General features: G+C 51.1%; 44 protein-coding genes (1 of these 44 running past the window's edge). 24 read left to right on the forward strand and 20 right to left on the reverse strand.

Annotated elements, in window-relative coordinates; all coding sequences use genetic code 11:
- Nucleotides 1-867: 867 nt before the first annotated feature.
- A complete protein-coding gene (locus ACO0LD_RS11945; RefSeq protein ID WP_423006973.1) occupies nt 868-1,788 on the forward strand; it encodes a cation diffusion facilitator family transporter in 921 nt (306 codons plus the stop codon).
- A 36-nt stretch (nt 1,789-1,824) separates the two neighbouring features.
- On the opposite strand, the gene ACO0LD_RS11950 is transcribed toward ACO0LD_RS11945, so the two are convergent.
- The 5 genes from ACO0LD_RS11950 to ACO0LD_RS11970 form a co-directional block, all read right to left on the reverse strand.
- A complete protein-coding gene (locus tag ACO0LD_RS11950) occupies nt 1,825-4,611 on the reverse strand; it encodes a DUF1631 family protein (protein ID WP_423006975.1) in 2,787 nt (928 codons plus the stop codon).
- A gap of 121 nt (nt 4,612-4,732) precedes the next feature.
- Entirely contained in the window at nt 4,733-7,372 is a 2,640-nt protein-coding gene (locus ACO0LD_RS11955; protein WP_423006977.1) for a DNA topoisomerase III, read from the reverse strand.
- 167 nt (nt 7,373-7,539) lie between these two features.
- Nucleotides 7,540-8,004, reverse strand: coding sequence for a DUF494 family protein (locus ACO0LD_RS11960; RefSeq protein ID WP_423006979.1), 465 nt, complete (start codon nt 8,002-8,004; stop codon nt 7,540-7,542).
- A gap of 64 nt (nt 8,005-8,068) precedes the next feature.
- Nucleotides 8,069-9,145, reverse strand: a complete 1,077-nt coding sequence (gene dprA, locus ACO0LD_RS11965) for a DNA-processing protein DprA (protein ID WP_423007461.1) — start codon at nt 9,143-9,145, stop codon at nt 8,069-8,071.
- 45 nt (nt 9,146-9,190) lie between these two features.
- Nucleotides 9,191-10,288 (reverse strand): LysM peptidoglycan-binding domain-containing protein, encoded by a 1,098-nt coding sequence (locus ACO0LD_RS11970; RefSeq protein ID WP_423006981.1) that lies wholly within the window; start codon nt 10,286-10,288, stop codon nt 9,191-9,193.
- A 161-nt stretch (nt 10,289-10,449) separates the two neighbouring features.
- Between ACO0LD_RS11970 and def the strand changes: the two genes are divergently transcribed.
- The 4 genes from def (at nt 10,450) to ACO0LD_RS11990 (ending at nt 13,388) form a co-directional block, all read left to right on the forward strand.
- Nucleotides 10,450-10,974: a peptide deformylase gene (gene def, locus ACO0LD_RS11975; RefSeq protein WP_423006983.1), complete on the forward strand. Its 525-nt coding sequence runs from the start codon at nt 10,450-10,452 to the stop codon at nt 10,972-10,974.
- Complete coding sequence (gene fmt / locus ACO0LD_RS11980; protein WP_423006985.1) at nt 10,974-11,930, forward strand: methionyl-tRNA formyltransferase; 957 nt, start codon at nt 10,974-10,976, stop codon at nt 11,928-11,930. Before def ends, fmt begins: the two co-directional genes overlap by 1 nt.
- 208 nt (nt 11,931-12,138) lie before the next feature.
- Entirely contained in the window at nt 12,139-12,816 is a 678-nt protein-coding gene (locus ACO0LD_RS11985; RefSeq protein ID WP_423006987.1) for a hypothetical protein, read from the forward strand.
- Nucleotides 12,816-13,388: a FlgO family outer membrane protein gene (locus ACO0LD_RS11990; RefSeq protein WP_423006989.1), complete on the forward strand. Its 573-nt coding sequence runs from the start codon at nt 12,816-12,818 to the stop codon at nt 13,386-13,388. Before ACO0LD_RS11985 ends, ACO0LD_RS11990 begins: the two co-directional genes overlap by 1 nt.
- 93 nt (nt 13,389-13,481) lie before the next feature.
- Here ACO0LD_RS11990 and nhaR read toward each other — a convergent pair whose 3' ends face one another.
- Nucleotides 13,482-14,393 (reverse strand): transcriptional activator NhaR, encoded by a 912-nt coding sequence (gene nhaR / locus ACO0LD_RS11995; protein WP_423006991.1) that lies wholly within the window; start codon nt 14,391-14,393, stop codon nt 13,482-13,484.
- A 208-nt stretch (nt 14,394-14,601) separates the two neighbouring features.
- Here nhaR and ACO0LD_RS12000 point away from each other — a divergent pair, with 208 nt between their 5' ends.
- Both ACO0LD_RS12000 and ACO0LD_RS12005 read left to right on the forward strand, forming a co-directional pair.
- The gene (locus ACO0LD_RS12000; protein WP_423006993.1) at nt 14,602-15,285 is read left to right on the forward strand and encodes a Bax inhibitor-1/YccA family protein; all 684 of its coding nucleotides are present in this window, start codon (nt 14,602-14,604) and stop codon (nt 15,283-15,285) included.
- A 3-nt stretch (nt 15,286-15,288) separates the two neighbouring features.
- Nucleotides 15,289-16,245 (forward strand): TerC family protein, encoded by a 957-nt coding sequence (locus ACO0LD_RS12005; RefSeq protein ID WP_423006995.1) that lies wholly within the window; start codon nt 15,289-15,291, stop codon nt 16,243-16,245.
- Nucleotides 16,246-16,320: 75 nt separating this feature from the next.
- Here the strand turns inward: ACO0LD_RS12005 and ACO0LD_RS12010 are convergent, their stop codons facing one another.
- Both ACO0LD_RS12010 and ACO0LD_RS12015 read right to left on the reverse strand, forming a co-directional pair.
- Nucleotides 16,321-18,627: a DUF4214 domain-containing protein gene (locus ACO0LD_RS12010; RefSeq protein ID WP_423006997.1), complete on the reverse strand. Its 2,307-nt coding sequence runs from the start codon at nt 18,625-18,627 to the stop codon at nt 16,321-16,323.
- 285 nt (nt 18,628-18,912) lie between these two features.
- The gene (locus tag ACO0LD_RS12015) at nt 18,913-19,548 is read right to left on the reverse strand and encodes a response regulator (RefSeq protein WP_423006999.1); all 636 of its coding nucleotides are present in this window, start codon (nt 19,546-19,548) and stop codon (nt 18,913-18,915) included.
- Nucleotides 19,549-20,061: 513 nt separating this feature from the next.
- Between ACO0LD_RS12015 and metH the strand changes: the two genes are divergently transcribed.
- The gene (gene metH / locus ACO0LD_RS12020) at nt 20,062-23,811 is read left to right on the forward strand and encodes a methionine synthase (RefSeq protein WP_423007001.1); all 3,750 of its coding nucleotides are present in this window, start codon (nt 20,062-20,064) and stop codon (nt 23,809-23,811) included.
- A 68-nt stretch (nt 23,812-23,879) separates the two neighbouring features.
- On the opposite strand, the gene ACO0LD_RS12025 is transcribed toward metH, so the two are convergent.
- Nucleotides 23,880-24,179, reverse strand: a complete 300-nt coding sequence (locus tag ACO0LD_RS12025) for a hypothetical protein (protein ID WP_423007003.1) — start codon at nt 24,177-24,179, stop codon at nt 23,880-23,882.
- Between the two features lie 184 nt (nt 24,180-24,363).
- The gene (locus tag ACO0LD_RS12030) at nt 24,364-27,231 is read right to left on the reverse strand and encodes a TonB-dependent receptor plug domain-containing protein (protein WP_423007005.1); all 2,868 of its coding nucleotides are present in this window, start codon (nt 27,229-27,231) and stop codon (nt 24,364-24,366) included.
- A 271-nt stretch (nt 27,232-27,502) separates the two neighbouring features.
- Here ACO0LD_RS12030 and ACO0LD_RS12035 point away from each other — a divergent pair, with 271 nt between their 5' ends.
- The 6 genes from ACO0LD_RS12035 (at nt 27,503) to ACO0LD_RS12060 (ending at nt 34,837) form a co-directional block, all read left to right on the forward strand.
- Nucleotides 27,503-28,462 carry a LysR family transcriptional regulator gene (locus tag ACO0LD_RS12035; RefSeq protein WP_423007007.1) on the forward strand — a complete coding sequence of 320 codons (960 nt, stop codon included), beginning with the start codon at nt 27,503-27,505 and terminating at the stop codon, nt 28,460-28,462.
- A 75-nt stretch (nt 28,463-28,537) separates the two neighbouring features.
- Entirely contained in the window at nt 28,538-29,557 is a 1,020-nt protein-coding gene (locus ACO0LD_RS12040) for a transporter (protein ID WP_423007009.1), read from the forward strand.
- A gap of 9 nt (nt 29,558-29,566) precedes the next feature.
- Nucleotides 29,567-30,361, forward strand: coding sequence for a DUF4349 domain-containing protein (locus ACO0LD_RS12045; protein WP_423007011.1), 795 nt, complete (start codon nt 29,567-29,569; stop codon nt 30,359-30,361).
- A gap of 81 nt (nt 30,362-30,442) precedes the next feature.
- Nucleotides 30,443-30,919, forward strand: a complete 477-nt coding sequence (locus ACO0LD_RS12050; RefSeq protein WP_423007013.1) for a YybH family protein — start codon at nt 30,443-30,445, stop codon at nt 30,917-30,919.
- Nucleotides 30,920-31,148: 229 nt separating this feature from the next.
- A complete protein-coding gene (locus ACO0LD_RS12055; protein WP_423007015.1) occupies nt 31,149-32,444 on the forward strand; it encodes an HD-GYP domain-containing protein in 1,296 nt (431 codons plus the stop codon).
- Nucleotides 32,441-34,837 (forward strand): sensor domain-containing protein, encoded by a 2,397-nt coding sequence (locus tag ACO0LD_RS12060; RefSeq protein WP_423007017.1) that lies wholly within the window; start codon nt 32,441-32,443, stop codon nt 34,835-34,837. The genes ACO0LD_RS12055 and ACO0LD_RS12060 overlap by 4 nt, the downstream gene beginning before the upstream one ends.
- An 85-nt stretch (nt 34,838-34,922) precedes the next feature.
- Here the strand turns inward: ACO0LD_RS12060 and ACO0LD_RS12065 are convergent, their stop codons facing one another.
- Both ACO0LD_RS12065 and ACO0LD_RS12070 read right to left on the reverse strand, forming a co-directional pair.
- Entirely contained in the window at nt 34,923-35,831 is a 909-nt protein-coding gene (locus tag ACO0LD_RS12065; RefSeq protein WP_423007019.1) for a proline dehydrogenase family protein, read from the reverse strand.
- Between the two features lie 438 nt (nt 35,832-36,269).
- A complete protein-coding gene (locus tag ACO0LD_RS12070) occupies nt 36,270-37,031 on the reverse strand; it encodes a tetratricopeptide repeat protein (RefSeq protein ID WP_423007021.1) in 762 nt (253 codons plus the stop codon).
- A gap of 172 nt (nt 37,032-37,203) precedes the next feature.
- On the opposite strand from ACO0LD_RS12070, the gene ACO0LD_RS12075 reads away from it, so the two are divergent.
- A complete protein-coding gene (locus ACO0LD_RS12075) occupies nt 37,204-38,115 on the forward strand; it encodes a methylglyoxal synthase (protein ID WP_423007023.1) in 912 nt (303 codons plus the stop codon).
- A 161-nt stretch (nt 38,116-38,276) separates the two neighbouring features.
- On the opposite strand, the gene ACO0LD_RS12080 is transcribed toward ACO0LD_RS12075, so the two are convergent.
- The 3 genes from ACO0LD_RS12080 to ACO0LD_RS12090 form a co-directional block, all read right to left on the reverse strand.
- Nucleotides 38,277-39,062 carry a hypothetical protein gene (locus ACO0LD_RS12080; RefSeq protein ID WP_423007025.1) on the reverse strand — a complete coding sequence of 262 codons (786 nt, stop codon included), beginning with the start codon at nt 39,060-39,062 and terminating at the stop codon, nt 38,277-38,279.
- A gap of 87 nt (nt 39,063-39,149) precedes the next feature.
- Nucleotides 39,150-39,965, reverse strand: a complete 816-nt coding sequence (locus ACO0LD_RS12085; protein ID WP_423007027.1) for a DUF2491 family protein — start codon at nt 39,963-39,965, stop codon at nt 39,150-39,152.
- Nucleotides 39,966-39,969: 4 nt separating this feature from the next.
- Nucleotides 39,970-40,815 (reverse strand): hypothetical protein, encoded by an 846-nt coding sequence (locus tag ACO0LD_RS12090; protein WP_423007029.1) that lies wholly within the window; start codon nt 40,813-40,815, stop codon nt 39,970-39,972.
- A 116-nt stretch (nt 40,816-40,931) separates the two neighbouring features.
- On the opposite strand from ACO0LD_RS12090, the gene ACO0LD_RS12095 reads away from it, so the two are divergent.
- Nucleotides 40,932-41,420, forward strand: coding sequence for a phage regulatory CII family protein (locus ACO0LD_RS12095; protein ID WP_423007031.1), 489 nt, complete (start codon nt 40,932-40,934; stop codon nt 41,418-41,420).
- Here ACO0LD_RS12095 and ACO0LD_RS12100 read toward each other — a convergent pair.
- On the reverse strand, nt 41,417-42,238 hold the full coding sequence (locus tag ACO0LD_RS12100) for a DUF2314 domain-containing protein (protein WP_423007033.1): 822 nt from the start codon (nt 42,236-42,238) through the stop codon (nt 41,417-41,419). The two genes, ACO0LD_RS12095 and ACO0LD_RS12100, sit on opposite strands and share 4 nt — an antisense overlap.
- Before the next feature lie 232 nt (nt 42,239-42,470).
- On the opposite strand from ACO0LD_RS12100, the gene ACO0LD_RS12105 reads away from it, so the two are divergent.
- Nucleotides 42,471-43,037 (forward strand): chromate transporter, encoded by a 567-nt coding sequence (locus ACO0LD_RS12105; protein WP_423007463.1) that lies wholly within the window; start codon nt 42,471-42,473, stop codon nt 43,035-43,037.
- The gene (locus ACO0LD_RS12110; RefSeq protein ID WP_423007035.1) at nt 43,037-43,633 is read left to right on the forward strand and encodes a chromate transporter; all 597 of its coding nucleotides are present in this window, start codon (nt 43,037-43,039) and stop codon (nt 43,631-43,633) included. Before ACO0LD_RS12105 ends, ACO0LD_RS12110 begins: the two co-directional genes overlap by 1 nt.
- A gap of 13 nt (nt 43,634-43,646) precedes the next feature.
- Here the strand turns inward: ACO0LD_RS12110 and ACO0LD_RS12115 are convergent, their stop codons facing one another.
- Entirely contained in the window at nt 43,647-45,047 is a 1,401-nt protein-coding gene (locus ACO0LD_RS12115; protein ID WP_423007037.1) for a DUF1501 domain-containing protein, read from the reverse strand.
- A 75-nt stretch (nt 45,048-45,122) separates the two neighbouring features.
- Nucleotides 45,123-46,880, reverse strand: coding sequence for a DUF1800 domain-containing protein (locus tag ACO0LD_RS12120; protein WP_423007039.1), 1,758 nt, complete (start codon nt 46,878-46,880; stop codon nt 45,123-45,125).
- A gap of 317 nt (nt 46,881-47,197) precedes the next feature.
- Between ACO0LD_RS12120 and ACO0LD_RS12125 the strand changes: the two genes are divergently transcribed.
- Complete coding sequence (locus tag ACO0LD_RS12125) at nt 47,198-48,055, forward strand: hypothetical protein (protein WP_423007041.1); 858 nt, start codon at nt 47,198-47,200, stop codon at nt 48,053-48,055.
- A gap of 42 nt (nt 48,056-48,097) precedes the next feature.
- Here the strand turns inward: ACO0LD_RS12125 and ACO0LD_RS12130 are convergent, their stop codons facing one another.
- Nucleotides 48,098-48,415, reverse strand: a complete 318-nt coding sequence (locus ACO0LD_RS12130; protein WP_423007043.1) for a hypothetical protein — start codon at nt 48,413-48,415, stop codon at nt 48,098-48,100.
- 178 nt (nt 48,416-48,593) lie between these two features.
- Here ACO0LD_RS12130 and ACO0LD_RS12135 point away from each other — a divergent pair, with 178 nt between their 5' ends.
- Nucleotides 48,594-50,063 (forward strand): PLP-dependent aminotransferase family protein, encoded by a 1,470-nt coding sequence (locus tag ACO0LD_RS12135; protein ID WP_423007045.1) that lies wholly within the window; start codon nt 48,594-48,596, stop codon nt 50,061-50,063.
- A 182-nt stretch (nt 50,064-50,245) separates the two neighbouring features.
- Nucleotides 50,246-51,568: a dicarboxylate/amino acid:cation symporter gene (locus tag ACO0LD_RS12140; protein WP_423007047.1), complete on the forward strand. Its 1,323-nt coding sequence runs from the start codon at nt 50,246-50,248 to the stop codon at nt 51,566-51,568.
- Nucleotides 51,569-51,649: 81 nt separating this feature from the next.
- Here ACO0LD_RS12140 and ACO0LD_RS12145 read toward each other — a convergent pair whose 3' ends face one another.
- Nucleotides 51,650-52,882 (reverse strand): TCR/Tet family MFS transporter, encoded by a 1,233-nt coding sequence (locus ACO0LD_RS12145; RefSeq protein ID WP_423007049.1) that lies wholly within the window; start codon nt 52,880-52,882, stop codon nt 51,650-51,652.
- Nucleotides 52,883-52,960: 78 nt separating this feature from the next.
- Between ACO0LD_RS12145 and ACO0LD_RS12150 the strand changes: the two genes are divergently transcribed.
- The 3 genes from ACO0LD_RS12150 to ACO0LD_RS12160 form a co-directional block, all read left to right on the forward strand.
- Complete coding sequence (locus ACO0LD_RS12150) at nt 52,961-54,274, forward strand: hemolysin family protein (protein ID WP_423007051.1); 1,314 nt, start codon at nt 52,961-52,963, stop codon at nt 54,272-54,274.
- A 132-nt stretch (nt 54,275-54,406) separates the two neighbouring features.
- The gene (locus ACO0LD_RS12155) at nt 54,407-55,681 is read left to right on the forward strand and encodes an Hsp70 family protein (RefSeq protein ID WP_423007053.1); all 1,275 of its coding nucleotides are present in this window, start codon (nt 54,407-54,409) and stop codon (nt 55,679-55,681) included.
- 145 nt (nt 55,682-55,826) lie between these two features.
- On the forward strand, nt 55,827-57,671 hold the 5' portion of the coding sequence (locus ACO0LD_RS12160) for a bifunctional diguanylate cyclase/phosphodiesterase (RefSeq protein WP_423007055.1). It continues 387 nt past the right edge of the window; the window shows 1,845 of its 2,232 coding nt (coding positions 1-1,845); it begins with the start codon at nt 55,827-55,829; its stop codon lies off the right edge, out of view.

Here is a 57,671-nt window from a genome sequence, read left to right on the forward strand (position 1 = left end):
ACATTTATTGACTGTTAATTGTTAAAGAACCAAATTCTTTTCTACCCTGCCAGACCGTCTTCCGATCCAGCTTTGCGTCGCAGCGTTGTGTGCGTCAGCAGCAGAGAAACGAGATTATGAAGCACTTTACTTACCCTGTCAACACCTGCAACTCACTTCGTTTTGTTTCGCTCTTTCGAACGACTTAAACTGTTGCGCGGCATTCACAGCACCAGATCTTTCCGCAGCTTCTACTTCTCCGCTCAATCTCCAGCTTTGCTTCACTTTCTTCGCCCCGCTCTTCAGCGGGATGCGAACTATAGCAAACTATCTCCCTACTTTGCAAGACCCTGGCGTAAATTATTTAGGGAATTCTTGGGGGAGGCTTATCTGGGGGCGACGACGGTTAATTTTGTAGGGTGCGCCATGCGCACCGCTCTTTGGTGGGCCGTGTACTGCTTCTTTACTACTTATAGGTGCAAAACATCCGCTGTATATATAAGGTGCGGGAACGGTGCGCACGGCGCACCCTACAGCCCTGGTATTTGGCGTCTGTCCTGGTTGCCTGCTTCGCCGTTCATTGACGTACGGCGCTGGGCTCCTGCATGCGCAGGAGCGACGGGTCGGGGGCTATCTATATAGCGCTCATTTCGCCTATCGACCGAAACCCATCCCCATCCCTGCCTTCCCCTTGAAGGGGAAGGAGTTTTACGGCTTTGCGACATGCCTGCATCACCTCATGGCTGAAAGAATTTATCGGGACAAACAGCCCTCTACATATGTATCCACCAAAAACAAATTCTGCAAAGGCAAACATTCAGAATGCCTGATTGATTATTTGCAGAGAAATCAAGTATGGTTAGGTTTTTCTCACTTTTAATTATTCTCATGTCTGCGAATTCAGAAGGTTCTACCAAGGCGATTTTTTATGCGCTGGGTGCCAATGGTGGTATTGCCCTGGCTAAATTTGGCGCGGCTATCTTTACATCGTCGGGGGCCATGCTGGCGGAGGCTATTCATTCCACGGCGGATTGTATTAATCAAATCTTTTTGCTGGTAGGGATAAAAGAAGCGAAGCGCGCGCCAGATGCTTCTCACCCTATGGGGTATGGGCGGGTGGTTTATTTCTGGGCCATGATGGTGGCCTTGCTGTTGTTCTTTTTGGGTGGCGCGTTTTCTGTACTGGAAGGTGTAGAGCGCCTGAAGCATCCTGAGCCGCTGAAGAACCCGATGGTGGCGCTGGTGGTACTGGGCATCTCCGTCGCCCTGGAAGCATTTTCACTGTATGGGGCGATGGTGGAGATACGCAAAATATCTGGCGGCAAGAATTTTTTCCACTGGTTCCGCGAAACCCGTCAGTCTGAATTGATGGTGGTGGCGGGCGAAGATATCGCTGCCCTGGCTGGGCTGGCTGTAGCTTTTGTTGCAGTGGTGTTGTCGGTGGTGACTGGTAACCCGATCTGGGATGCGATTGGCTCTATCGTCGTGGGCATACTCTTGATGGCGGTGGCATTTTTTGTCATCAGGGAAGTCAAGGCGATGATTACCGGCGAGTCTGCTGCACCGGAAGTGAATGAGGCGATACGTGCACATATAGAGAACCATCCACACGTCGATCACGTCATCAATTTGATCACCCTGCAATGGGGTGATCAATTAATGATCGCGGTACAGGCAAAAATGCGTCCACAGGGTTCGGATCAGGCGCTGATTGCTGCCATCAATGAAGTGGAAGATGGCATACAAAGCAACTGGCCACAAGCGAAGTGGTGTTTTTTTGAGCCAGACCTGGATAGTACTGACGACTAGAAAATCTCAGTTGATGAATCTGGTATGGGCGGTTTTTTAAACCCGCACATTATCAACTTCATCAGCGGACTTGAGCAGGGTGTGGATGGCGCGTTCAAACAGGGGTTCATCTTCAATAAAGCGCAGCTTGCCTGATTCCAGCAATTCACACAGCACACGTATGCTGAGTACGGCAGGGAAATCATCCCCTTTCATGCTCAGCACGACATAAATCAAATTCGGGTCTACCCAACGCAGACAAGCCTTGGCATTCAGCTTTTCGGTTTTTATATCAATCAGCGCACCGCAGACGATACGTTCAAGATAAGCCGGATTGAGTTCAGGCTCAGCCGGGGTATCAACAGCAATCACACCTTCAGCAGGCGGGACTTGTTTCTGGACTTCTTTATCCAGCATCCTGGTCCGCAAACCCAATTCACCAAACACACCTAGCTGATACAACTCCCTGGCAAATTCATAATGATGGACTTCGGAATGCTCTATCGTATCTGGCTGATTAGTGAATTGTTCAAAACGCTCATGCATGGCAGGCAGACTCAAGCCCTGCGGCTTTTTGCTGTCGGCTGGCGGGCGCAAGGCTTTGGAATGTGCTTCAGCCAGCCAGTTCAAGAGCTTCTGCTGTCTTGGTTTTTCCAGTTCCATCAAGTCCATGCCATGCCGCAAGGTTCCTACCATGTTTGGCAACATGGATGACAGCAAGTTCCTGTCGTCATTATCCAGCTTGGGGAAGACACTCCATAGCAAGTCAGGCACCAGCAGGCGATAACGTCTGGCAAGCAAGGCATCGGTTCTTTCCGCCACCTCTATCGCCCTGACCCATTCTTTCCTGAGGAAGCTGCGGAAAGACATCTCCACATTAACTTTTGGCATGGCTTTAGTGATCGCCACCGCAATACAGGCAAAACGCATGAAGCGGATTTCTGCTTCACCCAGGGCTTTTACGGTACGGTGTATGTGCTGATTATTGGTACGTAATTCACGGGAAATAAAGGTTTCAAACCTGTTTTGTATGCGTGAAAACAATTCTGGTACTTCGCTATCGTGCCGCATGAGTGTCTTGATGATGCGGGCAATTTCTTCAGTAACATGGTTATCAATATCACCGATTTGCTGGGCGCTGTAGGCAATGGAACAAATCCGGTTCAACAAAAGGCGGGCCGGATGTTTGTTGTCACTCAGCAGGTTTTTTTCTTTCAGCGCCAGTTGCAGTATCAGGAATTGCAGGCGCCCCAGGCTGATGCGAGTATTAAATGGTACCAGCTCGTCACACAGCATGACTTCAAACAGCATGGCAACCAGATCGATGGACATCTGCTCTTCAGTGTCTTTCGCCAGACTATATAGGGCGTCCTTTTGCTCGCGTATCAGGTTATGGATTTCACCCTGCTCGTCCTTCATGGATGCACTGTCCGGCACCATGACCTTGTGCATTTGTCCCAGGACTTTGGACAAACCCATGCTCATTTCTGGCGGCAGCGATTGCGCGTCTGCCCTTTGCTTGAGCTGAGCTTCAATATTCTGCAAATGCGAGGCGACCAGGGCGGCTGGCACTTGTATCTGGTCAGAGCTACCTGCGCCTACCGAAGCTGGCAAGCCAGAATGAGCGAATTGACCGGCGCGGCCTTGATTGCCCGCATTAGCTGGGCTGGACGGGGCGTTATCCCTGACGGTGAATGGAATACTGCCATCTGTATGTTTATCCCTGTGCGGACTGACAGGTGCAGTCTCACCAAAAGCCTGCCTCAGGACACCGCCCAATGCGCTGCTGCCAGTCAACCAGGCTGGCCCCGCGCTGGCAGGTGAAGCACCTGGGGACGGCATTCCAGCATAGGGGTTGGATGCTGCAGCCTGCATGCTGCTGGCTGCACTTTGTGCAAGTACGGGAGTGGCCGCCGGCAGAGACAAGGGCTTGCCACGCACAGTCTGAAATAATTGTTCGAGGCGCACACTGGGGCTGGCCATGGTGGTCTGTTGCGCTGCCGGGAATGCGCCCTGGTTTTGTACCTGAGCTTGCCCCTGCGCACCTTGTGCACCCGGAAAAATACCAGCCTGCATAGTGGAATAGCCACCTTGCCCACCTGCTGCTCCGGAACCTCCTGATCCACCTGGCCCACCAGATCCGCCGAAGCCACCCTGCTGCCCAGTGGCCGGATTGCGGGTCTGTTGTGATTCAGGGGCCTTGCTGATCTTGAGTGCCAGATTTGCGCTGATACCCTGGCGTTCCAGTGCGCCATTGGCTGCCTCATAGATACCCGCCATGGTGCCAGCCATGGTTTCGCCCAATTGTTCGATCAGGATGGCTTCAGTATCTGGTACCAGCCTTTGATCTTCAACCGCAAGGAAAATGCAACGCGCCAATAAATAAGGCCGGAAAGGATTTTCCCTTTCGCGTATATCATCCTGCCCAAACAAGATCGCGATACGGATATTCAAATCCAGCAAGGCTTGCCCTGCTTTATCGCGGAAATTCTGCGTCATCTCATTAAAACGCAGCGTCGTCTCAAAGGTCGAAGAATCCAGCAAGGCCAGTTCAGTTGCCTTGCCTAAAGCAGAGGCTGGTCTGAAGGTGCTGTAGGCGGTGGTAATGCTACGGTCCAGTAATTGCATCAGGTGGACAGGCATGGCACGGGAAATGGCATCCCATTTTTCTGGCAGGATGGCGCGCGCATTGACGATGCGACTTTTATCAGCCGAGGAAGTACCGTTGTAATTAGCCTTGGTCAGCAGTGCTTCCAAAGCTTCGGGCAGAATGCCGGGTACTGCATGATTAAATGCATGAGTAAATTCAGCGCGAGCACTGGATAAAGACTCGTTTGCGACCATGTGTACCCTATATCTAAAAAATCACCTTTTAACAATACGCGAAAATGACTGACTCTGCCAGGAAAGTGCCAAATATGACACTTTCCGGCTGGAGTTTACCCTGATTCAGCAGGATAAATGATCAGGCCGCCTTCTTTTTCCTGACTACGGCTTTTTTGGCAGGCGCTGCTTTAGCTGTAGTTGTTGTCTTGGCCCTGGTCACTTTGGTGGCGGCAACTGCAACCGTGGCTTCTGCATCAGGCTCTGCTTTGGCTTTGGATTTGCCAGCCGCTGGGGCTTTGGCCTTGCGCTCTTCAAATTCAAAACTGACCTTGCCATCCTTGCCGCGCACCAGGAAAGCCTTGAATGGGCGACGGGTACGTTGCGAGATAAAGCCAGGCAACAAGTCTGTCTTGCCGTCATTCAGCAATTTACCCATCTGTTCAGGCAGGATTTCTTGCTGCAGGATGATACGGCCACTACGGAAATCACAAGCCTTGGGTTTGGCCATGGACTTTTCGCAGACATAGGCCAGACCCATCTCATACACGCCGTTGCCGCACTTTGGACAAGGTCCTAGTGAAGTTTGTTCAGAAAAATCGACAGGTTCGCCATCTTCACCTTCATCCTGACTCTGGCCAAAATCAAATTCCAGCTTAAGGTTATTGTGGTCAGCATCTGCCACGATCTTCAGGATCGCTGCAAACGGACGTCCCATTTTGGAACGGAAGCCTTGCAGCGGGCCAATTTCACGCTTGGTCAGCAACTCTTCCACTTCGGCCACTTCAAACTGACGGCTACCTGGTGTCTTGCTCATCGAGAATTCGCACTTGGTACAGGCGAAACGGCGATAATTTTCTTTGACCACACCACCACAGTTGGGGCAAGGCGTATGCAAGGTCGCATAGTCGCCAGGGATGGTGTCGTTGTCGTATTCTTTTGCGCGCTTGACGATGATCTGGGTCATCTGGGCAATTTCGCGCATGAATTCTTCACGGCTGATCTTGCCTTTTTCCATTTGCGAGAGTTTGTACTCCCATTCGCCGGTCAGTTCTGGTGAAGTCAATTCATCGACCCCCAGACCACGCAGCAAGGTCATCAACTGGAAAGCTTTGGCGGTAGGCATCATTTCGCGGCCTTCACGCAACAGGTATTTCTCGTTCAGCAAACCCTCAATGATGGCGGCACGGGTGGCTGGTGTACCCAGGCCCTTGCCTGCCATGGCTTCACGCAGGTCACCATCATCGACCAGTTTGCCAGCACCTTCCATGGCGGACAACAGCGTTGCCTCGCTATAGCGGGCAGGTGGTTTGGTGACCAGTGCATTCGCCGTGATCTGGTCAGTCAGGACTTTTTCGCCTTTGGCAACGGCAACCAGCGTGCCTTTGCTTTCGCCATCTACTTTTTCTTCCAGCGCATCCTTGCCATAAATTGCCAGCCAGCCAGCGCTGGTCATGACCTTGCCTTCAGTCTTGAACTGATGGCCGGATACTTCAGTAATGCGGGTAGTCACCTGGAATTCTGCTGACGGGAAAAACACAGCGAGGAAGCGGCGCGTCACCAGGTCATACAGTTTTTGTTCAGGCTCGGACAAATTCTTAGGTGCCAGACCAGTCGGGATGATCGCAAAGTGATCACTGATCTTGGTATTGTCGAAAATACGCTTATTCGGCTTGAGCCAATTGTTCTTCAGGATTTGCGACGCAAACTGATGGTAATTATTGGTTTCTGCTATCGTGCTCAGAGTTTCTTTTATCGTTGGCAGATAATCTTCTGGCAAATGGCGGGAATCGGTACGCGGATACGTCAATACTTTATGTTTTTCATATAAAGCCTGCGCCAGGCCCAGGGTATTTTTGGCAGAAAAGCCAAAGCGCGCATTCGCTTCACGCTGCAAACTGGTCAAGTCAAACAGCGGTGGTGCGATTTGTGTGGCCGGTTTGGATTCTTCGGTAACACTGCCCTGGCGAGTACGGCAAGCGGCCACGACAGATTCTGCAGCAGCCTTGCTCCACAGGCGTTCAGCCCTTTTCTCAGGATCGTGTTCATCTTTCTTGAACTGGTGATCTTGCCAGCGGCCTTCATAAATACCAGCGGCACAAACAAACTCCGCCTTCACTTCCCAATAGTCGCGGGAAACGAATTTTTTGATCTTTTCTTCGCGCTCAACCACGATGGACAAGGTTGGCGTCTGAACGCGCCCAACCGTGGTCAGGTAAAAACCACCTTCCTTGGAGTTGAAGGCGGTCATGGCGCGGGTGCCATTGATACCGATCAGCCAGTCAGCCTCGGAACGGCAGCGCGCTGCATCAGCCAAAGGCATCATTTCTGTATCGCTACGCAGTTTCTGGAAGCCATCACGTATCGCCCCCGTAGTCATGGACTGCAGCCACAGGCGGCTTACTGGTTGCTTGGCTTTGGCATGCTGGGCAATCAGACGGAAAATCAACTCACCTTCGCGGCCCGCGTCACATGCGTTAATCAGGCCAGTGACATCCTTGCGCTTGATCAGCTTGTTCAACACCTTCAAACGCGATTCAGTCTTGGCGATAGGGTTCAGGGCAAAATGCGGCGGTATCATCGGCAAATGAGTGAAACTCCATTTGCCGCGTTTGACATCGTATTCTTCAGGAACTGTGATTTCCAGCAAATGGCCTACTGCGGAAGACAGCACATAATTATCTGATTCAAAATAATCATCATGCTTGGTGAAGCCACCCAGCGCTTTCGCTATGTCATTAGCGACTGAGGGTTTTTCGGCAATGATGAGCGTTTTTGTCATTTCGGGATTCTCGAATAGTGTAAAGCGTGGTTGCCAATGTCTAATAGGCAACATTTCGCAAAATAAGCGTAAGACTAACCTAAATTTGCGGGGAATGATAAACGTGATAGACGAAAAACCGCAATCTAAGCGCGATTTTTGTCATAAAAATTCCATTTAGGAAATGATTAATGCAAAAGCCTGCCCGTGTTGTCGTCATCTGACAACAATAATTCATCGAACATCAGCATGTCAGGCTCGGCGCCCTGGCTCCACAGCATCATTAAAACAATAATGCGCAGTTTGTCCAACGGCAGAGGTGATTCATTGACAACTAATGCCCTCTCAATCACGATTTCGCGTTGATTGGCATTAAGTAATCCGGCAGATTCAAGAAATTGTATAAAACCCAGGGCTGGCGTGCCCAAAGCAACAATTTCCTGTTCAGCATAAATCCTGAAACCCTTGGAAACCGGTGCTGCCGTAGCTGGTTCAGCTGTATTCACAGCCAGCCCCGTCAGCCAGTCCAGCGCTTCGGAAATTTCATCCTCAGGGAAACCAACTGCCGACAATTTTTTAGTCAACGCCGCCGTGTCAGGACAGGCATCCGGACGGTAATAGGTTTCGTAGAGGTAAACAAGAATATCAAACATGCTGCTACTGTAGCCTTTGCAGCGATTTCAAACAAGCCCCTGCAAATTTGTTAACAGATATCAATCAGGCAAGCCGACGGTAATAACCACCCGGCAAAGCTTCCAGTTGTCCGCTTAATTCCAGCGTTAATAACTCTGTTGTCAGGCTGGCGATGTCTATGCCAGTGCGGCCTGCCAGCATATCCATATGTACCGGATCAAAGCTGATTTCTTTTAAGAGGCCAAGGTCAGAAGTTTCCATATTGACTCCGCGGGAATTTTTCTGTGCGGATAAAGTTATCGACTGCAATTGCAATTCTTCCAATATATCCTGCGCAGATTCCACCAGCTTCGCACCTTGGCGGATTAACTGATGGCAACCTTTGGACAAAGGCGAATGAATAGAACCCGGGATGGCAAATACTTCCCGCCCCTGTTCCGCCGCCATGCGGGCGGTGATCAGGGAACCAGATTGCGCTGCAGCCTCAACCACCAATACTCCCTTCGCCAGGCCCGAGATAATGCGGTTGCGACGGGGGAAATTTGGTGCCAGTGCCGGCGTACCAAGTGAGTATTCACTGACAATGCAACCGCCATCCGCAATCAGATGTGCCAGATTCCGGTTACGTGCAGGGTAGACAATATCGGCACCTGTGCCTATGACCGCAATGGTGGAACCTGGGCCACGCAATGCCCCCTGATGGGCGGCGGCATCGATGCCAGCGGCCAGACCTGAGCTGATACATAGCCCGGCATTACTTAAGGATTCGGAAAATTGTTCGGCATTACGTATGCCTTGCACGGTGGCATTGCGGCTGCCAACTACGGCAACCGTGGCTGCATCCAGCAATTCCGCACGGCCTTTGATATACAACATCAATGGTGGATCGGGGATTTCCAGCAGAGAACGTGGATAGTCTGCATCCGCTAGTGTCAGGACCAGATTATCTGGCTGTTCTTGCCAGGCCAGGGTCTTGTCCAGTTGCTGCTGGAAGTCGGGGGGAATAGTCAGCAAGGCCTTGGCCAGTCTTGCCGTGACTACTTCACTGAGGGCAGCATGAGTGGCCGCAAAAATCTGTTCAGGCAGGCCGAATACGGCAAGCAAACGCCTTGCAGACTCATTGCCCACACCTGGCGTTTGCTCCAGTCTCAACCAGGCCATCAAATCCTGGTGCACATCCAAACCCGGCTCCATTACCGAGCAGAACTATCTTGGCGATTTGGCTGCGTCACCGACTTTGACTATATCTTTTACCTGCATGATAAGGCCGTAGGACACATTATTGAATACGCGGAAAATAAACAAATCGCCAATAGGTTCATCAGGCAATTTAATTGATTTATTAGCATCAGTCTTATCCTGTATCACTCTGCCATAGTTATACAAAGTCAATACGGTACCAATATTCAAACCATCGTTCTTGCCACGATTGATAGAAACGATCTGGTTCTGGCCTGCAGACCCTACACCGCCATAGACAGACACAATGCGTGCATCAACGTCTTCTTTAGGTGGATGCGGTACATAGCTCAAAATTGGAGAAGGAGGAATAGGCATCAGACGGTCACCTACCGCCATTTCCTGCTTGGATCTGACAACAGAGAAAGTATGTACATCGCTCTCGTCATTCCCCTCACGTTCCAGCTTAACGGTACCGAGATACACGGCCTCATAAGCGATAACAGTCTTTGTGACGGGATCAAGCAAAGGTGTACCAGGACGGAAAACCTGGAAGGAAGTACCACCGTCGAGTTCGCCCCGGACATAAGCCTGTTCATTCAAGCCCAGATTGACGCGACCTTCCTTGGTAGCAATAATGCGTGGTGCGACAGCCAGATCATCGTCTTCCAGGATCAAAGGCTGGGACAGGAAAGGTTCTATCACGGATGCCGGAATGGCAGGAATGGCATTCTCGCCCAAACCCTGGACGCGTGATTTTGGATTCCACTTGACTGTCGGCACACCGCCTGGGTTACCAAGACGCAAGCGACCGTTGACGCGGTCAAAATAAACGATCTGACCAGGATAAATCCAGTGCGGGTTCTTGATATCGTCCTGGTTCATGCCCCAGACTACCGGCCAGCACCAGGGATTTTTCAGGAACATGCTAGCTATGCCCCAAAGCGTATCCCCCTTGACGACGACATGCTTGTCAGGTGCTTCTGGCAAGAATTCGCACTTGGTTTTGCTGGCAACAACTTGCGCCTGTGCCGTGGTTGCCTGTCCACCAGCCGCAAGCGCCCCAGTAGAAATCAGAGGAAGACTGACAGCGAAGATAGAGGCGATTGTGCTAAACTTTTTCATGAATAATATCCGATGCAAAATACTGCAATACCGCAAGTGAAGGCGCGCAGGCAGGCGCAATCTTGCAAAACTTGCCAAATTGAATCAAATTCTGCCCATAAATCCTTGAACTAGCAAGAAAAACTGCGCAATAAGCATCAAAGCTTGTTGTGAAAAGTCTTATGACGATACTAAATATACTGCGCTACCCCGACGCGCGCCTCCATAAAGTGGCAAAACCGGTAACACAATTTGATGAACGCCTGAAAACTCTGGTGGCCGATATGGCAGCAACCATGTACGACGCTCCCGGTGTCGGCCTGGCCGCTTCCCAGGTCGATGTGCACGAGCAACTAGTGGTCATTGATGTGTCAGAAACCAATGACCAGTTGCAAGTTTTCATCAACCCCGAAATACTTTGGGCCAGTGAAGAACGCAAGGTTTATGACGAAGGCTGTCTGTCTGTACCCGGCATTTATGACGGTGTGGAACGCCCTGCCGAAGTCAAAGTGCGTGCCCTCGATGCTGATGGCAAGCCTTTCGAGTTGCATGCAACTGACTTGCTGGCAGTATGCATCCAACATGAAATGGATCATCTAAAAGGCAAGGTATTTGTTGAATACCTGTCGCCCATGAAGCGCAACCGCATCAAGACCAAGATGCTGAAAGAAGAACGCGAAGAACAGCGCAAGCGGGCTGAACGCTAATGCGCGTCATCTTTGCCGGCACCCCGGAATTTGCCGCTACCGCACTGCAAGCCATCCATGCGGCAGGATTTGAAGTACCTCTGGTACTGACACAGCCTGACCGCCCGGCAGGCCGCGGCATGCAATTGCATGCATCTGCCGTTAAACAATTTGCCTTGCAACACGGAATACCGGTAGCACAGCCGCAATCGCTGCGCCTGGATGGCAAGTATCCTGACATTGCCAGAGAAGCGCATGATTTACTCAACAGCACGCCGCATGATGTCATGGTGGTTGCTGCGTATGGCCTGATTTTGCCAACCTCAGTATTAGATATACCGCGCCTTGGTTGCCTGAATATACATGGCTCGCTGTTGCCGCGCTGGCGTGGTGCTGCCCCTATCCATAGAGCGATAGAAGCAGGCGACACCGAGACTGGCATCACCATCATGCAAATGGAAGAAGGCCTGGATACCGGCCCCATGTTGCTAAAGCAAAGTATAGCCATCACCGATGCAGATACGACGGGCATACTGCATGACAAACTTGCGGCTATGGGTGGCGAAATGATTGTTGCTATTTTGCAACAATTGGAAAATGGCGCCCTCACGGCGACCATCCAGCCCGAGACTGGTGTCAATTACGCCTCCAAGATCAGTAAAGAAGAAGCCGGCCTGGACTTCAACTTGCCTGCAGAGGTACTGGCAAGAAAAATACTCGCCTTCAATCCCTTCCCTGGCACCCATGCTCAACATGCAGAAACCACCATTAAAATCTGGGGCGCGAAGCTGCTTGAAACAACTAGTAACCATAAACCCGGGCAAATACTATCGGCGAATGCAGAGCAAGGTGTTATCGTTGCCTGTGGTCAAGGCTCGCTCAGCTTGATCGAATTGCAAAAACCCGGTGGAAAACGACTTTTGGCAACAGATTTCCTACAAGGTTTCGCTTTAAAAGAGGGACATTTTTTTAGCTAGCTGAAAAAAATGAAGCAAAAAAGCTACAACTTTCCTTAATAAACAGTGGTCTGTACATGATATCTGCGGGAATAGTTCAATTAATGCCTTGCTGCAAGCAAAATCTTTGTTGCCTGCCGCTACTTGTTGTATTCTCTTACACTGAATTATTGCCATTTTCGTTTTCGATAACAAAAACTCTGACTAAGACCTAAAAAAAGGTGAGCTCATGAAGAAATTTCTTCCCATTGCCCTGGCAGCCGCGCTGTTGGCAGGTTGTGCAACTCCATACAGTGAAACGCCCTTAGCAGGCAATTTCCCGACGACGACGCAAAACAAATTGCAAGCGGCGTCGCACTGGCTCGTCATCGCGAAAGATGTAGCAGAGCAAATCAAACTCGGAACTGACAAGATAGGCGCACCGGTTTACATCATGCCGCCAGAAAAAGATAGCCAGTTCACTCAGGCTTTCTACAATCAGATCATTACTTCCCTGGTCAATCAGGGCGTAGTTGTCAGAAAAATCAATGACAGTACAACCCAGGTTGTCAACATTGAAACCCAACTGGTGCGTTTCTCGCCTGATCGTCATCAAAACAAACGCTTTACCAGCGTAACTGCGATTGGTGTTGGCATTGCTGCCGTACATGGTCTGGGTATACCTGTCAGGACTGATGCAGTTCTGGGTGGCCTGGCTCTGGCGGGTGCGTATGACTGGACCAACTGGGTTAATCAGGAATATGCAAAAGGCCGTACGCCTATGCATGAGCTGATAGTGACCACTTCTTTGGTTAAAAATTCACAATATATCGCCCGTCGTACTGATGCTTACTATGTCGCAGACTGGGATTGGACACTTTACAATAAAGACACTGATTTCAACTTCCGTGTCGTTGGGGGTCAATAATGATGAAAAGTGCAGCTCTCGTCATCGCTTCCGCTATTGCACTCAGTGCTTGTGCCAATCTGGGTCTGGGTAATACCCCGCCACCAGCGGCCGCATCTCCGGTTCCAACCTGGAAAGATGCTGAGGCCAATGAATTCATCCCGGCTAATCAGCGTGCAGCAAATACACTGATCAATAATGCTGGTTTGAAACTTGATCAGTCGCGTCCATTGATTATTGCTACTCTTGCCAATATCAACTTCCTCGAAGAGTCTTCTACATTTGGCCGCATCGTTGCTGAACATATTTCGGGTCAGTTCACCCATCGTGACTACAAAATGGTGGAAATGAAATTCCGCGACAAAGTTTTCATGAAGCAAAATGTTGGCGAATTGCTGCTGACACGTGAAATCAAGGACGTGGCCCAGAATCATAGCGCCCAGGCGGTCATCGTCGGTACTTATGCCGAAAGTGACAAACTGGTCTTTGTGAATTTGAAACTGGTCAGACCTAGCGACAATACCGTGATCAGCTCTGTTGATTATGCTATCCCTATGGATAAAAATATCAAGACTCTGTTGGGTCGTCGATAATCCAGACTTGCAGACCGGGTTCCGGTTTCTGCATAAAGGCTAAAAAGCGACAGCGCATGCTGTCGCTTTTTTATACTTGTCTTTAAGACTGTGTCATTCATCGCCCATCGCAAACAAATCACCACGGGCAGCCCGGCTGATAGCAAGCACCGCCGGATGAGTCAATTTACGCTGTACTGAGATGGCATAAAACTGCTCCCTGATTTCATCAGTCTGCCCCAGCAACTGCACGTCATACTGGCGCATGACCAAATCAGCAACGACCGTTGGTGCTGCAAAAAACCCGGCTCCTGCCTGACCAAAAGCGCTCATGAGTGCACTGTCATCAAACTCACCGGCAATACGCGGATGCAAACCCTGATGATCAAACCATTGCAATAAACGAGCGCGCAGGGCCGCGTCTTCCCCCGGTAACAAAAACGGTGCCGCTTCCAGGTTCTGGGGGAATGTTTGTGGATATTGCTCCAGCAAGGCCTTGGTGGCAAAAAAACTGATACCGCATTCACCAAGCTGGTGGCTATAACCGCGCACGTTGGCACTGGCAGGCATGGGGCTATCTGACATGACAACATCGAGCTTATGGGTCGCCAGGTCAGCCAGCAAGACTTCCAGCTTGCCTTCGCGGCAATTAATGCGCAAGGTTTGCGGCAACTTCAGGGCTGGTTCCAGCAAGCGGTAAGCCAGGGTCTTGGGCAAGGCATCAGATACACCCACTCTTAACTGCACAGTGCGTGCCGTAGGTCTATGGTGCAAGACCTCTTCCAGCTCTTGTCCAAGGGCAAAAATATCATCGGCATAACTTAACACCAGATGTCCTGCCTCGGTCAATTCCAGATTACGCCCGGTTTTGCGGAACAAAGCCTCGCCCTGGATTTCTTCAAACAGGCTCAACTGCCCACTAATGGTTTGCGGTGTCAGGTGTAACTGCTCGCTGGCACGGGCAATACTGCCAGCCTTGGCCACCATCCAGAAATAATGCAAATGCTTGTAGTTAAGGCTGGGCATATGATTTTGGTTGATTTGATTGTGGTCTATTCGGTTCTGGTCTATTCGATTCTAGCCAATTTGATAATACATCGTCTTTTTCGATCTTTTTCTCAATTATATTCGACTTTTCTTGTTTATCTTCAGGACCTACACTAGCTCTACCTTCTGTTGCGAAGGTGAAGCCATTTTGCATAGATGCGTGGCTTCAACATTTCAGGAGAAAAGCATGAAAATCTTGAGTCGTTCTGCCAGTGATGCACAAACCGTCGCCTATAGAGACAGCAATGTCAGTGCCGGCCATAAAGTCTTGCGCAATACTTATCTGTTGTTGTCCATGACACTGCTGTTTTCAGCAATGACTGCGGCAGCAACCATTGCCTTCAATATTCCAGGTCCGGGCTTCTTGCTGACGCTGGTTGGTTATTTTGGCCTGCTATTTGCGACCACTAAATTGCAAAACAGCGGCTGGGGTATTGCCTCCGTATTTGCCCTGACCGGTTTCATGGGTTACACCCTGGGCCCAATGCTGACACGTTATCTGGGTATGCCAGGCGGCACCGGCATCGTGATGACAGCCATGGCCATGACCGGTTTGATTTTCATGGGCTTGTCTGCTTATGTACTGGTCAGCAAACGTGATTTCAGTTTCATGGCGGGCTTTTTGATGGTGGGTATGCTGGTAGCTTTTGTTGCCAGCCTGGGCGCGATTTTCTTCCAGATCCCTGCACTGTCCCTGACGATTTCTGCCGTCATGGTCTTGTTGATGTCGGGCATGATCCTGTTCGAGACCAGCAACATCATTCACGGTGGTGAAACCAATTACATCATGGCGACTGTCAGCCTGTACGTCACCATCTTTAACCTGTTCACCAGCCTCTTGCACTTGCTAGGCTTTATTGAGAAAGAATAAGAAATGATCCATTCCGTCGCTCAGCCCTGGATGTGGGCAGTATTTATCGCTTTTGTTTTACTCATGTTGGCAATCGACGTGCTGGCCCTTGGTGGTTCGCGCGCCCATAAAGTCAGCGTCAGGGAAGCGGCGGCATGGTCTATCGTCTGGGTCAGTCTGGCCTTGCTATTCGATTTTGGCCTGTGGATATATTTATCAGACACGGTTGGCCGCGAAGTGGCTACGGCCAAGGCCATGGAATTCTTGACTGGTTATGTCATAGAAAAATCCCTGTCGGTCGACAATGTATTTGTCTTCTTGCTGATCTTTGGTCACTTTGCGGTGCCACCCCAATACCAGCGCAAGGTTTTGCTGTACGGCGTGCTGGGTGCCATCATCATGCGCATTATCATGATATTGGCCGGTAGCTGGGTGGTCGCGCAATTCTCATGGGTGCTGTATCTGTTTGGTATTTTCTTGCTGGTCACAGGCATGCGCATGCTGGTAGCAGCTGAACAGGAACCTGACCTTGAAGCTAACCCGATCTTGCGCCTGGCGAAAAAACTGCTGCCTTTCACCAAAGAGTTTCATGAAGAAAAATTCAGCATCAAGGAAAACGGCAAGCGCTTTTTCACGCCCTTGTTCCTGGTGTTGATCCTGATAGAAATATCTGACGTGATTTTTGCAGTGGATTCCATACCTGCGATCTTTGCTGTGACGACTGACCCGTTCATCGTGTTCACATCAAATATCTTTGCCATCATGGGCTTGCGTGCACTGTATTTCTTGCTGGCAGATATGGCAGACCGCTTCCATTTGCTGAAATTCGGCCTGGCTTTTGTGCTGATGTTTGTCGGTATCAAGATGCTGATAGTGAAGTGGATGCACGTACCAACCAGCGTCTCACTGATTGTTATAGGTCTCCTGCTAGGCAGCTCGATTATTGCCAGCCTGTTCACCAGCCGGAAAAAAGCTGACTGAGCACCAAACCACTCCACTTACTTACGATTCCCCTTGGCACATCACAGCAAGACCGTGATGTGCTTTTTTTATTGGCTAGCCTAGTCCCGCATTTGCTACCTGAGGTGCTTGTCCTATGATGAGCAGTGGCGCAGCATCTGCAACATTGAGCAACTGGATATGCGCATCATCAACAGCCGATGATGCTGTGAAATTGCTGGTCAAATACGGGTTATTCACGCTTTCTACAAAGTTACCATTCCTGTCAACGAGCAGTACGGAAACCACGCCACCAGATTTCAACAATGTTTGCAACTGCAACGCGTCTGACGTGCCGAGGTTAAAATCAACCGTGGTATCCGATATTCCGATAACGTCATCTTTAGCGACAATCTTGCCATTAATTTTTAAGTACGCTGTGCTGTCGAAATATTGGAACCCAGGCGAAATCGTTGCTGTCACCAATAAATTGGTCGTTGAACTATTGAGCGTGTTTTTCTCCACATTGACACCCAAAGGCGTCAGTACGATATTGGTCGCTGGAGTGCCATTGACATCATATCTGGTCAAGAACATATCTGGCGTGGACAAGGAAATGCTGGATGAATATCCCGCTGCATTTGTCATCACCAAACTGAGGTTATTCTTTGTCCAGTAATCAGTATAAACCTGCAAACTCATAGCGGTGTCAAATACAAAATCAAGCATATTTGAAGTAGCCGTTATATTGGAAATTTTGGCGATAACTTTTCCATCTTCCCAGATTGCAGCCGTCCCGCCGGTATGCAGACCTGGCGCAATCGGAAATGTGATTTCCCTTATCTGCAAACCCTGGTCAATCGATCCGTATAAAGCACCTGTTCTTGGCAGGACAGGTTTAAATAAACTGGAATCAACGTAAGCACGGCTACCATACTGATTACTTGCAAGAACAGGATTATTCACACTTTCAATCGCATTGCCATTCATGTCAACCATGACAACAGACACAACACCACCATTGTTGATCAAATTCTGTATCTGCACACTATTCACGGCAGTGACGTTAAAATCTACTGATGTATCCGCAGTAGATATGTTGAGATCGGATGCAACTATCTGGCCATTGATTTTCAAAAATGCCTGACTATTCAGGTATTCAAGACTGTTAATCGTTGCCTTCACCAACAACGTACCACTCTTGCTGTCTGTAGAAATGCTGATATTTGTGGCAAGTGTTCCATCCTTGTACTTACCAGCATATTTGATCTTGTAGTCCTTTAACATGGTCGTGCCAGAGTTACCCGCAGCATCTGTCAGGACTATACTCAAGCCACCAAAAGCATTGCTATAAACATCGCTGTACACCTGCTTCATGATCTTTGGATCTATCATGAAATCGAGCATGTCAGCATTGGCAGCAATGCTGCTGACCTTGCCTATCACTACACCATTTTCCATCAGCACCGCTGTCCCTCCGGCATTTTCACCAGGAAGTATCTTGAATTGAATTTCACCGACTCCATAATCCAGGCTAGCTGATGGTTGGATGAACCAGGCCGTCATATAGGTAGCCTTGCTTGGGAGCACGGGCGGCGTCGTGTCGAGTACAACCGTGGTCTGCGCACCTATCTTTCCGGAATTGCCAAAAATGTCGGTCACCTTGACGCCTAATAATTTTGCGCCATCCGGCCCCCAGTTGATTCCTGCCGGAATGTGAATAAGTGCCTTTTGCGAACTCACTTCTGCCGCTGTCAGGATGTGCGTCACCGGAACATAAAATGAACTGTTACCATTCATCAGTTCAAGTGTATACCCTGCTGCTGCCTGCACACCTTTCAGGTCAACAAGCACATCCATCCCGGCAATTCTCTCCGCATTGCTGATACCATTTGCCGCCTCGGTAATCTTGAGCGGCAGACTCGGCACCAGGCTAGGTGGGGCACCGGTTGCAGTCACGCCAGACAAGATGCCACGCATGAGTTCAAATGTATAAGCAGAGCTATACAGATTGGCTTTTTCTACCGTGTTCAGGCTGGCCGTGAAGTTGGCAGAGAAATTAAGTTTATTCTGTATCGTGATACCGTCAAGACTGTCAGGCGTGGCGCCATTCAGGATGGCCAATGCTGCCGTACCCAGATTGACGGCACGCGTGTCAATTTGGGTTGCCCAGTATGTCAGACCAGCCGCATCTGGTGCCCGGCCAAACAGGTTTTTGTACAAGGCCGTGACGACGTCAGCAGTGCTTTTCCCACCATAAGTCGCGACATATTCAACTTGCTCGCTGAATGACTGCGCCAGGCCCGCAAGGGAAATCTTGTTGCCATCCAGCTGCCCTTCCCAGTAAGTCAAACCAGCCACATCGGCGGGACGATTAAAGTAGGCGATATACAGTTTTTGTATGGTGCTGGCGTTAATACCCATGGAGCGGCCTTATTTATATAAAGTTAAAATACGGGGGTGAATTGGGACTCAATTCAAGACTCAATTAAAGAAATGCAGTTCAGGCAGTTTTTCAGACAGCGCAACATCCCCGCCGGAGTAAACGCGGCATGGAAGATGGCATCATGGGTATCAGCCAGGCGGATTGAACATCAGCCAGGGAGCGGGGATGGACTTTCGCCGCAAGGGCAAAATCCTGGCATCAACGTCCCTCAATCTTGTCACTTACATATTGTAACAATTTTTAAGGGTTTTGTAAGTAAGTGCTTAGTGATCCGGCGTGTACAGCCCAAGGCTGCGGGCAGCCAGTACCGCCTGGGTACGGTTGACGACATTCAGCACCCTGAATATCGAGGTCACATGCATTTTCACGGTAATTTCTGCCAATTCAAGACGCAGGCCGATTTCCTTATTGGACAAACCCTGACACAACAGGATCAGGGTTTCTTGCTGCCTCGGTGTCAATGCCAGCAAGGGTTCTTCTTTGTTGGCTTGTTTGCCACGCAAAGTGATCCAGTTAGTTTCAAGTGCTTCATTTGCCAATATCTTGCGTACGACTTCTATCATCAGATCGGTGGATACGGCTTTGGAAATAAAGGCTTTGGCACCGGCACGCAGGGTTGCATCAACCTCGCGCCTGTCGTCGGAAGCAGACACCACGACAATCGCGGCATCTGCATAATGTTTGCGTAGCGAGCAGATGGCTTCTACACCATTCATGCCCGGCAAGCGCAGATCCAGCAAAATCAGGCGCAACCCCACAAGCCCGGACGATTGCGCCAGGGCTTCTTCTGTTGAAGTTACCGCTGCTACATGAGCTGCCCCCAGCAAATGACGCATGAATAGCAGCAAGGCATCGCGGTAGATCGGATGATCTTCAATAATCAGTGCGGAAATTGTCATCTGATTTATTGGCAGGAAGGCAAAAAATGATAGTCGTACACAGACATTACCTTAAATTATTAGTGCAAACAGAATATTGATGCCGCCACTGCAATTCGGCAAGTAAAAACTGTTAATTCGGATATGCCAGGACGCACACCCCTATATCAATCCGACCTCAACCCGACAGCAGGTTCAGCATTTTTTATCATTTCGATTGTCCCTCACTAAGCATTTTGTCATGGTCAAAAACCGACAGGATGCAGGCCAGCCATACCCAAGCCCTTGATTTGACGTATAATTTATGCCTTCTTGCGCCGATTTGAGATTCAGATTGCGGGCGCGTAATAAATGCTGCTAAAAGGATGTTACCCGATCCGCCAGCAGCATGAGCCGATCGGGTTTTTGTTTTCAGGACTTACGCAAAATTGCCCCAGCAGCGTTGCAGCTTCCTAGCCGTACTAAAGTACTGTCTTCGTCGCTGCGCCTTGCTGGAACAATTTTGCATAAGCCCTGCTTTTTTGAGTAAACATCATGACTACGACCCTGCCTGTATCTGCCCTCGAAACCCGTTTGCGCGAGATTTTGCAAAAGCGCATCCTGATACTCGATGGTGCCATGGGTACCATGATACAGCGCTATAAATTGACGGAAGAAGATTATCGCGGCGAGCGTTTCAAGGACTTTAGCGGCCCTGAAACCGTGCGTGAACTCTTCGTCAAGGGCAATAATGAATTGCTGTCGCTGACACAGCCGCATGTGATTGCCGAGATCCATGAGCAATACCTGGCCGCCGGTGCCGACCTCATAGAAACCAATACCTTTGGTGCGACCACTGTTGCGCAAGATGATTACCACATGGCGCATCTGGCCTATGAGATGAATGTGGCCTCAGCCAAAATCGCGCGGGCGGCCTGCGATAAATATTCAACACCGGACAAGCCACGTTACGTGGCAGGTGCCCTGGGTCCTACGCCAAAGACAGCATCGATTTCACCGGATGTGAATGACCCTGCAGCGCGTAATGTCACGTTCGATCAGCTGGTGGCAGCCTATCTGGAACAAACCCGTGGCCTGGTTGAAGGTGGTGCCGATGTGCTGCTGGTGGAAACCATTTTCGATACGCTGAACTGCAAAGCCGCGTTGTTCGCCATCGACCAGTTTTTTGAAGAAACCGGCAGCCGCCTGCCCATCATGATTTCTGGCACGGTGACCGATGCTTCTGGCCGTATCTTGTCTGGCCAGACTGTACCGGCATTCTGGAATTCTGTGCGTCATGCCAAACCACTGACAGTGGGCCTGAACTGCGCCCTTGGTGCTGCCCTGATGCGCCCGTATGCAGAAGAATTGTCCAAGATTGCCGACACCTTTGTCTGTATTTACCCGAATGCCGGTTTGCCCAATCCCATGAGTGATACCGGCTTTGATGAATTGCCTGCCGATACCTCAGCCTTGCTGAAAGAATTTGCTGAAGCGGGTTTCATTAATATCGCCGGTGGCTGCTGCGGCACCACGCCTGACCATATCAAGGCGATTGCCGACATCCTGCAAACCCGCACACCACGTGATATCCCGACAGTACCAGCAGCCATGCGCCTGTCGGGCCTGGAACCGTTCACGATTGATGAAACATCGCTGTTTGTCAACGTTGGTGAACGTACCAATGTCACAGGCTCGAAAGCGTTTGCCCGCCTGATCCTGAATGAGCAATACGATGAAGCGCTGGCAGTGGCCCGCCAGCAGGTAGAAAATGGCGCGCAAGTCATCGACATCAATATGGATGAAGCGATGCTGGATTCACTGGCAGCGATGACACGTTTCCTGAACCTGATCGCTTCTGAACCTGATATCGCCCGCGTACCCATCATGATCGACTCGTCGAAATGGACGGTCATCGAAGCGGGTCTGAAATGCGTGCAGGGCAAGGCTATCGTCAATTCGATTTCCATGAAAGAGGGCGAAGCTGAATTCCTGCGCCAGGCCACGCTGTGCAAGCGTTATGGCGCAGCCGTCATCGTCATGGCTTTTGATGAAAAAGGCCAGGCAGATACCTATGCACGCAAAATAGAAATCTGTGAACGCGCCTATCGCCTGCTGGTCGATAGCCTGGATTTTGATCCGCAAGACATCATCTTTGATCCGAATATTTTTGCGGTCGCGACAGGCATTGAAGAACACAATAATTACGCCGTCGACTTTATCGAAGCGACAGACTGGATACATAAAAACCTGCCCGGCGCCAAGATCAGCGGCGGTGTCTCGAACGTGAGTTTCTCTTTCCGCGGCAATGACCCGGCACGTGAAGCTATCCATACCGTATTCCTGTACCACGCCATCAAGGCAGGCATGACTATGGGCATCGTCAATGCCGGCATGGTCGGTGTGTATAGTGAGCTGGATGCTGAATTGCGTGAGCGTGTCGAAGACGTGGTGCTGAACCGCCGGGAAGATGCGACCGAGCGCATGATAGAAATTGCTGCCACGCTGAAAGCTGGCGGCAAGAAAGAAGAAGCCACGCTGGAATGGCGTAACGAGCCAGTAGAAAAACGCCTGTCACACGCGATGGTGCACGGCATCACCAACTGGATCGTCGAAGATACCGAAGAAGCCCGTGCTGCCATCATGGATGCTGGTGGTCGCCCTATCCAGGTCATCGAAGGCCCGTTGATGGCGGGTATGAATATCGTTGGTGACCTGTTTGGCCAGGGCAAGATGTTCTTGCCACAGGTGGTCAAATCTGCCCGCGTCATGAAGCAGGCAGTGGCGCACCTTATCCCTTATATCGAAGAAGAAAAGAAGCGCAGCGGCGACAATAAGCCCAAGGGCAAGATCGTCATCGCCACCGTCAAGGGTGATGTGCATGACATCGGCAAGAACATCGTCACCGTGGTCTTGCAGTGTAATAATTTTGAAGTGGTCAACATGGGCGTGATGGTGCCCTGTTCAGAAATTCTGGCCAAGGCCAAGGCAGAAAATGCCGACATCATAGGCCTGTCCGGCCTGATCACGCCTTCGCTGGAAGAGATGGCCTATGTGGCGAAAGAAATGCAGCGTGACCCCCATTTCCGCATGCTCAAGATCCCGTTGCTGATCGGCGGCGCGACTACCAGCCGTGCGCATACGGCTGTGAAAATTGCGCCGAATTATGAAGGCCCGGTAGTGTATGTGGCCGATGCTTCGCGCTCAGTGTCTGTCGCACAATCACTGCTGACGCCGGAGAGCCGTGATCAATATATTGCAGACCTCGGTAGCGATTACGAACGTATCCGCACCCAGCATGCAAATAAAAAAGCCACGCCCATGGTCACGCTGGCGCAAGCCCGTGCGAATAAAATGAAAGTGGATTTCACTGGCAGCAATGCGCCGGTCAAACCCAAGTTCATAGGCCGCCGCCTGTTCAAGAATATTGATCTGGCGACGATCGCCAATTACATAGACTGGGGCCCGTTCTTCCAGACCTGGGACCTGGCTGGACCCTTCCCGGCCATATTGACTGATGAAGTCGTCGGCGAGGCAGCAACCAAGGTATTTGCCGAAGGTCAGGCCATGCTGAAGAAAATCATCGAAGGCCGCTGGCTGACAGCGAATGGCGTGGTCTCTTTACTGCCTGCCAATACCGTCAATGACGACGATATAGAAATCTATACCGATGACACGCGCAGCCAGGTGGCCCTGACTTACTACGGCACGCGCCAGCAAACCGAGAAACCCATCATTGATGGCGTGCAAAGACCCAATCAGTGCCTGTCAGATTTCATCGCACCAAAAGACAGCGGCATCAAGGACTATATAGGCATGTTCGCGGTAACCGCTGGCCTGGGTATAGAAAAGTATGAAAAGCGCTTTGAAGATGCGCATGATGACTACAGCAGCATCATGCTGAAGTCTTTAGCCGACCGTCTGGCTGAAGCCTTTGCCGAATACCTGCATGAACGCGTGCGTAAGGACCTGTGGGGTTATGTCGCCGACGAAGCCCTTAGCAATGAAGACCTGATCAAGGAAAACTACAAAGGCATACGCCCAGCGCCCGGTTACCCGGCCTGCCCGGAGCATACGGTCAAGACCGAGATGTTCAAGCAGATGCAGTGTGAAGAAATCGAAATGTACATCACTGAATCATGGGCCATGATACCGGGCGCAGCAGTATCGGGCTTTTACTTTGCCCATCCTGAATCCAAGTATTTCAGCGTAGGTAAAATTGCTGATGACCAGGTCACCGATATGGCCGAACGGCGCAGTGTGCCTAAGGATGAGGTGGAACGCTGGCTGGCACCGAATTTGTAAGTCGCAGAACTCAGTAAAGAGTTCTTTCAGGCATCCTGTAGCCAGTCTGCAGGATGCTGCAACACCACTTAACCCATTTCCCTGACTACTATTGTTGTCAGTTCACCAGCAACATCTGCATCAAAACCTTCTTCCAGCAAACGCCACTTGAAGCTATTTCCCAGTTGTGCCTTTTTATACAGATTCAAGCGGTGGTCGCGCTTAAATTCCAACACCTTGATCGCGACCTGCTGCATGACTTTCTTGCGCTTGAGCACAGTCTTGTCTTGCTTCTTTTTGACTATTTCCAAGGGTATTTCCTTGATGACAAATTCAGCAAGTTGCAGACCGAACGCTTTTTCTTCTTTTGTACTGAACCAACTAAACATGGCGTGCTTTCTACTTGTATCAAAAATCCCAGCTCATCGCCACGATGTCTTACCTGCACGTGTAAGCTGGTTTGCCAGAGACTGATGTCTTAAATGCCCTGATTATACTGAAACTTTGCAAGGCTTAATAAAAAACAGGGGCCGAGGCCCCTGTTCTTATACTACTTCTTGCATTGCTTGCAGATTATTTGAATACATAACCTACGTTCAGACGGAATGCGCGGCCATAGGCATTGTGTAAACTATCGTTGTAGCCTGCAGTTGTGTAGTTAGGATCATATGGTGCTTTGGAATCCAGCGCATTCAATACACGCAGACCGATAGTCAGGTCTTTAAAGCCTTTGTAGGTGTAGCCCAGGTCAACTGTAGTCCAGCTGGCAACGGAGCACTCAGGTACATAGGTCAGGTATTTCGCTACGCCGCCCAGTGATGTTGCTGTCGCTGGTTGGCCAGTACCGTAGTGGCAATAAGACACTGGGTAAGTTTCAGCAGCATTGGTATAACGCATCAGGGATACGCCGCCAACAAAGTTGATTGCACCATTGACTGTGTGCGCTTCTTTAGTCCAGGAGGAGGACAACGACGCACGCAGACGAGGGATGTCGCCAACGCTGGTAGAGAAGTTGGACAAGCCACCACGTGTACCAACCAGGTTGGTTTCTGGATCGCCCGGTTTTTCTGCGCGACGGAACTCGATCGTGTAAGAAGTACGGAAACGTGTGTCCAGTTTGCCGCTCGTGCCCAGGTTGTTGCGCATTGCCATTTCAATGTCGACACCACTCACTACCGTACTACCCTGGTTGATGTAGTTACGCAACAGGGAAATCAGCGGGCCAGAGTTAGGAATGACATTACCGTTCTTGTCTTTAACGAAATTGACAGGATTGGTGTCACGGATCACGGTACCTGGATAAGCATCCTGGTTATTCAAGATCAGTGTAGATGACAGGGCTGCAACTTCGTCTTCCTTACGGATGTTGTAGTAGTCAACCAGGATGTCGAAGTCACGTGTAGGTGACAAGACCATACCCAGGGAGAAACTGCGTGAAGTTTCTGGCTTCAGGTTAGGGTTTTGACGGATCAACGTCGAAATACTTCTGGAGCAATCAGTATTGTCGGCGCCAGTCAAAGGTGTCTTACCATCCGGGCAACGGACAGGATCAACCAGGCTGTTCAGGAAAGTCTGTGTACCACCTGCAGTAACTTGTACCAGTGCCGGTGCACGGAAACCTTGTGCATAAGTCGAACGGAAAGCCAGTGAATCATTGACTGTCCATTTTGCACCGACTTTTGGTACGAAATTGGTTTTGAAGCTAGGGTATTTATCGATACGGCCAGCGAAATCCATTTCAAAGTTTTTCAGGATAGGTGTACGCACTTCGACGAAAGCGGAAGTGACATTACGTTGACCTTGAATGAACTGGTTAGCCAGACCCAGAATCTGACCAGAGCTGGTCAGGTTATCTGGTGTCAAAGTCATTTTTTCCTGACGGAATTCAACGCCGGAAGCAAAACCAATTGCGCCACCTGGCAGGTTACCGAATTCTGTACTTGCCTTGAAGTCGGCTTGCGCGATTTCAGCAACACCAACGCTCTTCAGCGGACGGCTCAGGTTAGGCTGTTTGGCAACATCGGCCAAAGGCATGTTCTGGTCGATCAGTTTTTGCACTTCTGGCAGCAACAGGAAGCCATTGGCGAGATCAGTACGCTCGGAACGGTTCCACAGAACGCCAGTTTCCCAATCCCAAGTTTTGTAGCTGCCTTTCAAGCCAGAAGCGAAACGCAGGGATTCGTTGGTGGTATTACTGCCACCGGCGATGTTTTCAAAACGGTAAACCACTGCAGCACGGCTGGTCGGGAAAGGATTGTCAGGATGACCGACCGGCAAGATTGCCTGGAATGGTGTACCAGCGCCAGACAGGGCAAATGCTGTAGATGGTGTGCGGCCATCGATGGAACGTGAACCACCTGTGTAGTCACGGTCAGTTTTGTTGTACGCAACTTCAGCGAAAGCGGACAAAGTATCGTTGATTTGATAGATGCCGCGTGACATCGCGCTGATGTCCTGGCCTGCGCCTTGTACTTCAGCAAAATCGTCCAGATTGTAGTTACAGAACTGACGACCATACAATACGCTGGTAGTAGCGATATTGTATTGTGCGCCACCTGTGATCAGGCGTGATGGATCGCAATTGGTGCGGTTGATCACGTTGGCATCATTGGCAGAGAAGAAAGTCTTGCTGCCTGGTGTACGTTCACGATAGAAGAAAGGCTGGTTACTGATGCTGCTGGAATAAGGTGACAGACGGCTGTTGAGTACGCTGTACAGATCTTTTTCTACGTCGTTGGCATCCTTGATGGCAACGCGGTCACGCTTGGATACTTCAGCACTGACGGTAATGTTATAGCCGTCCTGGCCATAGTTACCGAAACCGGCGAAAGCACTGATACTTTTTTTCTTGAATTTGTTGTCATCATTAGCGCCCATGCTGGCGTTCATTTGCACGCCCTGGTAATCGCTCTTGGTGATGAAGTTGATAACACCAGCGATAGCGTCAGAGCCGTACACTGCAGATGCGCCATCCTTGAAAATCTCTACGCGTTCCAGCATGGACAAAGGGATGCTGTTGATATCGTACAGTGTGGACTGACCCTGATTCGGGTTAGCATAAGCGGATGGCGTCATGCGGCGGCCATTCAACAAAATCAGTGTGGAGCTGGAACCCAGACCACGCAGGGATGCTGTCGCTACACCACGGGAAAAACCACCGTCAACTGCATCGAATGCACCGCCACTGCCCAGAGCAGGGATAGTACGCAGCAATTCAGCAACAGTTGTCGCGCCACTTTGGCTGATGTCTTTTGACGTCAGTGTCTGGATAGGAGAAGTACCTTCTTTATCAATACGCTTGATATGGGAACCAGTGACTTCAATTTTTTGAATTTTTTCTACTGACTCAGTCTGCGCCTGAGCGTTGACCAACATACTGCCAGACAACATAGCCAGTGCCAGCTTGACAGCATAAGCACATTTCTTCTCTTGATAAAACATCCAGAATCTCCTTGGTGAATCATGAACAGGTACAAACTGCAAAGATGGCAATAAACCTACTGAACTGACTTGCCTTTTTGCGGTCGAACCAAACCGGTGCTTGAACAATCTGCGTATCGTTTTATTTGGGTTTATTTGGTAAGCGACTGTGCTTATCCACAGTTTCGTCAACACTCACAATTCGATACACTTTGTTGCATTTCAGAATGATCCCATTACAATTTCATTACCGTCCAATGAGAATTTGAGGAAAACGTATATAATTATCGTTATGATTGATACCTTGCCCATAGAAAAGTATTTCGCCCGACAACTCAAGATCAAGCACTTGCGCTTGCTCGTGGAACTGGCTGACAAGCAGACAGTTGCTCAGGTTGCGGCGACTTTGCATGTCAGCCAGCCGGCTGTTTCCAAAATGCTGGGAGAGATGGAGGAAGGGATAGGTGTCAAGTTATTCGAACGTGCCGGGCGTGGTATAAAACCAACACCTTCTGGCGAATGCCTGATACGGCATGCACGCGAAGTCTTATTTAACTTGCAAAAAGCACATCAAGAGATGCGTTCTCTGGCCACCGGCACGGTCGGCAAGGTCACGGTAGGTATTTTGAGCGTGGTCTCCACCACCATCATCCCCAAGGCGGTCAAGATACTCAAGACCAGCTGGCCGAATGTCACCTTATGCATCATGGATGGTACGGTCGATCAACTCTTGCACGAGCTGCGTGAAGGCAAGATAGACATGGTCATAGGCCGCGTGTTTTCTGAACGAGCAGCCGAACATTTGCAGGAAGAAGTCTTGTATGACGATCCCCTGGTCATTGTCACTTCCAGCAAGAACCCTCTGGCAAGACGCGATAACCTGACCTGGATGGATTTGAATAACCTGCCCTGGATCTTGTCGGTAGAAGAATCACCGACGCACCAGCGCATGATCAATCTGCTGGCCAAGAACGGTTTGAACAAGCCAACCGATGTCATTGAGTCAGTATCGCGCTCGGTGAATGTACCTTTGCTGATGGAACCACCGCGCCTGGGTTTATTGTCACTGTCGGCGGCCCGTCAACTGGTGGCTGAAGGTGTCTTGCAAATCCTGCCGCTGAATCTGGGCCACCTGCCCAGCCCGGTAGGCATGATATGGAACAAGACCCGGCCTTTGTCGCATGCAGCCCTGACCTTCCAGGATTGCATACGTCAGGCTTCGCTGTCATACAAGAACATGCTGATCAGCTAAAAACTGCACGGAAAGCCAGGCATGAACGTGCTTGGCTGATTTACAATATGCCCAGTTTCTTCGCCTGGACAGTCAATGCAAACAGATCACTTATCGTATGGTTCAGATCAGTCAGGACTGATTTGTGGCTATATTTTTGCGCATGAACAAGCCGGCAAAGCGCTGGATACCAAAGAAGCCGTCGAATGGCTGCACTCCAGACACAGCACCAGGGATGATTCTTTTATCTGGCTGCATTTCAATCTATCCAACGTCGCTGCAGAAAAATGGTTGCGCGAATACGCCGCCCTGCCGGATGAGTTTTTTGAAACCCTGCATGAAGGCTCACGCTCCACCCGTATTGAGCATGCCGACCATAGCCTGATTGCCGTCGTCAATGATGTCTTGCATGACTTTGCCTTTGAAGCCTCGGACATCGCCACGCTGTGGCTCAATGTCAGCAGCAATGTCATGATCAGCGCCAGGCGCAAACCCCTGAAGTCGGTAGACAGGCTGCGCAATGCCGTCAACCAGGGCGAGCATTTCAGCTCACCAACAGAGTTGCTGACGCACTTATTGCGTGACCAGGCCGACGTATTGATAGGCATAGTGCGTAATTTCATCAAAAAGATAGACGATATCGAAGACCACTTGCTGGCAGATCGCCTGAATCATAAGCGCGCCAACCTGGGTGAATTGCGCCGTGTGCTGGTGCGCCTGCAAAGATTGCTGGCTCCTGAACCGGCCGCTTTGTTCCGCCTGCTGCAGAGGCCACCGGTCTGGGTGGCAGAGCGTGATGTACAGGAACTGCGCCAGTCCACTGAGGAATTTGCCGTCGTGCTGAGTGACATGGCTTCGTTGCAGGAACGCATCAAGCTCTTGCAGGAAGAAATTGCAGCCAGCGTCAATGAGCAGAATAACCGCTCACTTTTCGTTTTGACGATAGTGACGGTGCTGGCCTTGCCCATCAATATCATCGCAGGCCTGCTGGGGATGAACGTTGGAGGCGTGCCTTTGGCGCAGCATGAAAATGGTTTTTGGATCGTGGTTGCCATCGTGGCGACGTTTACTGCCATTGCCGGTTGGCTGGCATTCAAGAAAAACAACAAGGATTAGGGCACCATCATGCGCACCGTATTGTTAAGCATACTGTTATGCATGAGCCTGCTGGCCTGCGCAAAAAAAGAAGGCAGCGCTGGCGGCAATGCGGTTGAAACCGGCAAAATGAATGGCAATAATGGCAGCAACAAGACACTGGCTTATGCGCATACGCTGGAACTGGAAATAGATGAGCAAAAAATTGGTTCCATGCATGCAGCAGCACAGCAATTCTGTCTCAGCCTGCAAGCTGAACAATGTGTGATACTGGAAGCCAGGCTCGATACCGGACGGTACGCAAGTGCGCACCTGAAATTCCGCGCCAGTCCGGCAGGCATACAGAAATTACAGGTCAATTTGAACAAACAGGGTGAAGTGGTTCATCAATCTGTCACGGCTGAAGACCTGGCTGGGCCGATTCAGGATAACCAGAAAAAACTGGCCATGCTGAATGACTACCGCTCCAGACTGGAAGCCCTGCGCAGTCGCGCCAATGCAGACATCGATGCCCTCATCAAGACCAGCAAGGAATTGGCCAGCGTACAAGAGCAGATAGAATCCCTGTCAGGCCAGCGCGAACAACTGGTGCAGCGAGTGGAAACCGAATTGCTGAGCGTGACACTGCGACCTGACAATAGCCATACTTTCGGGCAACCCATCAAACAGGCCTTGTCAAGATTTGGCGGCGACCTTGCCCAGGGCCTTGCTGTAGCTATTACTGGTATCGCCTATCTCCTGCCCTGGTCTGTCATCCTGTTCTTCTTTGTCTGGATAGTGCGCAAGTTGTGGCGGAGGAAGAAAGCATCTGTCTTGAAGCCTTAAAACGATTGCTGACACGATAAATTGAGTAAGAGTTTCATGTATGCCTGGTTCACCACATTCATTTTCATGAAGGAGCATCCCATGCGCAAGAACTTGTCCCGTCTGTTTTTCGCCAGCAGCCTTGGCCTCGCAGTAACACTTGCGGGTCCTGCGCTGGCGGCAGATAGCACTGTCAGCAATAGTGATCTGGCCAAACAGGTCATGCAAACCGAGACCGCCTTTGCCAAAACCATGGAAGCACGCGACCACAAGGCTTTTACTGAATTTCTGGCGGATGAAACCATCTTTTTTTCGACCAAAAAGGTTTTGCATGGCAAACAGGAAGTGGCAACAGCCTGGAAGCGATTTTATGAAGGCCCAGCCGCGCCCTTTTCCTGGGCGCCAGAAACGGTAGAAGTACTGGAGTCAGGCAAACTGGCTCTCAGCAGCGGGCCGGTACGTGACCCGCAAGGCAAGCTGGTGGCCACCTTTACTTCCATCTGGAGACAGGAAAGCCCCGGTGTCTGGCGTATCGTTTTTGACAAGGGAAATGATGTTTGCGATTGTGCCAAGCCTTAAATCTCTTATATCGCTCATATCGCTTATATCGTTTAAAAGAACAGCTGCTGGTTGCAGCAACACCAGCAGAATTTAAGCATAAAACCCACAGTCAGCCTGAATTGTAGCCAGCCGGACAAAGAGCTGATGTAACATGCAGAATAATGCTGCCCGGAATGCCTTTTGCGCAAGGGCAGCATATTCACTTAAAAACCCGAGCTCAAGCGTCAAATTACCGGAAACCGGTGTCATGACTGATATTCATACACAGTTTATTGAGCTTGGCCAGCTACGCATAGGCATGTTTGTCTATCTGGATGTGGGCTGGATGGATCACCCCTTCCCTGTTTCCAATTTCAAGATCAGCAGCCAGTCGCAAATCGACACCATACGTTCACTGGGCCTGGAGCGCATACGCTATGCACCCGACAAAAGCAGCCCGGAAGTCAACTCAGAGACCAAGCCCGCAGCCAGCGAACAGCCTGGTCATCAAGAAAACAAAGTAACCGAAAGTCCCGGTGCTTTCGCCGCCAGGCAGAGACGTGAACTGCTCGCCAACCAGCAAGCCAGTCTGCAAGTCTGCGAACGCCAGTTTGCGCATGCGGCACAGACCTTCAAGCAAGTCACGGATATAGTGCACTCACAGCCATCCCAGGCCAAAGAGCTGGCCGAGCAATTGATACAAGGTTTTTTGGGCGAGATTTTGGGTGAGGATGAAGCAGCAATACGCCTGCTGTCTGAAAAAGCAGGTGAAAAGACCTCGCGGCATTCCATCAATGTGACAGTCATCGCACTCTTGCTGGGGCGGGCACTGCATTTGGGCAAGGCAGAGATGCTGGATCTGGGTGTCGCCACCATCTTGCATGACATAGGTAAAATGGATCTACCCGACCGTTTGCGCTGGCAAGATGAACATTTCAACCATGCCGAACGCGAGCTGTATCATGAGCACGTCTTGCATAGCCTGGCGATGGCACGCAAGATGGGTTTGTCGGCGAATGTCTTGCTGGCCATCGCCCAGCATCATGAACATGCAGACGGCACTGGTTATCCCAGCCATGTGCAGGGCGACAAGCAGAGTGCCATCAGCCGCATTGTTGCGCTGGTCAATCATTACGATAATCTTTGTAATCCGGCCAACCCGGCATTTGCAGTCACCCCGCACGAAGCCCTGTCGCAGATATTTACCCAGCACAAACCGCGTTTTCATGCCCCCACCCTGACTGCCTTCATCCGCATGATGGGGATTTATCCGCCTGGCTCAGTCGTGCAATTGACGGACGAACGCTATGCCATGGTGGTATCAGTGAATTCCGCCCGCCCCATCAAACCCAAGGTGGTCATCCACAATGCTGCCGTGCCACGGGAAGAAGCACTGGTCATCAACCTGGAGCATGAAAACACGGTGTGCATACACCGCAGCCTGAAACCCTTGCAATTGCCCAAGGCGGCCTACGACTATTTATCGCCGCGCAAACGCCTGTGCTATTTCTTTGAACGCGGACTGGAGGCAGAGCCGCGTCCCGAAGATGGAGCAGCGGCATGAAAGCCCATCCCTGGCAATCACTGATTGAAGGTTTGCTGGAAGCAGTGATACTGGTTGACCCCATACAATTGCGCATAGTCGCTGCCAACCAGGCTATCCATCGTCTTCTGCAAGTCCCCCCAGACAGCCTGTTTGGCAAGGGTGTTGTCGACCTGGCAGTGGCACCTGAAGACCTCTTCTTTTGGGAAGATGTAGCGGCTGGCTTATCAGAAAACATTCATTCCGAAACCTTGTTGAAACGTGCAGATGGCAGCATAGTACAGATAGAAAGACGGGTAACCCTGGTCAGGATGGGCCTGGACAGTTCTGTCTACGTCGTCGCCATCAATGACCATTCCAACCAGCGCCAGGTCGAAAATGAACTGGAAAAACTCATCGCCGAACTGCGCGCCACCCTGGAGTCAACAGCTGACGGCATACTGGTCACTGACCTGGATGGAGCGATACGCAGTTATAACCATTTATTCGCCGAACTATGGGGCTTGCCGGATGACTTGATGACCCAGCGTGATGATAAAGCCATCTATGCCTGGATGGATAAATGCATGCTCGATGCCAGTCAGTATGAAGAAAGGCTGGGCACCATCACCCGCTCGCCACTGATGGAAGCCACCGATGTGCTGACGCTACGCTCTGGCAAGATACTGGAAAGAGTAACCCTGCCGCAGTATGCGCGCGGACGCCCTATAGGCAGGGTATATTCTTATCGCGATATCACCCAGCGCCTGGCAGATGAAGCACGCCTGCGGCTGGCGGCCAAGGTATTTGAATCGAGTACCGATGCGATTTTCATTACCGATGCAGAACAAAAAATAGTCACGACCAACCCCAGCTTCGAGCGCCTCAGCAGTTACACCGAACAAGAAATGCTGGGTAAAACGCCGCGAGAATTTTTCGCCATGGAGGGTAATGCCGCCCAGGTAGAAAACCTGCTCAAAGAGCTGGAAAACCTGGGTTTCTGGGAAGGCGAATTGTGGAACCGCCGCAAGAATGGCCATGCCTATCTGTGCATGATTTCCCTGGTCAGGGTCGCCGACGCCAAGGGAGTAGCACTGAACTACATAGGTTTTTTCAAGGACAGGACAGAAACCCATACGGCGAAACAGAAAATCGAAGAACTGGCATTCTCGGACGTACTGACCGGTTTGCCTAACCGTCTGTTACTGGATGAACGCATACGTCAGGCGATTACCATTTCCAGCCGCAATCATTCTACCTTTGCCCTGCTCTTCCTTGATCTTGATCATTTCAAACAAATCAATGATGCACTGGGCCACCCCTTTGGTGACCGTGTACTTTTGCAAGTCACCGAACGCCTGAAAAAATGCATACGCCAGGTCGATACCGCTTCACGCCTGGGTGGCGATGAATTTGTCTTGCTCTTGCATGAAGCCGATGCTGAAGGTGCAGAGATTTGTGCCAGAAGAGTGCTGGAAGAATTGTCAGCGCCATTTTCACTTGATGGCATGAATTTCACCGTCACTGCCAGTATAGGGATTGCGCTTTACCCTGCAGATGGGCAAAGCATGGCTGACCTGATCAAGAATGCCGACAGCGCCATGTATCACGTGAAAGAGCGCGGACGTTCAGACTTCCGTTTTTACCAGCGCCAGATGAATATAGGTTTGCTGTCGCGCATGAAGCTGGATCACGCCATGCGCCAGGCACTGGAACACCAGTTGTTCAGGCTGCATTACCAGCCCCAGATAGAACTGGCGACAGGCAAGCTGCTAGGCGTGGAAGCCTTGCTGCGCTGGACTGATAAAGACCTGGGTGAAGTCAGCCCGGTACAATTTATCCCGGTGGCAGAAGAATCGGGTGTCATTGTCCCTATCGGTAACTGGGTCATGCAAACGGCGATACGACAGGCGGCCTTGTGGAACCGTGACGGCCAGTCCATGCGGGTGGCGATCAATGTCTCGGCACTGCAATTCCAGCAAGCTAATTTTGTTGATAGTATTGCCGCAGCCCTGCATGAACATGACTTGCAGCCACAATGCATAGAACTGGAATTGACCGAATCGATACTCATCAAGGATGCGGAAGATGCCTTGAGAAAACTGGAATCACTGGCAGCACTTGGTGTCAAGCTGGCGATTGATGACTTTGGCACCGGCTATTCCAGCCTTAGCTATCTGAAACGTTTTCCTATCTACAAACTCAAGATAGACCGTTCCTTTATAGCTGATTTGCCAGCTAACGAAAGCGATATCGCCATCGTGACCGCCATCATCCATCTGGCCCATGCCTTGAAGTTGCGGGTGATTGCTGAAGGTGTGGAAACCCAGGAACAACGTGATTTTCTCCAGCAACAGCAATGTGATGAAATGCAGGGTTACCTGTTTTCACAAGCCATGTCAGCGGAAGAATTTGAACAGCGCTATCTGCGCTGAATTATTCAGCTTTACGCGATCAGATGCGCCATTTTCACTCCCTCGCTGAGAGCTTGAAAATGGCGCAATACTCTATTGAGAAAAATTAACTACGTATCAGAGAACGCAGTATATGACCTGCAATTTGGGGATTTTCTTTTATCCGGCGTATGCTATAGCCATACCAGTCCTTGCCATATGGCACATAGATACGCACACTAAAACCCATGCCCAGCAGCTTGTCACGCAAAGGCTCGCAAACACCGAGCAACATCTGGAATTCAAATGCATCCGTTCCTATGTCGCGGCTGCGAACCAGCTCCAACACCTGAGCTATCAATGCACAGTCGTGCGTAGCAATTGCAACGAAAGTGCCGGTGTCGAAACAACGTGCAACATGGGCCAGGAAATGCGGGTTGATGGCGCTCCGGTCATGCCATGCGCCATCTACCAGTTGCGATCGCTCCTCAAGATAAATGCCCTTGCAAATACGCATGCTACTACGGTTCTGCACTAGTGCTTCAATATCCTGATAGGTGCGCAATAAATAAGCCTGCAGTGCCAGGCTGAGCTTGCTGTACCTCACGCTCAGCCTGGCAAATAGCTCAATTTCCTTCTGGGTACAGGCAACATCTTCCATATCCATGCAAACAGAGATTTGATGATGCCCGGCGAAAACGACAATTTGTTCCATGTGTTGCTCGCAATGCTGCATATCCAGCAGCAATCCCAAAGCAGTTGGCTTGACCGATACGCTGGCTTTCAATCCCTGCTCTTGAATTGCTGTCAATACGCGCATGTATTCGCAGGCCGTATCTGCGGCTTGTTGCAGGTTTGAGGCTGACTCACCCAGCACATCAATCGTTACGTCGAAACCCAATATGTTCAGTTGACGGACGCAGGCAACTGCATCGTCGAGATTATCGCCAGCGATATAGCGTCGCGAGATTTTTTGTATCAATGAGCGGGGAATCCATGGCATGGCGTGTGCCATCAGAGTATTCAATAATTGCATATAAATTTCCAATACGAATAAAGAAAAGCTACGCCCATTCCGAAGCCGTAGGCCGGATAAAGGAGGACGTGGGAGATTTACGGATTGAACTTGTTCAATCCGGCGCAATGCAGCATGCCGATAAGTGCTAGCGCACTACAGCGATGTGCTTTTCTTCAGAGAGGAGGCCAGGCAGCGCGATGCATTTGATTTTCTCAGCTTTATTCGTTGATCTTTTGGGCTACCCCGGGTGTCATTTTCTGGAGTATACGATCATGCGACATTGAGATTACATTGCTCATTGGAATTGTGCAAATCTAATTTATGGCATTTCTCAAATATCCAGATGAAGCACAAAAAAAACGCCGCAAAAAATATGCGGCGTTCGAAGCAAGAGACTTATTCAGGCCAAAGAGGATCAACAGCTATCATTCGCGGGTCAGTTCATCATGCGTGATATTAAAGATGCGCTTTCCAGTAACGGGAATCATCACGAATTTCAGCGATTTGCTCGGTAGTCAGGTCATCGCTGACAAGTTCGCGGCTATCCATCGACATGCTGCCGGCCTTGACACTGGCTTTCAGTAAATAACGATAACCAGTCACCATGTCGCGCTCTACTCCATCGCCATGCAAGTAGCGCAAACCCATTTGAAACTGGGCGCTCGACAAGCCTTGCTCAGCTGCCAGCATTTCCCAGTGGGCAGCCTGATCAGCACTTTTCTCTACACCCGCACCATCCTGATAGGCCAATGCCAGATGATGCTGGGCACTGGCATTACCCTGCTGTGCTGCCTGCTGGTACCAGAATACCGCTTCTTCAGGATTTTCTTCCACGCCCTTGCCGGTAGCATACATATAACCCAGCGCCAGTTGGGCAGACGTCAGCCCCTGCAAAGCAGCGCGACGAAATAGCCGGAAAGCCTGGCTTTCATCAGCCTCGACACCTTCACCAGTCAGATACATGACACCCAGATTTGCCTGGGCACCAGCATGGCCTTGATCAGCCGCCTGTTCCAGCCAGTAGGCGGCTTCCTGTACATTTTGTAAATTTTCATTGGGCTCAAGATATAGCAAACCCAGCATATTTTGCGCCTGGGTATCTCCTAGCAGAGCCCAGCGCCTGACTTGCATTTCATCGTCGAAATCATCGTCACCCAAAGCCGAGGCGCAGGTCATCATGATCATGAGCACCATCAGCAGATGTCGCCATTTTTTCATTTTATCCTCACCTGTTTTACTTCATGTACAGAATGCTACGCCTGTCCTGGCTTTTTCGTGTGTCTCGACTGTTGGATTAGGTAACAAAATGTAGCCTAAAATGTAGTCATGAATCGGCCAGTACAGATAGTCTGGGAGTAAACTACCGGGGCAGACAATTTTCCCACCAGCCATGAAAGCAGATGCCGTGACCTCAGCAAAAAAGCTACGCATAGGATTAATCGCCAACCGTTCTCACCAGGATGCCCCTAATTCTGCCCTGGTGCAGCTATTACACGGCGGAGGACCGGCCTTGCACCACTTGGAAGCAGAAATGGTGATCGTCGGACGCACCCTTGATGCCATTATTTCACATGGTTTGCTGGAAAGCTGCCCTGCGGTCGAACGTTTTCCCTATGGCCGCGAAGGTGGCTTGATGAAACTGGTATCACGGGTCGTCGATAAAGATCCTGCCAGAGCCGTGGATGCAGTGATCTATCTGATAGACCCGGTCGATCCCTCTTCGATTTTCCCGGAAGCACAGGCACTCAAGCGCCAGTGTGTCATACACCGCAAGCCCTTTCTCGCTACTTTGGCCAGCGCCAGGGAATGGCTGGAACTGGAAGCGACGGCAACAGGTGCTGCCATAGACAGCAAGCTGAACCAGACTTTTGAATTACACAAGGAAGGCATTGCCCTGATCGCTCATGATGCGATGAAGGAAAGCATGCTGGTCATGGCTGAAAAACATTTTGAGTTGCTCGACAGCTTTGGCCATCGCTATGCGACAGGCACGACTGGCGGCCTGTTGAATCAGCTGGCGCAAAGAATCAAGGGAACAGAAGCCGGAAAGAACTGGGTCACCCCTTATCTTTCCGGCCCTCTGGGTGGAGATGCACAACTGGCAGAACTGGTACTCGACAGGCAGATACGCCGCATCCTGTTTCTTGAAGACCCACACGTGGCACGCCAGCATGAAGCCGACATCCAATTACTGGAAAGGGCGGCCCGCACCGTCTGTGACTTTTCCCAGGTCATCAGTGAAGTCAGTGGTGCAGACCGCTGGCTGACCTTGCTAACGCAAAGGGTAGCCAAACAGGCTTAGAACCTGCTTACGATCTTAAGCGCGAGCGCAATCAGCGTTCATGCGGGGCTCATGCGCTGCTCAAAATGCTCATGTACTTAGAGTACATTCCGCTTTTTGCGCTGCGTTTTTGTTACCCTGATCCCGCTGACGCACGCTCGCTACAGATCGTAATCAGGTTCTTAGGCTGCGGTCGCAGTCTGGCCTGGCGCATTCTGGCCCGACAAACGCTTCAGTCTTTCCAGCGTACTTTCGCCTGCAGTATCGGCCTGGGCGACAGATTTGCGAATAGCATCAATTTCTGCTGCCTGGTCCAGCGGTTTTTGCCCTATGTCGGCCACGATGCGCAAACCAGCCGCTTCATTACTGACATTTTGTGCGCGGCGTGTCAGCGCATTCAAGGCAGTTGAATGCGTGCGCATGCCAGACAGGTTGCTGAGTTGCTCCTGACGCTCTACGCGCAATTGTTGCAAGTCTTTTTGCGCTTTTGCTGATGCCAGGTTTTGCAAAGCTTTTTTCGCTGCTGCATCAAAGTCGGCCAGTTGTTTGGAGAAAGCATCAACGATTTTTTGCAGCTCGTTCATGTATTCCTGGGCATCGGCTTCTTCCTGCAACTCTACTGGCAGGCGTGCCTTATTGGCTTCCAGTTCGTCGCAGAACATGTTGACGGTAGCTTCAGAAATTTTACCGCTGGCCAGACGGTCTGCCAGCGTCGCCGAGGCTTTTTCATCGTTCGCAATCAGATCACGCAAGCGCACCACGTCATTGTGTTCTTTATCGAAAGAAGCACGGGCGGCGGCCAGTTTTTGTGCAGTTTCGCGCAAGGTCGCGGCCAGGCGGTCACGATCAGCTTCGGTTGCTGTTTCAGGATCGAAATTGGCGATTGCTTCGGATATTTTGTCGCCGAGTGCACCAAAGTGTTTGGAAATCAAACGTGCGGTCAGGCCCCAGCCATTCATATTGCTCATGTTATGTCCTTTCAGTGTGTGATGCGGTATGTGTTATGTGCTACGTGATGCGTGTTACGTGTTGCCGGGTACTACATCAAAACGGTGCTATTGCACCAGCAGCCTTTCCGCTTCCAGGGGTAGGGCAATCATAAAATCAACATGGATGTCGCGCTTGTTATCGCCATCCTTGCTACGTAAAATCTCTGTGCTGATCAGCAGTAATTCAGACTGATCACCCGCTTCGTTCAAACTCCTGCGGTAAGGCATGAAGACCACATCCTGTTGCAAACCGAGCTTGCCAGCGGCATCATCGATACGGGTTTCCACACCTTTGAAGGGCGCGACAAATTCTTGCGCCGGATCACCAGCATCACGCTCATATTGCAGGCTGTCGGCATCAGCAAATATGCTGTCCAGGCTAGCTTCATCCCAGCCTATGCCCACCAGTTGTTCACGCCACAGGCTGTAATTGCGGTCACCCAGGCCAGCACCGTTTTCACCCAGAAAAGCTTGCTGGTCTTCGACGGTTTCAGGTATTAAGCGCGTCAGGTGGCTGCAATACAAAAGCTCTTGCAAATCATCATTGGCATCGCAATACAGCTGCAGGAATTTTTCACCTCCGTTTGCATCCCGGTTCAGGTAATAACGGTACATCTTGCCGCTGATAGACAGTTTCACACGGCTGATGGCAACGATGCGGGTCTCTGCCTCATCCGGCATGGCGATCAGCGAACCTTGGCTGATGGCACGTATCAGCGGTGTCTTTTGCAAATTGACGACACTGCCTATGCGTGCGCCCAGTGGCAGGGCGGAGTCTTGCCGGCCATTTTTTTCTGCATGCATGTCATCTGCGATGAGTTCGTCCTGCCCGTGCTTGTTGAATAACTTGCCTACGTACTGATATGCGTCTTTCCAGGCCATGGTATTAATTTCCTCCTAAACTGTAATGAACTGCACTGTCTTGCTTGTTGCGTCTGCTGCGCAGGAATTGCCAGCCTGCCCAGGCCACCATTGCGAATAACAAGATGACGAGAGCGGTGCGCAGCAATTTAAAACCGCCACTCTCCTGTGCCACTTTCGCAGTTGTTAGTGTTGCCGCTGCTTTTTCTGCTTCTGAACTACTCAGCACGGTCGTCTTGTCATCCATCGCTACTGCAGCACTACTGGCCACTTCCTCCTTGCCGCTGCCCGTTCCCGTGTTGGCAATGGGTTCCAACTGCTGGGACTGACGGTTTTCTGCTGCCTGAGGATGGCTCATCACACTACCCAGTATCACGCCACCGACAACGGCAGGCAAAATGCCACTGCCTCTCTGCACTACCTGTGGCTGCATTGTTACCGGTGCGGATTGCGTCACGGGCGGTGTTGTATATGCAGGCTGGTTTGCTGCCTGTTGGTTGCCACTGTTGTTGCCAACGCTATTGCCAGTACCGCTATTGCCAAACCCGCGCTGGCTTTGCTGTGCTGTCTGCTGGCGTGCATCCATACTCTTTTGTGCATTCGCCTGCGCCTGGTTTTTTTCCAGATCACGGTTCAGCGCCGAATCAGATTTCTTGCCCACATTCGCAGGCTTGCTGGTATTGAAGCTGCCAAATCCTGTCTTTGAGGGTGCCGATGGTGCAGGCTTGCTGACACTTCTTTGCGAAGAGAAGCCACCACGAAAGCCGCCCGAAGAACCGGATGAACGTCCAGCCGCATGGGCAAAGCTGGCCGAGAGTGGTAAAACCAGCGCCAACATGACTGCTATTAATTTGTTATTAAAACTGTTCATGGTTCTCATCTATAGAAATATGGTTAAGCTATCTGTACAATCCCTCAACTCTCGATGGATGTCATCATAGTGAGCAAAAACACAAAGATCATCGGTAATAAATTGGGGAATTCACCATGACACGAAAATATTCAGACATGAACCAGCACGACGCCTTATACAAGATTGCGCGCACCTATCCTGGTGGCCTGGAGGCTTTGGCTGGCCGTATGGGAGTCTCGGTGAATGTCTTGCGCAATAAACTGGCACCGGGCATAGAGTCACATTACCCATCGTTTGAAGAACTCTCGATGATTGTCGAGTTGTGCCACGAAGCAGGCGTCAAGGATGCCCACCTGCCCCTGCATGCCTTGCTAAGCCGTCACGGCATGGCCGCCTTTGTAATACCTGAACCAAGTCAGGTCAGTGAAGATGATTTGTCGCAGACAGTATGTCGTGTCATGAGCCGTGTTGGCGATGTGGCAGAGGCAGTCTCAACCGCCCTGATCGACGGTGTGATTACGGATGCTGAGGCTGACTTGATAGAAAGAGAATTTCAGAGCGCACTGACGGTGCTGGGCGAGTGGCGTGCGCGCATACGCGCACACCATAAGCAAAGAGATTAATGCAATTTCTTTTCCAGAAAAGCGACTATCCTGGGCCAGCCCATTTTGCGTGCCAGATCAAGTGCGGTTTCGCCTTTGGGATTGACAGCACTGACGTCGGCACCATGCTTGACCAGCAGGGTCACGGGTGAGAGATTGCCAGCCAGTGCATCCCTCTGCAACAAGGTCCAGCCATCTTCATCAAGGCTGCGGGTGAAAGAAGGTTCATCCTGCAAACCCTGGTCCATTTTCTCTGCCATGTTTTCACTCATGGGGTGTTCAGGCAGGTCTTCTGTGCTGACAATAATCGCCGCTTCTTTTTTGCCAAACAAACCGGATAAGAAACCCTGCTTTTCCTGGGTTGGTGCAGGTACGATCATGACTTCACCTGGCTTGCCAAAGTCCAGGCCCCAGGCCTGATCATGTTCATCACGCTCGGTTTTTGACATGTCGCTACGCATGACATCAATGCTGTAACCGCCATATACCTTACCGTTGATGGTGTACATCCAGTCACCAATTTCCGCCAGCGGCACGGTCACCGGATCACCGGCAGCGATGCTGTCAAACCATTGTGGATTATTCAGTAAAACGCCAGATATGGTATCGCCATCGAAGCGTATTTCATTGATCCACATGTGCTCAACTTCTGGTCCTTCGCCATCCGAACCGGTAGGAAAAGCTACTTTCACGGCAGCCAGACCCAGACCGGGGATAATGCGGCGATATTCCCAAGACAATTCGCGCCAGAAATATTTGAAAGTCTTGCGCGCCTGTTCAGCAGCCGCCTGCATGGCAGGGCTGGCACCTTCAAACATGACTATCTTGTCTTCGCTCATGATCTTGACCAGTAAAATAAAAACACTCTAGCGCAAAGCAGGCTGACAAATAAGCAAGTGCAGGACTTCGTTTCAAATGATACAAGTCCTTACTTTTGCATATGATGCGCCCCGGTCGACACGGCTGTGTCTATGGAAATTGGGATAGGTGAAATATTTGCTCAGCAGCATTTCTCCTGCTGCTTTACAATACCAGTCTGCCTCTATGCTAAGCCGCCAGGCTGCCATCATCATGTCCACAGAACCTGCCAGCCAGCGTCCCACCTCCCTTGCGGATTTGTATATCTCATTTACCTTGTTGGCATTGCAAGGATTCGGTGGTGTACTGGCCGTCGTGCAACGTGAACTGGTGGAAAAAAAACGCTGGATGACGATGGAAGAGTTTGTCGAAGACTGGGCAGTCGCGCAGATTTTGCCGGGGCCGAATGTAGTGAATTTATCCCTGATGATAGGCCACCGCCATTTTGGTTTTGCCGGTGCCATGGCAGCACTGGCTGGCATGTTGTCTGTACCCTTGTTGATCGTGGTGATGCTGGCAGTGATATATGCCCAGTTTTCCCAGTATCCCCAGGTAGTGGCTGCGCTGCGCGGCATGAGTGCGGTGACTGCGGGCCTGATCATCGCCACAGCGCTCAAGCTGGTACCGGCACTGAAAAATAATCCTCTGGGCAGGGCTACTGCCCTGGCCTTCAGTGCGCTTTGTTTTGTCGGCATCGCCTTCTTGCGCCTGCCACTGGCCTATGTCTTGTTTGCCCTCGGCACCGTCACCTGCATACTGGTTTACCGGAGGCTGAAATAATGCCAGATACCCTGCACAATGCCTTGCATATCAGTCTGAACTGGAATGACTGGCTGCAACTGTTTTTGCATTACATGATGCTGTCGCTGTTGTCGATAGGCGGGGCGATTTCTACCTTGCCTGACATGCATCGCTATCTGGTGGCCCAACAAGGCTGGCTGACTGATGCGCAATTCAATGCCTCAGTCTCCATTGCCCAGGCGGCCCCTGGTCCCAACGTCTTGTTCATCGCTCTGATGGGCTGGAATGTGGGCATGAATGCCGGTGGCATGTGGACTGCCCTCTTGGGTGTTTTTGTCACCATGACAGGCATATTGTTACCGAGTACCACGCTGACTTATGTCGCTGCCAGCTGGGGACATGCCAACCGTGAATTGCGCAGCGTGCGCGCTTTCAAACTGGGTATGGCACCCATCGTCATCGGCCTGTTGCTGGCGACGGGCTGGATCATGGCAGCATCCCATGACCAGATGAACAGGGACTGGCCATTGTGGTTGATGACTGTCGTGTGTACCGTGGTCGTCTGGCGCACCCGCCTGCATTTGCTATGGTTGCTGGCGGGTGGCGCTGCGCTGGGCTGGTTCGGCCTGATTTGAAGGCAGGCAGAAATCAGACAAAACCCAGATAGCGTTGGGTAGCATCGTAATATTTTAGATTCGGCAACAGCGTCAACATATCGCTGTCAGACACGCCCAGCCATTTACCCAGGGTAGCGGCATATTGATCGACCGAGGTGGTCGGCAATAAACGGCCCTGCCCTACATCATCATCGCTGTCAGTTGCAACCAGCGGCGCAGTACCGTAATAACGTTTGCCATTCACGGCACCACCCAGCATGAAATGCATGCTGCCCCAGCCATGATCAGAACCGTCGTTGTTACCGCTCAGGGTACGGCCAAAATCGGATGCGGTAAAACTGGTGACCTTGTTCTCTATCTTCAATTCCCTGGTCGCTTCATAAAATGAATTCAAGGCTTCAGCGACGCTTGCCAGCAAACCCGGATGGGTAGTCACCAGGCCATCATGGGTATCAAAACCGCCCATGGAAACAAAAAACACCTGACGTTTTGCCCCCAGAGTGCCGGCACAGGAAATCATGCGCGCCACCATCTTCAATTGCATGGCCAGATTATTTGCTTCATTAAAAGGCGTCTTGATTGCACCCGGGTCAGGCAGTGCTGCAGTCAATACGTCATTGGCTTCGATCGAACGTTTACTGACACGCGTATATTCATTTTCAAACAAATGCGTACGCGCTTGCGTGACCAGGTTTTGCAAAGCGGTGGAACAAGCCGCAGAACCAAACAATGGTGCCTGCAAACCCGCCAGCGGCACTGAGCCATTGGTCGAAACCTGATACTGCACGGCGGTATTGCCGGACAGGTAAACCGCATTGCCAGATACGTTCACGCAAGTGAAGGTTGCATTGCCATTACCCGCCTGGAACAAATCACCCATGCGCCCGCCCCAGCCAGATGTTGCCCCTTCAGGGGCAGAAGATTGCCATACTGATTGCTGGTCATTATGCGAAAACAATTTGGGTGGCAACATGGCCGTCTTATTCGTGTATTCAAGTTTGGTGGTGGGACGTATCAAGGTACCGACATTCAGCAATACTCCCATCTTGCCAGCATTAAAAACAGGTAATAAGGGTGCGAGTTCAGGTGCCAGCGCGTATTGGTGGCTGACGCCATTCCTGTCCACCGGTACATTCAGCCCCTGCAAGGCGGTCGCCGTCAGTTTGTCGCGCCCATAGGCCAGTGTGGGACGCAACTGTGCATAGGCATTGTAGTTGGCGCTGTCATATGGCACCAGGGTATTGGCGTAATCATTACCGCCGTATAAAAACACGCAGACGATGGCTTTATAATCATCCGCATTGGCAGCCGACGCTTCGGCCATGGCAGCCAGGTTCAATGCCCAGGGGGTGGCAACACCAGCGATGGAGAGTGCAGAAGCACGTTGCAAGAATGCCCGGCGTGAGGCATTCATCGTAGTTGAATTTTTCATGATGCTTTCCTGTAGTGGTGGCAGCAAATTGGCTTAATTGTTTTAGTAGCTTAGTGGCTTGATAAAAGCCCAGGCTTATTTGAGAACGATGAATTCGGGGGCCGCCAGTACCAGTGTCAGCGCTGCATAAATTCTTTGCTTGCGACGGTTATCACTACCCTTGGGCATGCTGTCAACCGCAGTGCTCAAATCCAGCAAGCTGGCGGTACTCAATTGCCCTGCCGCCAATACCAGATTGATTTCATCCAGCAAGGCTGCAGCTGTGTCAGCCAATGGCATCAGGCTGCTGTAATCGGGCGTGACATCACTGACACCATTGCTGACTGCGCGCTGCATATAATTGACATAACCGACCACTGAGGATTCATTGGTAATCTGGAATTCTGGTGCAACCAGGGTTGCTGCCGCAATCGCCGTGTTTGGTGGCACATAACCGGGACGGAAAAAATTGAATACCGACGGCGAACGCAAAGGGCTTTGCCCCAGTTTGGTTGCGGGGTCGCCAGTGTTGCCGATATTCCAGATATCATTTGTCGCTGTGGCATTGTAGGCACGCGCCCAGGCCAGAAAGCGCAATACAGGTTCACGCAGTTTGCCAAACTGCGGGTCGCTGATATTGGCTGGCTTGCGCGCTTCATCGTCAAGCAAGATCGCTTTCAATACAGCTTTCAAATTACCTTTCTTGCTGGCACTACCACTACCATCATCATTGAATACCGTGGCCACGCGAGAAACATAAGCGGGAGATGGATTGCTGGTCACCAGTCGCTGTATCAGCTGGCGGCTGATGAAGGGTGCCACATTGTCATGGGCAAAGATGATGTCCAGTGCAGCCGTCAAAGCATCCGCACCACTCAGGCCCGCTGCCACTGTCTTGTCCAGGAACATGGAAGCACCAGTTTCATGTTTGACAGGTACTTGTATCATGGGACGGCGCATAAAATCCGGCTTGTCTGCCTTGCCGCCCGCCAGATCAAAATCCCAACCAGTAAAGATGCGGGCCAGGCCAGTGATATCGTCGAGGCCATAGGTCTCTTTGTTCTTGCCATCTTCCTGACGTGGATTACCATTGAGCTTGAGTTCCAGCAAACCTATGCTGAACAATTGCATCAGTTCACGGGCATAGTTTTCATCCGGCATGGCACCGGTTTGGGCATTGAATTTGGCATTGCCGCGAAAGGTCAGGTATTGCCCCATGGCAGGGCTGGTCGATACCAGTTGCAAGAGATCACGGTAATTGCCAAAACAATTTGCTTCCAGCATATCCAGCCAGGCTGCGGCGGCAAAAGCTTTCCAGCCACCACCGATCAGGCCATCAATGGCGACTACGATAACTTCTGACAAAGACAGGGTGAAGCGCTGGCGCAGGGTATCGGGTGAACTGATCAGTTTGCGCCAGGCGCAGGAATCAAAGCCTGCCTGGCTATTGCGGTAACTGATATCGTCAAGCCCTTTGGAGACCAGCCAGTCCCACCGTGTGCCATAGCCGGGCAGGCTGAGTTGCTCATCAATCCAGCCTGCATATCCCAGTGCTTGTACTCTGGCAATCTGGGCGCGGTTGGCACCCATACTCGCTTGTGCCAGAAAACGTGACGCGTCACTGGCTGTAATGGCTGCAGCATTGGAGTCGGGAGCCGGCGCTGGTGGCGCACCCATGGCTGTTGTGCCGATGCCTGTGCTATTTTGCGCCGTCGAACTGCTGCCACCGCAGGCGGCCAGCAAGGAAGCAGATGCAAGCAGCGCCGCTGCCTTCAAATCTGCCTGCTGATTGAACAAATTCTTGTCTGTCGCGGTCTGAGTATCCATGTCCGCATCGATTAACTGCTCTTCCATGTTCTGTCTCCCTGTAAGAATTAATATGTTTATTCTTGCTACCCAAGCTTGGAGATTAGGACAGGTATGTAAATTTCTTATTACCGATTTGTAAGCAGTTGTCAGGAGTTAGGATAATTTTATATATAGTTTGTTACTTGCAAATGTAAATAGCATTAAAGATTCAAAAACCGGACGCGTCATTTGTTACACTTTCGTTTTTTATCAGCATGTACCGGATTTGCGAATTCGCCTCCAGACAATCTTTGTTACAGGGAGAGGCATAGTTTGATGTATGCTTGCCACCTTGAAATTCTGCACACCGGTTCATATAGTCCATGAAGTTGAGCATAGAAGCGCCTGAGGATGAAGTTACCCTGCCGGGCGAAATTCATTTACATATCCGGTTTCGCCCTGCGAATATGTTCGGCATCTTGCTGGCTTTGCTGGTTCACGGACTTTTGCTGTACTTCTTGCTGCACATGAATGTGCTCAAGAAGAAGCTCGACAAGAGTGGTTCAAGTGAGCCTATGGTCATGATCATGGACCAGGTGGCCAAAGCCCCCAAGCAGGCGACTGCCCCGCAAAAACAAAAAGCCGTGTCCAAACCGGTGCGGGTGCCGCCATCCAAAAACGCGATTACCCGGCCCAAGACACCGCCATCGCCAGTCACCGATTCGCCCATAGCACAGCCACCTCCGCCACAAGCCAAGGAGACCCCGCCAGAAATGGATATGATGGCCCTGGCCAATGCTGCACGTGAACGCCGCCGCCCAGCGGAGCAGGCAGCCGCACAGGAAAACGAAGGTGCGCGTCAGGCAGGCCGTGGCATGACCCCGCAGGAAGTGGCCGAAGCCAATGTCAAGCGCAGCATGCAGCAAGCAGCCAACCGTGCGGGTGGCAGCGGTGTGTTTGAACTGGGGACAGTAGGCACGCGGGTAGCCAGCTTCACTTTCCGTGGCTGGAACACGCGCGTTGTGGCCTCTGGCGGCAAACAGTCTTTTGAAGTTGATGCCGGTCTTGGTGGCGACGTACGCCTGGCCTTGGTACGCCGCATGATAGAAATCATACGCATGGAATACAAGGGCGACTTCAACTGGGAATCCAGACGCCTGGGCCGTGTAGTAGTCAGGTCAGCCCGCGTGGAAGATTCAGCAGAGCTGGAAAGCTTTTTGCTGAAGGAATTTTTCCCTTAAATTTTCAGGCGCTGTGAGCCTGTCGGGATAGCACCTGACAGCTCAAACCGGCCCGCCCTGATGACAAGCACTTGCTGGTTTTCCATGCCAAAGCTGCTGCAAGGCCTGCCACCAGTTGACAGGCGCAACTTGCTGTATCAGCAACTCACTCGTCTCTATTGCCTGCAATTCTATCCAGCCATCACGTTCAGCCGTGAACAGCGCACCGCTACTGAGCACAGTATCAACTTGCCATGCCACGCCTTCCAGAAATTGTGGTGCAGCCAAAATATGCAGGCGGCCTTTATGCAAATGCAGTCTGCTATCTGTCATTAACAGAACTTGCAGGCGCTGTCCTGCTTTGATCGTATGGATATCCATGAAACACTCCTGAAAGTAATAAGGCATGGGTTTCAGGATAAGTCTTGCCGGGTATTTCGCACAGGCACAGAGAATGCCTATCTGTATCGCATCAGACAGTAAATTAAGAATCTGTTATTGTATCGTTAGCCCTGAACTGTATCCGTGCAGGCCCTGAGCAGCCTTACATCATAGACATATGCAAACCCTACCTCTCTACAGGCAACTGGCCGACCATTATCTGAATGCTATCCGTTGTGGCACGCTCAAGCTGGGCGACCGCATGCCCTCAGTGCGCAAGCTCATGCATGTGCATGGTGTCAGCCTGTCCACCGCCTTGCAGTTATGCCGTCAGCTGGAAACCGAGGGCTGGCTGGAAGCGCGTCCGCGTTCTGGCTATTTTGTACGGCAACCAAGGCGAGTGCGTCTGATACCGGCGCAGGAACCAACCATAGGCAAGATCATCGACCCGGCGCAATTTGTCGGCATCCATGAACTAGTGTCAGAAATCATTGCCCAAGGCCAGCGCCAGGTGAAATGCAATCTGGCACGGGCGACTGGCGGCCCCGCCCTTTATCCGCACCAGCAATTACGCAGCCTGACGGTCAGTACCCTGCGCCGTTATCCTGAATTACTGACCAAGGCGATATCGCCAGGCGGTAATCGCGAACTCAAGGCGGCACTGGCCAAGCGCGCACTCGATTCCGGCATCAGTACATCTGCTGACCAGGTCATCATCACCAATGGCTGTATCGAAGCCCTGAACCTGGCCCTGCGTGCCGTGGCACAGGCGGGCGATGTCATCGCGGTAGAATCGCCGACTTTTTACGGTCTCTTGCAAGTGCTGGAAAGCCTGGGCATGAAGGCGCTGGAAATACCCACCAGCCCAAGCACCGGTATTTCTGTCGAAGCGCTGGAACTGGCCATGCGCACCTATGACAATATCAAGGCGGTGGTAGTGGTGCCGCATCTGCAAAATCCCCTGGGCAGCATGATGCCTGACCAGCACAAGCAAAAACTGGTAGCGCTGTGTGAAGCCCAAGGCATACCGCTGATAGAAGACGATTCTTACAGCGCACTCGCAGATGGCGACAAGATACCGACCGCCTTAAAACAATGGGACCACAGCGGCAACGTGATTTACTGCGCCTCAGTGCACAAGATACTCGCACCTGGCATGCGCGTGGGCTGGATACTGGCGGGTCGCTGGCAAGAGCGTGTGAACATGCTGAAGTATGCGCACACGCGCTATAACGAAGAATTGTCACAGATAGTCACAGCGACTTTTTTACTGTCGTCAGCTTACGACAGGCATCTGCGGAAACTACGTAGCAGCCTCGCTGTACAAAGAGAAAAAATGGCAGAAGCGATTGCCACTTATTTTCCCGAAGGCACGCGTGTGACCATGCCAGCTGGAGGAGTTTCGCTGTGGGTAGAGATGCCGACAGGCACTTCTTCCCGCGCTGTTTTTGATGCCGCTCTAGAGGAGAGTATCCTGGTTTCACCGGGCTTGATGTACTCTAATTCAAATCGTTTTGATCATTTTTTGCGTATCAATTGCGGCATGCCGTATACCCAGGATCTGGATGATGCAATGCGTTTGCTGGGCCGCATCATTCAGCACCAGGCAAACCATTCTTCAGCAGCTAAGCAACATATTGCTGCATAAAACTCTGAGTAAAAGTCTGCGTAAAACCCTGCATAAATTTTAAGCACTGTGGAAAGCCACAATTGTGGCTGCCCCATGCATTTCCCATAATGCAAGCACTGACGGAAAAAAATATTCCGCAACGTGCTCGCCAAGATGATGTTATTCAGGCGAGACTTTCTACCATCCAATGGAGACCAAGGATGAAAGCTCAAGCCTTCTACAAATCCCTGTATTTTCAAGTCATCACGGCCATCGTCATGGGCGTCTTGCTTGGCCATTTTTATCCCGAATCCGGCGCTTCCATGAAGCCTCTGGGCGACGGTTTTATCAAGCTCATCAAGATGATGATCGCGCCGATTATTTTCTGTACTGTGGTGGTTGGTATTGCCGGTATGGAAGACATGAAAAAAGTCGGCAAGACTGGTGGCATGGCACTGCTGTATTTTGAAGTTGTCAGTACCCTGGCACTGATCATCGGTCTCATCATCGTCAACGTTGTGCAACCGGGTGTAGGCATGCATATCGATGTGCATACGCTGGACACCAAGGGTATTGCAGCTTTTGCCGGACCTGGCAAAATGCAGACCACGACAGAATTCTTGATGGCCATCATCCCTACCACTTTCACGGATGCTTTTGCCAAGGGTGAGATACTGCAGGTTTTGCTGATCTCTATCTTCTTTGGCTTTGCCCTGCATCGTTTTGGTGGTCGCGGCACGCTGGTATTTGACCTGGTAGAAAAATTCTCCCACGTGCTGTTTGTCATCGTTGGCTACATCATGAAAGTTGCTCCTATCGGTGCCTTTGGTGCGATGGCTTTCACGATAGGTAAATATGGTGTTGGTTCGCTGGTGCAACTCGGTTTCCTGATGGCGACTTTCTATGCAACCTGCCTGATTTTCATCTTCGTGGTACTTGGCACTATCGCCAAGGTGCATGGTTTCAGTATCTGGAAATTCATCAAGTACATCAAGGAGGAATTGCTCATCGTACTCGGCACTTCATCTTCAGAATCAGTGTTGCCACGCATGATGGCCAAGCTGGAAAACCTGGGTGTGAAAAAATCCGTGGTTGGCCTGGTGATCCCTACCGGTTACTCTTTTAACCTGGATGGCACTTCCATCTACCTGACCATGGCTGCGGTATTTATTGCTCAAGCCACAGATACACCGATGACTTTGATGCAGCAAATCACTTTGCTGGCAGTCTTGCTGCTAACATCCAAGGGCGCGGCTGGTATCACAGGCAGTGGTTTCATCGTGCTGGCGGCGACACTGTCTGCGGTTGGTGGTGTACCGGTCGCCGGTCTGGCACTGATACTTGGCATAGATAGGTTCATGTCCGAAGCACGCGCATTGACCAACCTGATCGGCAATGGTGTCGCTACTGTCGTGGTAGCCAAATGGGGTAATGATGTGGATACCGTCAAGATGCAAAGACGCCTGAACAATGAAACCGTGGAAGAAGCAGAAGATCCTGAACTCTTGATGGATACTGCATCCATGCATACAGCAGTGCGTTAATCATCTGGCGACAAGCAAAACAAAAAAAGCGGACTTTCAAAGTCCGCTTTTTTTATTCCTGCAAATTATTCTTGCAAACCCTCAGCTACTTTTTTTCAAATGCCTTAGCGCCAGAGTCAGTGCCATCAATTGTATGGTCGACGCCAAAAAGAAAGGTGCTCCCAGCAAGACACTGCCTTTAGGGAAATGGCTGACTTGCCCAACGATGGAAGTGCCTATCAACGTAGCAAACACACTCATGATACTTGCCAGTGCCGTCAAGGAACCCATGGCCAGACCTTGCGAACGTGCATCGACTGCACGCGAAAAAAATCCTTGCAAGGCAGGCCCGGCAGCAAAGGCCAGAACATTACACAAGATCAACACATACATCATCCAGCCCTGGTTTGCCAGGCCATAACAACTGAGTGCCACGGTCGACGAAGCCAGGCCGATCAAAACCGCATTCGCGTCGCCAACGCGCTTGATATAACGTCCAAGAAAAACACCCTGCATGAGTACGCTGGAAACACCGACCATGAACAGTGAAAAACCATTTTGTATGGGTGTCCAGCCAAACCGCAATTCTGTTGACAAGACCCAGGTGGTTTGCAAAGTGAATTGGGCAAACATGGTCAGTGCATAGACCCACACCAGTGCACCAACGCCACGTAAATGGGCCAGACCACGCAGACCCGCAAAGGGATTGGCAGCAGAAATATGAAAGGCTTTGCGATTATCGGCAGGCAAGGATTCTGGCAGTGAAAAATAACCATACACCACATTGCCTAGTGACACCGCCGCCGCCAGGTAAAACGGGTAATGGATATGCGCTTCACCGAGCAAGCCGCCAATGACAGGACCGCAGATAAAACCCAGGCCAAACATGGCACCTATCTTGCCCAGGGCTTTGGCACGGTTTTCAGGGCTGGAGACATCGGCGATATAGGCATTCGCGACTGACAGGTTACCCGCAGTGATACCGCCTATGGCGCGCACCACCAGCATCCAGTAAATGCTGGTGACCTGGGTCAGTAAAAGGAAATTCAACCCCAGACCGAATACACAAATCAGCAACACCGGGCGGCGGCCATAACGGTCACTGAGCGCCCCTATCACGGGGGCAAAAACAAATTGCATGACGCCATAGATAGCGACAATCGCGCCATACCAGTAAGCCTGGCTATCTGCCTGCAAGGTATAACTGGCCACCAGCCGCGGCAAGACCGGGATGATGAGGCCTATGCCAAGGATGTCCAGGAATACCGTAATCAAGACAAAACGCACATTGGTCGGCAACGCTTTGGCAGCATCTGCCGGTTCAGAACTTGTCATGGATGACAACCTTTTAGCGAAATATACAAAGCACAATAGTATATGATTACCGTCAAGTACATTTGCACGGGAGCCAACATGGCTTTGTTCGATCATTTTCTCATCATTGCCTTGCTGGTCGCCATCAGCGCATTTTTTTCCATGTCAGAAATTTCGCTGGCTGCTGCGCGCAAGGTCAAGCTGCAGATATTGTATGCAGAAGGCGAGCAACGTGCTGGCAAGGTGCTGGCGCTGCAGCAAGAACCCGGGCATTTTTTCACCGTCGTGCAGATCGCCTTGAATGCCGTTGCGATACTTGGCGGTATTCTGGGTGAACAAGCCTTGACACCATATATCCTGAAAGCCCTGGTCGCTATCTTTGGCATGACCAGCTGGGTGGAAACTGTCAGCTTCGTCACGTCCTTTTTGTTCGTGACGTCGATCTTCATTTTGTTTGCGGACCTGATGCCCAAGAAGATCGCCATGATTTCGCCAGAAACCGTGGCCATGCTGGTGGTCAGCCCGATACTTTTGTGTGTGCGTCTGTTCAAACCCCTGGTCTGGGTATTCAATGGCCTGGCCAACCTGATGTTGCGTCTGTTTAATTTGCCGACGACCAGAAATGAGCAAATCACTTCAGATGAAATTTATGCCATGTTTGATGCAGGAGCTGAAGCCGGGGTGGTGCTGCAAAGCGAGCATCACATGATAGGCAATGTGTTCGAACTGGAAAGCCGTACCGTGCCATCGGCGATGTCGCAGCGCGACAGCATCGTCTACTTTACCCTGCAAGACACGGATGTCGTGATACGCCAGAAGATAGCCGAACATCCGCACACCAAGTTCCTGGTCTGTGATGGCAATATTGACAATGTCGTTGGCTATGTCGAATCCAAGGATATTTTGAAACGGGTGCTGACCAACCAGGCGTTCACCAAGGTACAAGAGTTATCGATACGCACCGCCCTGGCGGTGCCTGATTCGCTGACCCTGTCTGAAATGCTGGAACAATTCAAGGGTACGCGCGAAGACTTTGCCGTCATCCTCAATGAATATGCACTTGTCGTAGGCGTGATTACCCTGAATGACGTATTAAGTACCCTGATGGGCAATCTGGTCCATCCCTTCATGGAAGACCAGATCGTCAAGCGTGATGCCAATTCCTGGCTGATTGACGGCGCAACAACAATCGAGGATGTCTGTCGCGCTCTCGACATAGATGGCTTGCCTGAGCAGGGAAGCTATGAGACCATTGCCGGTTTCATGATGACGATGCTGAAAAAGATACCCAAACGCACTGATTTTGTGATGCTGGGGTCTTATAAGTTCGAAGTCGTCGATATTGATCACTATCGCATTGATCAACTGCTGGTGGTCAAACTCGATAGCACGGAAACCAGCAAATCACCGTAGTGATGACCGTTTTGTCATCATAGTTGCCACTAAGCTTCTTCAGTATCACGTCTTAGCTCATTTATAACGCATCATTGTCAACAGCAGCTCACTCAAAAAGCTGCTGGCTTAACCGTTTTTATCAGGATTTTCATGTCGCACGCTTGTGGAGTAGATTTTGGCACCTCGAATTCAACCGTTGGCTGGCACAGGCCGGGCCAGCCTGCGCTCCTGGCGCTGGAAGAGGGCAAAGTCACGCTGCCATCGGTAGTATTTTTCGATGTTGAAGATGAGCAGGTCAGTTATGGTCGGGCCGCGCTGAGCAATTACCTGGCGGGCTATGAAGGCCGTCTGATGCGCTCGATGAAAAGCTTGCTGGGTACCAGCCTGATGGATGGCCAGACCGAGGTGCAGGGCAAGTCCGTACCTTTCCGCCATTTGCTGGCGCAATTTATCGGTGAACTCAAAGCACGTGCAGAAAAATCGGCAGGCTGCAACTTTACCCAGGCTGTCATGGGCCGCCCTGTGCATTTTATCGATGATGACAGCAAGGCCGACAAACTCGCACAAGACACGCTGGAACAAATCGCCCGCGCTGCGGGGTTCAGGGAAGTGCAATTCCAGTATGAACCGATTGCGGCTGCCTTTGATTATGAATCACGCATCACCAAGGAAGAACTGGTACTGATCGCCGATATAGGCGGCGGTACTTCAGACTTTTCGCTGGTACGCCTGGCACCGCAACGTGCCCACAGGATAGACAGGAAAGACGATATCCTCGCCAACGGCGGTGTTCATATCGGTGGTACCGACTTTGATAAATACCTGAGCCTGAACCATGTCATGCCCTTGCTGGGTCTGGGTGGCCGCCTGGGTAGCCAGATCGACGTACCGTCCAGTTATTATTTCAACCTGGCGACCTGGCACACGATTAACCTGACGTATACCCAAAAAGTCTGGCGTGAATTGCAGGAAGTCTATCGCGATATCAATACCCCTGAATTGCGCCTGCGCTTTGAACGCTTGCTGAACCTGGTAGAAGAACGCGATGGCCACTGGCTGGCCATCAAGTCGGAAGAAGCCAAGATTTTATTGTCAGATCAACAAACCATAGACTTGCCACTGGAACGCCTGCGCAGCAAACAGCCAGCAGCTGCCTGCCATCTGGCACTGGACCAGGATGGCTTGCAGGCTTCCATCGCGCACCTGACCAGCAATATCGGTGACACCGTCAAAACCGTCCTGAACATGGCGAACCTGAAACCGGAGCAGGTCGATACCGTGTTTTTCACTGGCGGCTCCAGTGGTGTACGTGGCTTGCGCCAGCAAATCGCCAGCATAGTCCCGACCGCCACCAAGGTCGAAGGCGATTTATTTGGCAGCATAGGATCAGGCCTGGGTCTGGATGCTGCGCGCAGATTTGCGTGAAAATTGCGCTTGCAAGCCTCATGTCAGTTTTGACTAATATATTTCACTTAAAGTCACAAAGTCGGTAAGCCATGGCTGCGTCCGACGCCAAAACTTAAACTATACTTGTTGCATCAATTAGCAGGCTTTTCTACCCGGAGAAAGCATGTCGAACGAACAAGACGACGATGATGAGCTGTTCCTGGTTGAGGATGCGGAAGAAGAAGCCGCCACTCAGCAAGCAGGGCGCAGCTGGAAAATCGCTATCGTCGATGATGATGAAGATGTACACCGCACCACCTGCTTTGCACTGCAATATGTGCAGATACTGAACCGCCCCCTGGAATTTATCCACACTTACTCCAAGAGTGAAACCCGCAAGGTATTCGCCAGCGAAAGCGATATCGCCGTGGTCTTGCTGGACGTGGTCATGGAAACCGAACATGCAGGGCTGGAGCTGGTCAGTTTCATCCGCGATGAACTAGGCTGGACCGATACCCGCATCATCCTGCGCACCGGTCAACCCGGTTATGCACCGGAAGAAGAAGCCATACGCGACTATGACATCAACGACTATAAAACCAAGAATGAACTGACACGCAAGAAATTGCTGACCTCGCTGACGGCAGCAGTACGCTCGTATGAACAGATACGCACTATCGATGCCAGCCGCCGTGGCCTGCACCAGATCATCAGCTCCAGCGCTGCCTTCACGTTCGAGCATGGCATACAGTCTTTTGCCAGCGGCGTGATTACCCAGATCGCTGCCTTGTGCGGTGTGCCGCCAGAAGGTTTATTGTGTGCCCAGGGCGAGCTCAATGAACTGGATGAAGAAATCCCTGAGACTTTCAATGTCATCGCCTCTGCCGGACATTACAGCAGCCTGATGAATTGCCCGATTGATGATATCCACAGCAGCCGCGTGCGCGATGCCTTAAGGCATGTGCTGACCAAGCGTGAATCCCTGTTCACCGATCACAGCATGACCCTGTATTTTTCTGGTCGTGGTAATCGCCCTCTGGCAGCTTTTATCGACTTGCCGTTTTCACTGTCGGAAATCAACCAGCATTTGCTGGAAGTATTTTGCTCCAACCTCGGTGTCTGTCTCGATAATCTGAGCCTGGTCAATCAACTCAAGAACCACGCTTATCGTGACCAGTTGTTGAAGCTGCCTAACCGCCTGAAATTCATAGAACAGATCAGCACTACCCTGGCAAGTGAACAGACCGGGCAAATGGTGGCACTGATAGACATAGATGATTTTGCTGAAATCAATGATGTGCTCGGCCATCATTATGGTGACCTGATCCTGAAAGCAGTAGCTGACAGACTACGTGAAAAACTGGGGGAACACATCTTCCTGGCTCGTATTTCCGGGGATGTATTCGGCCTGCTTGGCAGCAAGGAATTACTCGAGCCCGAAACCCTGAGGCTAATGTTTGTCGATTCATACACGATAGAGGAAACTGCCCATGCGGTGTCCATGTCGATAGGCATGGTGGCACTGGAAGGTTATGTAGGCGACGGTGCCGAACCGCTGAAAGACGCCAGTATCGCCCTCAAGCGTACCAAGATACACCAGCGCGGCAGTTGCACCTTATTCACCCGTTCGATGGGTATAGAGATACGCGAGCGCGCTACCCTGATGCAGCATTTGCACAAGGCCTTTGATACCGAGCGCCTGTTTCTCATGTACCAGCCGCAAATCGATCTGGAGACAGGTCAGTTTACCGGGCTGGAAGCACTGATACGCTGGCGCAATGATGAGGGCGTACTGATACCACCAAATGATTTTATCCCGCTGGCTGAATATTCCGGCCTTATCATCAGTCTTGGTGCATGGGTATTGCGCACTGCCTGTTTCATGATGGTCAGATTACAAAAAGCCGGTATCGCGCCGCAGCGCATGGGGGTGAATGTCTCGGTCGTGCAATTCCGCCAGGATGACTTTATCGAAGTCGTCGAATCAGCCCTGAAAGATACAGGTTTACTGCCAGAAAACCTGGAACTG

Origin of the sequence: Undibacterium sp. Ji83W (assembly GCF_049340385.1) — a bacterium.
Taxonomy (GTDB): domain Bacteria; phylum Pseudomonadota; class Gammaproteobacteria; order Burkholderiales; family Burkholderiaceae_D; genus Undibacterium.

Coding starts and splice junctions, on each gene's coding strand:
- ACO0LD_RS11945 (WP_423006973.1), top strand. CDS start 868: ATGTCTGCGAATTCAGAAGGTTCTACCAAGGCGATTTTTTATGCGCTG.
- ACO0LD_RS11950 (WP_423006975.1), bottom strand. CDS start 4,611: ATGGTCGCAAACGAGTCTTTATCCAGTGCTCGCGCTGAATTTACTCAT.
- ACO0LD_RS11955 (WP_423006977.1), bottom strand. CDS start 7,372: ATGACAAAAACGCTCATCATTGCCGAAAAACCCTCAGTCGCTAATGAC.
- ACO0LD_RS11960 (WP_423006979.1), bottom strand. CDS start 8,004: ATGTTTGATATTCTTGTTTACCTCTACGAAACCTATTACCGTCCGGAT.
- dprA (WP_423007461.1), bottom strand. CDS start 9,145: ATGGCCTGGTTGAGACTGGAGCAAACGCCAGGTGTGGGCAATGAGTCT.
- ACO0LD_RS11970 (WP_423006981.1), bottom strand. CDS start 10,288: ATGAAAAAGTTTAGCACAATCGCCTCTATCTTCGCTGTCAGTCTTCCT.
- def (WP_423006983.1), top strand. CDS start 10,450: ATGACGATACTAAATATACTGCGCTACCCCGACGCGCGCCTCCATAAA.
- fmt (WP_423006985.1), top strand. CDS start 10,974: ATGCGCGTCATCTTTGCCGGCACCCCGGAATTTGCCGCTACCGCACTG.
- ACO0LD_RS11985 (WP_423006987.1), top strand. CDS start 12,139: ATGAAGAAATTTCTTCCCATTGCCCTGGCAGCCGCGCTGTTGGCAGGT.
- ACO0LD_RS11990 (WP_423006989.1), top strand. CDS start 12,816: ATGATGAAAAGTGCAGCTCTCGTCATCGCTTCCGCTATTGCACTCAGT.
- nhaR (WP_423006991.1), bottom strand. CDS start 14,393: ATGCCCAGCCTTAACTACAAGCATTTGCATTATTTCTGGATGGTGGCC.
- ACO0LD_RS12000 (WP_423006993.1), top strand. CDS start 14,602: ATGAAAATCTTGAGTCGTTCTGCCAGTGATGCACAAACCGTCGCCTAT.
- ACO0LD_RS12005 (WP_423006995.1), top strand. CDS start 15,289: ATGATCCATTCCGTCGCTCAGCCCTGGATGTGGGCAGTATTTATCGCT.
- ACO0LD_RS12010 (WP_423006997.1), bottom strand. CDS start 18,627: ATGGGTATTAACGCCAGCACCATACAAAAACTGTATATCGCCTACTTT.
- ACO0LD_RS12015 (WP_423006999.1), bottom strand. CDS start 19,548: ATGACAATTTCCGCACTGATTATTGAAGATCATCCGATCTACCGCGAT.
- metH (WP_423007001.1), top strand. CDS start 20,062: ATGACTACGACCCTGCCTGTATCTGCCCTCGAAACCCGTTTGCGCGAG.
- ACO0LD_RS12025 (WP_423007003.1), bottom strand. CDS start 24,179: ATGTTTAGTTGGTTCAGTACAAAAGAAGAAAAAGCGTTCGGTCTGCAA.
- ACO0LD_RS12030 (WP_423007005.1), bottom strand. CDS start 27,231: ATGTTTTATCAAGAGAAGAAATGTGCTTATGCTGTCAAGCTGGCACTG.
- ACO0LD_RS12035 (WP_423007007.1), top strand. CDS start 27,503: ATGATTGATACCTTGCCCATAGAAAAGTATTTCGCCCGACAACTCAAG.
- ACO0LD_RS12040 (WP_423007009.1), top strand. CDS start 28,538: ATGCAAACAGATCACTTATCGTATGGTTCAGATCAGTCAGGACTGATT.
- ACO0LD_RS12045 (WP_423007011.1), top strand. CDS start 29,567: ATGCGCACCGTATTGTTAAGCATACTGTTATGCATGAGCCTGCTGGCC.
- ACO0LD_RS12050 (WP_423007013.1), top strand. CDS start 30,443: ATGCGCAAGAACTTGTCCCGTCTGTTTTTCGCCAGCAGCCTTGGCCTC.
- ACO0LD_RS12055 (WP_423007015.1), top strand. CDS start 31,149: ATGACTGATATTCATACACAGTTTATTGAGCTTGGCCAGCTACGCATA.
- ACO0LD_RS12060 (WP_423007017.1), top strand. CDS start 32,441: ATGAAAGCCCATCCCTGGCAATCACTGATTGAAGGTTTGCTGGAAGCA.
- ACO0LD_RS12065 (WP_423007019.1), bottom strand. CDS start 35,831: ATGCAATTATTGAATACTCTGATGGCACACGCCATGCCATGGATTCCC.
- ACO0LD_RS12070 (WP_423007021.1), bottom strand. CDS start 37,031: ATGAAAAAATGGCGACATCTGCTGATGGTGCTCATGATCATGATGACC.
- ACO0LD_RS12075 (WP_423007023.1), top strand. CDS start 37,204: ATGAAAGCAGATGCCGTGACCTCAGCAAAAAAGCTACGCATAGGATTA.
- ACO0LD_RS12080 (WP_423007025.1), bottom strand. CDS start 39,062: ATGAGCAATATGAATGGCTGGGGCCTGACCGCACGTTTGATTTCCAAA.
- ACO0LD_RS12085 (WP_423007027.1), bottom strand. CDS start 39,965: ATGGCCTGGAAAGACGCATATCAGTACGTAGGCAAGTTATTCAACAAG.
- ACO0LD_RS12090 (WP_423007029.1), bottom strand. CDS start 40,815: ATGAACAGTTTTAATAACAAATTAATAGCAGTCATGTTGGCGCTGGTT.
- ACO0LD_RS12095 (WP_423007031.1), top strand. CDS start 40,932: ATGACACGAAAATATTCAGACATGAACCAGCACGACGCCTTATACAAG.
- ACO0LD_RS12100 (WP_423007033.1), bottom strand. CDS start 42,238: ATGAGCGAAGACAAGATAGTCATGTTTGAAGGTGCCAGCCCTGCCATG.
- ACO0LD_RS12105 (WP_423007463.1), top strand. CDS start 42,471: ATGTCCACAGAACCTGCCAGCCAGCGTCCCACCTCCCTTGCGGATTTG.
- ACO0LD_RS12110 (WP_423007035.1), top strand. CDS start 43,037: ATGCCAGATACCCTGCACAATGCCTTGCATATCAGTCTGAACTGGAAT.
- ACO0LD_RS12115 (WP_423007037.1), bottom strand. CDS start 45,047: ATGAAAAATTCAACTACGATGAATGCCTCACGCCGGGCATTCTTGCAA.
- ACO0LD_RS12120 (WP_423007039.1), bottom strand. CDS start 46,880: ATGGAAGAGCAGTTAATCGATGCGGACATGGATACTCAGACCGCGACA.
- ACO0LD_RS12125 (WP_423007041.1), top strand. CDS start 47,198: ATGAAGTTGAGCATAGAAGCGCCTGAGGATGAAGTTACCCTGCCGGGC.
- ACO0LD_RS12130 (WP_423007043.1), bottom strand. CDS start 48,415: ATGGATATCCATACGATCAAAGCAGGACAGCGCCTGCAAGTTCTGTTA.
- ACO0LD_RS12135 (WP_423007045.1), top strand. CDS start 48,594: ATGCAAACCCTACCTCTCTACAGGCAACTGGCCGACCATTATCTGAAT.
- ACO0LD_RS12140 (WP_423007047.1), top strand. CDS start 50,246: ATGAAAGCTCAAGCCTTCTACAAATCCCTGTATTTTCAAGTCATCACG.
- ACO0LD_RS12145 (WP_423007049.1), bottom strand. CDS start 52,882: ATGACAAGTTCTGAACCGGCAGATGCTGCCAAAGCGTTGCCGACCAAT.
- ACO0LD_RS12150 (WP_423007051.1), top strand. CDS start 52,961: ATGGCTTTGTTCGATCATTTTCTCATCATTGCCTTGCTGGTCGCCATC.
- ACO0LD_RS12155 (WP_423007053.1), top strand. CDS start 54,407: ATGTCGCACGCTTGTGGAGTAGATTTTGGCACCTCGAATTCAACCGTT.